This window comes from Amycolatopsis thermalba (assembly GCF_003385215.1).
Taxonomy (GTDB): Bacteria; Actinomycetota; Actinomycetes; order Mycobacteriales; family Pseudonocardiaceae; genus Amycolatopsis_E; species Amycolatopsis_E thermalba.
The window spans coordinates 1-54941 of sequence record NZ_PQHW01000028.1; the positions used below are offsets into that span (position 1 = coordinate 1).

The window sequence follows — 54941 nt, forward strand, 5'->3', positions numbered from 1 at the left end:
GCCCAGACGGGCCAACTCGACGGCGCGCTGACGGAACTCAGGCGGGTGTGGTGCAGGCACCGCAACATCCTCCCCGGTAACCGACGGTCACCTCAGGTCAGGTGTCCGGGCCACAGGGCCAAGCTCAGTCCCCACCCTGTCAGCAGCACGCCACCGGGCCCCCGCAGAAACCCAGCCGGACCGACGGGGCGCTCAGGGCGGCTGGTGATTCGGTCACGCCGCCGTCGTGTCGGGCTGCAGGGCGGGGCCGAGCAGGAGCCCGCCGTCCGCGACGAACTCCGAGCCCGTGACGAATGAGGCGTCGGCCGAGGTGACGTAGAGGAGCAGAGCGGTGATGTCGGCCGGGGTGCCCAACCGCGGGATGGCGTACGGCTCGGGCGAGAAGAAGTCCGCGATGGGCGGCTGGCCCGCGATCGGCTCGCTGATCAACGGGGTGGAGATGACGCCGGGGTGGATGGAGTTGACCCGGATGCCGTCCCGGCCCAGCTCCAGCGCGGCGGTCCTGGTGAGCCCGCGCAGCGCCCATTTGCTGGCGACGTAGGGCGCGTAGAGCGACGTGCCGACGTGGGCCATCGTGGAGGCGATGTTGACGATCACTCCGCCGCCGTTGCGGCGCAGTGACGGGGTCACGGCCTTGATGCCGAGGAACGCGCCGGTGAGGTTGACGTCGAGAATGCGGTCCCAGACCCGCCGTTCGATCGCCTCGATCGGCACTGCGGGGTTCTGGACGCCGGCGTTGTTGACCAGCACCGCGATCGGCCCGAAATGGCGTTCGGTCTCGGTGACCGTCGCGGCCCAGGCGTCCTCATCGGTGACGTCCAGGCGGACGAACAGTGCCCGCTCGCCGAGTTCGGCGGCGAGTTCTTCGCCCGGCCCTTCGGAGAGCGCGGCGATGACGACGTTCGCCCCCTCCTCGTGGTAGGCCCGGACGTGGCTGGCGCCCTGCCCGCCGGTGCCGCCGGTGACGAGAACGGTGTGCTTGTCGAAGCGTCCCATGACGCGGTCCTCTCTACAAACGGAGGTGAGTCGAGTGACTCACCTCGCCACCAAGCTACGTCCACGACAGGTGGTGAGTCAAGTGACTCGTCTCGCGTAGGATGCGTCCATGACGACGGAGTCTTCGACCTACCACCGGCGCGTCGCCGAGCAGAAGCGGGCAGCCATCATCGAGGCGGCCACCCGACTGTTCCTCGACGGCGGGTACGCCGGCACGTCGTTGGCCAAGGTCGCCGAGGCAGCTGGGGTGTCGAAGGCGACCCTGTTCAAGCAGTTCCCGACCAAGGCGGCGCTGTTCGACGCGATCGTGACGGAGTCCTGGAAGGTCGAGGACGAAGGCGACCTCCGCCCACCGACGGGCGACCTGCGGGCGGGCCTGACTGCGATCGGCCGCCGGTACGTTGCCCTCCTTACCCGGCCCGGCATGGCGGCCCTCTTCCGCATCGTCATCGCCGAGCTGCCACGCTTCCCCGAGTTGGGCGAGGCCCACTTCGAGCGCGGCAAGATGCCCTACTTTGACTCGGTACGCCGGTATCTCGACACCGAGAAAGCCCTAGGAACGGCCAAGCTGGACGACACGGAGCTGGCAGCTACCCAGTTTCTCGGGATGATCTCCAACTACGTCTTCTGGCCCCGGATGCTGCTCATGAACTGGTCTCCCGACGACGCATCGATGGCACACGTCGTGGACGAGGCCGTACTGATGATGGAAGCCAGATACGGCGTCGCGAACACCACCAACTGAAGCGGCAGGCGCCGTGTGTGAAGGTTGGTCAGCGGGCCGGCAAATAGTGCTCCGATCGAAACAGCTGCTCGGGGTTCTCCGACCCGAGCCGGTCCCGGGTCAGGCGCTCGGCGAACCCGAGGAAGTCCGCCGAGTGGCGCGGAACCATGAACGGCTGCCGCATGAACCAGCGGCTCTCCCGGCCCAGCCCGGGCACGCGGTGCCGACCCCACCGGAACCCGAAGTACCGCAGGATCCACCACGGCACGCTGAGCGCGACCTTGCTCCAGCCGCCCGCCGGCACGTGCTCGACCGCCGCGTCCGCCCCGCCCGGTCCGCGCTGCCCGGTCCAGTCGCGCAGCAACCGCACGATCGGCCGGTCGCCCTTGCGCGAGCCGGTAGTGGTCGAAGTGCTTGAGGTGGCCGTGGCCGAACGCGTCCGCGCCGAGGCGGTCGTACAGCTCTTCCAGCAGCGGCAGGACCGCCGGGTTGCGCACGGCGCCGGCGTCGAGGTAGGCGTGCGGGACCTGGCGGAGCTCGACGTCCAGCTGGGCGCCCGGCCGGGGCAGGAACGTCACCGAACCCGGTTTGCGGAGCAGGCAGACCAGGGGGAGCGGCACGTCGCCGCGGACGCGGAGCTCCGGGCCAAACAGCGTCCGGACCCGGCCGACCAGGGCATGGGCGCCCACGAACACGGGGTTCTCCGGTGTCTGCCGCACATGATCTAGACGTACGCACGGTCACCGGCGTTCCTGGCCGAGTAGTCGCCGAGCCGGATTGACCCGGATCGCCTAGAGTCGGACCGGTGGGTACCGCCTTGTTATGGTTTCGGCGCGATTTGCGGTTGGCCGACCTGCCCGCCCTGCTGAGCGCGAGCGAACGCGCCACCCGGGTACTCGCGCTGTACGTGCTGGATGAAGCGCTGCTGAAGCCGGCGGGCAGGCCACGGCAGGCGTTCCTGTACGGGTGCCTGGAGTCGCTGGCGGAGAGCCTGGACGGGCGGCTGATGGTGGTGCACGGCGATCCCGTGCGCGAGGTGCCGCGAGTGGCCCGGTCGATCGGTGCGGGCAGCGTGCACGTCAGCACCGACACCGGGCCGTACGGACGCCGCCGGGACCGGGCGGTGGCCGAGGCGCTGGGGGAGATCGAGTGGGTCGAGTGCGGTTCGTCCTACGCCGTGACCCCGGGCCGCATCACCAAACCGGACGGCGAGCCGTACCGGGTGTTCAGCGCGTTCTACCGGGCCTGGTGCCGGCACGGGTGGCGCGCCCCGGCCGCGCGGTCCGAAGTGGACTGGCTCGAACCGGAGGAACCGTTTCGCCTGCCCGGAATCCCCGACCTGGGCTCGATGTCCCTGCCGCGCCCGGGCGAGGCTGCCGCGCGTGAGGCGTGGGAGAGGTTCCTCGACGGCGGTCTGGACGGTTACGCGACCGACCGCGACCGCCCCGACCGGCCCGCCACGACGCGGCTGTCGCCGTACCTGCGCTGGGGCTGCATCCACCCGCGCACGCTGCTGGCCGGTCTGGATGCGGTGCGTGGCAAGGACGCCGAGTCGCTTCGCAGCGAGCTGGCGTGGCGCGAGTTCTACGCGGACGTGCTGTACCACCGCCCGGAAACCGCGCGGCGGAACTACGACAGCCGGTTCGACGAGCTGGAGTACGACACCGACCTGGACGCTTTCGAGCGGTGGCGCACGGGCCGGACGGGCTACCCGATCGTCGACGCGGGGATGCGGCAGCTGCTCGCGGAGGGCTGGATGCACAACCGGGTGCGGATGATCGTGGCGAGTTTCCTGGTCAAGGACCTGCACCAGCCGTGGTGGCTGGGCGCGCGGCACTTCATGAACAGTTTGGTTGATGGCGACCTGGCGTCCAACCAGCTGAACTGGCAGTGGGTGGCGGGCACGGGAACGGACCCGGCGCCGTTCTTCCGCGTCTTCAACCCCACCACCCAGGGCGAAAAGTTCGACCCGAACGGCGACTACGTGCGACGGTACGTGCCGGAACTACGGGAGATTCCAGGGAAAGCCGTGCACCAACCCTGGAAGTTGCCGCACCCCCCGAAGAACTACCCGTCCCCGATGGTGGACCACGCGGAGGAACGAAAGGTAGCGCTAACCCGCTTCAACGCAATCAACCAGAGCGCGCAGCGCAGCCTTTGAACCCAAGGTAGCTGGGTGGTCATCCCGTCGCCGGGAACTGGACGATCACTTTGAGCCAGGCCCGCAACATCCGCTGCCAACGCGAGATGACATGCCAACCTTGCGGGCCTGGCTCAAAGTGATACACACAAACCGGAAGGCGACGGGATGACCACCCAGCGACCACCTGCCCGAGGTGAGATAACAACGGTCCCCGTCATCCCGGAGCCTGCCCGTCCGGCGAGGACATCTTTTGATCTTTAAACCGGCGGCTTGGGCAGGCGGGGAGTCCGCCCTGCGGGCGGGAGCGCCTCACGGCGCCGGAAGGTCACCTTCCGACCACCCCCGCCCCCGATGCCTGATTGTGTTTCAGTCGCCGAGCAGTCGTGTCAAGGCGGGAAAGAGTACCTTGACACGCCTGATCGGCGACCAAAAGCGGGCTGTGGATCGGGGGCGGGGGAGGTCTGGTTGGGGTAGTCGGTGCTGTCGCGTTGCCGGGCGGCGGTTGTGCAGGGCTGCCGCGCGGCCCCGGGGGTAGTCGGTGCTGTCGCGTTGCCGGGCGGCGGTTGTGCAGGGCTGCCGCGCGGCCCCGGGGGTAGTCGGTGCTGTCGCGTTGCCGGGCGGCGGTTGTGCAGGGCTGCCGCGCGGTCAGGCTGATTACCGGCCCGCTTGCGTTCCCGGCCGCCGGTCATGCAGGCCCGCCGCCGGTCTTCCTACAGCCGCAGTGCTGCCCGTAGCCTTACCCGGCTTCCCGTCTGCAGCACCGCGTTCCGGTACACCCGGCCGCTCACCCAGGTCAGCAGCGCCCCGAACAGCACGGTCAGCACGAGCGCCACCGCCACCTCCCACGTCGCGGCCACCCCGGCGGCGATCCGGCCCGGCATGAGGATCGGTGAGAACACCGGGATCAGCGACAGCACCTGTGCGCCCGTGGAATCCGGGTCCTGGATCAGCACGTTGAACCCCGCCACGAAGCCCACCATCAGCGTCATGCTCACCGGCGTCACCACCGACGCCGTGTCCTCCTGCCGCGACACCAGCGAACCGGCCGCCGCGTAGACCGTCGCGTACAGGAAGAACCCCAGCAGGTACCACAGCAAGCCCCAGGCGACCGTGCCGATCGCGACCCCGCCCAGCGTCAGCACGCCGCTACCGACCGTCATCGCCAGTCCGGCCACCGCCAGGATCAGCAACTGCACCAACCCGACCAGCCCGAGCCCGATCACCTTCCCCAGCATCAGCTGCCACGGCCGCAGCGTGGACAGGAGGATCTCCACGACCCGGCTCGCCTTTTCCTCGACCACGCCCTGCGCGACCATGCCGCCGTAGGCCTGGATCGCGAAGAACATGAGGAACACGATCACCAGCCCGACCGCGAGCCGCTGGCCGGCGTCCGCGTCTCGGGGTTCCAGCTCGGTCAACTGGACCTGCGCCTGCCCCACCTCCCGCATCACCTGCGCCGGGTCGAGGTCGGCCTCCAGCAGCTTCGCGTCCAGCACCTGCTGCTGCGCGATCCCGTTCAGCACGGCCCGCAGCCGCTGGTCCAGCTCCGATTCCACCACCACCCGCAGGTCGGCGGCGCTGCCGGAGACCAGCGCGTCCAGATCACCGTCGCGCACCTGCTGCTCGCCCTGTTCCGGGCTCGCCACCAGCACCGTCTCGACGTGCGAGCCGGCCGCTTCGGCCGCCTCCCGCAGCTGCGCCGCGATGCCCGTGGTCTGCCCGGTCAGCCCGACCTTCGACGTGTCCGCGTCCTTGATCAGCGTCGCCTGCAGCAGCAGGTACCCGGCCAGCACCAGCAGGATCACCACGGTCCCGACGACGAACGACCGCGTGCGCAGGCGCGTGTTGAGCTCCCGCCGCGCGACCAGGAACACACCCTTGATGGGCGAGACCGTCATTCCCCGCTCCCCGTGACCACGTTCCGGAACAGCTCGGCCAGGCTCGGCCGCCGCCACCGGAATTCTCGCACCGCCCCGGTCGCCAGCGCGGCCGACAGCACGTGCTGGTCGTCCACCCCCGGATCCAGCTCCAGCACGGTCCGGCCCGGCTCCTCGGCGACCACCCGGACCCCGGCCAGCTCCTTGGCCCAGCCCGGAGCGGCCTCCGGCGCGGACACCACCAGCCGCGACCCGGCTGCGGAGGTCAGCTCCGCCACCGTCCCGCACGCGACCATCCGTCCGTTTTGGATGATCCCGACGCGGTCGCACAACCGCTCGACCAGATCCAGCTGGTGGCTGGAGAACACCACCGGCACGCCGGTCGCCGCCTTCTCCCGCAGCACCTCGCTCATCACGTCGACCGCGATCGGGTCCAGCCCGGAGAACGGCTCGTCCAGCACCAGCAGCGCCGGATCGTGCACGAGCGCGGCAGCGAGCTGCACGCGCTGCTGGTTGCCGAGGCTGAGCTTCTGCACCTCGTCCCGGCGCCGCTCACGCAGCCCCAGCCGCTCGATCCACCCCTCGGCCGCCTGGTGCGCCCGCGTGTTGTCCAGCCCGTGCAGCTCGGCGAGGTACACCAGCTGGTCGAGCACGCGCATCTTCGGGTACAGGCCGCGTTCCTCGGGCATGTACCCGATCCGCGTCCGGGTGGCGAGCGTGACCGGGTCACCGCCGAACCGCACCTCGCCGCGGTCCGCCGCGAGCACGCCCAGCACGATGCGCATCGTCGTGGTCTTGCCGGCGCCGTTGCTGCCGACGAACCCGAACAGCTCACCCGGTCCGACCTCGAAGGAGATGTCGTCGAGGGCCACCACGGGTCCGTAGCGTTTGGACAGCCGGTCGATGGTCAGGGCTGGTGCGGGCAAGGACGTCCTCGGGGTCACAGCGGCCGCAGGGCCGCGTTGAGGTGGTGGGCCAGTTCGCCGAGCAGCGCCTCGGCCGCGACGTCCGCGGTGGCCGGCCGCAGCGACAGCACGAACGACTGCACCACGAGCAGCACCGACCGCGCCTGCACGGCCGTGGATCCGCGCCGGATCGAGCCGTCCCGGTGCCCGGCCTCCAGCAGCGCGACGATGAACTTCTCGCCGAGCCGCTGGGTGCCGCCGAGCCGTTCCAGCATGTAGGGCACGACCAGTGCGGTGTCCACGTCGAGGATCGTGCGCATCAGCGGGTCGGCGTTGAGCAGCCGCACCGCGGCCACCGAGCTGCGCACCAGGCGCGCGCGGGCGGTCGGCGCGTCGGCCCCGCTCACCGTCGCCTGGTGCAGCAGCGCGCCGAACTCGCGGGTCATCAGCGCCGACAGCACGCTGTGCACGTCGGGGAAGCGCCGGTAGAGCGTCATCCGGCTGACCTTCGCGGTCCGCGCGATCTCGGCCAGCGTGGTGCGCCGCAGCCCGGAGGCGAGGACGCACCGGCGCGCGGCGTCGAGCACGACGTCGACGGACACGCGTGCCGCCGTGGGACGTCCGCGGGCGTTCGCGAGCGCGCTGGGGGGCCGGGCCTCGCCGATCACAGCGCGACTCTCATCGTCCATGGGTCGCACTGCAGCCCGTTGCCGCCATTGTTGACCACCATGCCTCGTGGTTAGTCTGCCCCCACCGGTACCGAGAGTATCGGGAAATCCGGCGTGAGGCGCGGTGTCTTTTGTAGGCGGGCGATATTAGACGATCGCGCAGGAGGCGACCGCCGTGACCCGAACGGGTTCACCAGTTACCAGTAAGCGCTCTGGCCTCGATGTCCCCGTCGGCGCGGTCAGGGGGTGATCAGGTAGACGACGCCGCCCGGACCGCTCGCGACCGAACCGTCGGCGGTGTGCCGTTTGGTGCGCTGCCAGATGTTCTCGAACTGGGCCCGCGGATAGATGGTGCGCACGTTGTCGTTGCTGTTCGCGGCCGGGTCGTTGGCGATGACGTCGCCGTTCTCGGTGAACCCGATGACCACCATGATGTGCCCGGCGGTGCCGTAGCCCGCGCCGTCGAGTTCGTCCGCCAGGAAGGACTGCGACGTGATGACCGGGATGCCGCGGGCGATGTAGTCCTCCAGCTCGGTCAGCGAGTGCAGCCGGGTGACGTGCCCGCGCAGGCCGAAGGTGGCGGCGTAGGCGGTGTTGAACGGCCAGTTCCCGGTGCCCTCGTAGGTGTGGTCGTAGGTGTAGCGGGCCGCGTAGTCGACCGTCCGGTCCGGGTAGTCCGCGGGGATCCAGGTCATGTCCTCTTCGCGTGGGCGGCGGCCCCAGTACTCGACGACCATTTCGGTGGACGTCGGGCTGCACCAGCTCTCCCCGCCGCCGCCGTACTCCGGGAAGTGTCCCTTGTGGATGTTCTGCGCGTACGCGGGCACGGGTAGCTCGATGCCGGATGCCTTGCCCGGCCGGGAAACCGGCACCTCGAACCGGTCCGGCACGTTCGACGTCATCGCGCCCACCGCGCTGACCGAAGCCGTCGCGCGCGTGCCCGGGACGCGGTAGAGCGAGACCCGCAGCCGGTACGAGCGCAGCAACACGCCGGGTTTCATCACGAGCGTGTCGACCGAGACCCGCGCGTGCGCGTCGTCCTGGCCCTCGACGCTCGTCCGCTCGATGTCCTCGTCCCCGCTCGCCCAGCGGCCCATCACGTACCACGCGGTCTCCTCGCCGGTCGCGGTCCGCGCCTGCGCCTCGACCTGGATCCACGTCCGCGGCGGAGTCCGGGCGTTCCACGACGCGATCAGTTCGGTGGCGTCGAAGCCGGGTGCGTGGAACGGCGAGGTCCACTGCGACCGCTCGTAGTCCCGGCCCGCGTAGGACTCGACACCGGCGGGCGCGAACGGACCGGCCGGCGCCCATGAGTGGTAGTCGATCGCCTCGTCGCCGGTGCGGCCGGGGGAGGCGGACGCGGGTTGCACGGTCACGGTCGCCATCATGGCGGCGGCCAGCACGGCGAGCAGAGCGCGGGTCATCCGCAAATTCTCACCCGCCGCGGCGGTGGTGTAAACCAGTTGCCAACCATGAGGTGCGCCCGGGTGAAGTGCGCGGCCGGCGAGTTCCGGTCAAAAACTGGCCGGAAGCCTTTCTAGGGTCGATCTCGGCGGCCACCCGCGAGACGAGGACAGAACATGATCGCGCCCGTGAGATCCAGCTGACCGCCCAGGTCACCGGCGCCCCCGGGCTCGGCCACTTCACCGTCGCCACGGCCGAGGTGGACGGCGAGGTCCTGGTGCGCGCCGACTGCACCCTCCCGGTCCCGGCCTGGCAGCCGGGGCAGCGGGTCGGGGTGGCTGCCATCGGCACCGTGGTCCGGTCGGACAGCCCCGAACTCGAGGCCGGCGACCTGGTCCAGTCGATGACCGGCTGGAGCGAGTACTCGGCAGGCCCGGCCGGCTCGTACGTCAAGCTCGATCGGGACCTCTTCGCCGACCCCGGCTACCACCTCGGCCAGGGACCGACCGCCTACTACGGGATGGCCGAGGTGGCGGCCGTCGGCGAAGGCGACGTGGTGTTCGTCTCCGGTGCGGCGGGCGGGGTCGGCTCGCTGGCGGGGCAGATCGCCAAGTGCCTCGGCGCGGCGCGGGTGATCGGCAGCGCGGGCAGCCCGGCGAAGGTCGACTACCTGGTCGACGAGCTCGGATTCGACGCCGCCTTCGATTACCACGACGGCTCCGCGGCCGACCGGCTGCGGGAGCTGGCGCCCGAGGGCATCTCGGCCTTCTTCGACGTCGTGGGCGGCGAGCAGTACCAGGGCGCGCTGCAGGTGGCCCGGCCTGGCGCGCGATTCGCCCTCTGCGGCTCGCTGTCCAGCCAGCTCGGGGACGCGGCGCAGCGCTTTCCGGCGGCCGATCGCGCGGCGGCCGGGGCCAGGGGCGTCGAGCTGCTGCCGTTCTCCTGCTACCACACGCCGGAGCAGATCGCGGCCTGGCGTGAGCACTTCAGCAGCTGGCTGGGCGAGGGCCGCTTCGTCTACCCGCAGACCGTGGTCGAGGGTGGGATCGAGGACGGGCCGCAGGCGTTCCTCGCCCTGCTGCGGGGTTCCTACCGGGGCAACGTCTCGGTGCGGCTGTCGTGACCACACTCTCCCTCCGGGCTCTGAACCGGGCGCTGATGGACCGCCAGTTCCTGTTGCGGCGCACCGATCGCACCCCGCTGGAGGTGATCCGGCACCTGGTCGCGGTGCAGGCGCAGGAGCCCAACTGGGCCTATGTCGGGTTGTGGAGCAGGATCCACGCCTTCACGCAGTCCCAGCTCACCGCGCTGCTGGCGGACCGGCAGGTGGTCCGCTCCGCTCTGCTCCGCAGCACCCAGCACCTCGCCGCGGCCGACGACTTCCGTCGGCTGCGGCCGCTGCTGCAGCCCGTGCTCGATCGCACGGCCGGCTCGCCCCACTTCAGCCGGAACGGCACCGGCCCGGACCCCGCGTCCCTGGTGGCCGAGGGACTCGAACTGCTCGCGGGAGGAACGCTGTCGCGCAAGGAGCTGGCCCGGCGGCCGGCCGAACGCCATCCGGGGCGCGACGGCCGGAACCTGGCCGGGGAGCTGGAGTTGCGCACTCCTCTGGTCCACGGCGTGGCCACCGGCGCGTGGGGTTCCTGGGGCAACCGGTCGGGGGTCTCGGTCACGCCAGCCGAGGCCTGGCTGGGACAGCCGATGGCGGCAACGGCGACCGCCGCCAAGGAGCTGATCCGCCGCTACCTGGCCGCCTTCGGCCCCGCCGGGGTGAAGGACGTCCAGGCGTGGTGCGGACTGACCCGCCTGGCCGAGGTCGTCGCGGAGATGCGCGCCGAACTGCGCCGCTACTCCGGCCCCGACGGCGGGGAACTGCTCGATCTGGCCGACGCCGAGCTGCCCGACCCCGAAACACCCGCTCCGGTGCGGCTGCTGCCCGCCTTCGACAACGCCCTGCTCGGCCACGCCGACCGGACCCGGGTCATCAGCGACGAGGACCGCAAGCGGGTGATGCCCGGCCAGGCGCGGGTGCGGCCCACCATCCTGGTGGACGGCCGGGTGCGCGGAACCTGGTCCCTCGACGCGGGAACGCTGTGGCTCACCCCGTTCCGCCCGCTGCGCGCAGCCGATCGGGCGGCTCTGGAGCAGGAAGCCGAGCGGCTGCTGCCCTTCGTGGGCGGCGGGGACGTGTCCTACGGCGACCCTGCCACCGCCCGGTCATGAGGCGTCGCTAGAGGACGGACTGGCTCTGCGTCACCTTCGCGACGAGCTTGCCGGCGTCGTCGTGCAGTTCGGTCTCCACCACGACCACCTTGCGCCCGGCGTGCAGCGGCCGGGCCGTCGCGGTCACGTGCCCCTCGCGCACCCCGCGCAGGAAGTTCGTCTTCGACTCGATCGTCGACGTGCCCTGCGCGCCCTCGGGCAGGTTGAGGAACGCGCACACCGCACCGGTCGAGTCGGCCAGCGCCATCAACGCGCCGCCGTGCAGCACGCCGCCGATCGTGCACAGGGTCGCGTCCCACGCCAGCCGCGCCCGGACGACGTCCTTCGAGTGCTCCAGCACCTCGATGCCGAGCCGCTCGGAGAACGGCATCGACTGGTGGAACAACGCCGTCCCGGCCTCGTCGAGCTGAGTCATGATCCGTTCCTACCGCAACGGGTGGACCAGTAACAACTCCGTGTTGTGGTCGGCGGCCGCGCCGGTGCGGGCCGGGTCGGCGTGCAGGTCGTTGAACGACAGCTCCCGGTACAGCGACGCCAGCGCGGCCGGCGAGGTGTCGCCGTAGTCCGCCGCGTACGGCGCCTGCGCCTCGATCAGCGTGGTGAACAGCGACAACGTGCCGTCGGCGTTGTCGGCCACCTCGATCACGCGCGCGTGCTGCGGGAAGTCGATGTGCGACGCGGTGTTGATCTCCCAGAACCCCTGCGCCGGGGTCGCGCCGGGGCGCGGCGTGATGCGGTTTTCGTGCGTGTGCCCGTTGACCCACGCCAGCACGTTCGGGAACCGGTGCAGGAGCGCGACGAACGCGTCCCCGGTCAGGCGCGGCTCCAGCGGGTGGCGCGCGTCGGGCAGGACGTTGCCCATCGTGTCCGACGTGTGGTGGCTGAACAGGATGAACAGCTCGTCGGTGACCGAGCGGGTGACCCGGTTGCCCCAGACGTCGTAGTACACCGAGCTGCCCCGCTTGAGCGTCTGCTCGACCCACCGGTACTGCCCGAGCCCGATCGAGCCGTCGGCGAACCCGGCGAGCGTGGTGGTGTCCAGGCTGATGCCGGTGATCCCCGGCGCGATGCGGAACGTGTAGTAGACGTCGATGCCGTCGGCGTTGCCGCCGGTGAAGCCGTGGCCCTCCGGGCCGGGACCGGTGTGGGCCGGATCGAGGTGCGCCTGCACGAACTCGGCCGTGGTGAACGGCCTGCGGCGCTCGTCGGGCGTGATCTCGCGGATCGTGCCGCTGCCGCCGAACAGCTCGGTGACCGGCACGCTCGCGCCCGGCGTGCGGATGGCCCGCGCCAGCTTCTGCGCGGTGCCCGAGTCCTTGCCGACGACCTTGTAGCGGCCGGTGTACCAGTGCGCCATCCCGGGCAGGTCCGGCAGGCTGCCCACGATGCTGTCGTCGTGGTTGCCGAACGTGCAGTACCACGGCACGTCCAGGCCGGCGGAGGTGAACGTGCGGGTGCCGGCGGTGAGGACGCCGGGGAGCACCGGGAACGCCGACCAGTCGCCGTCGAGCCGGCGGTCCGGGTTCCAGTACAGCGGGTCCCCGGAGGCCTGCACGCCCTCGTACCGCTCCGGGTCGCCGGAGTTCGGGGTGACCTCGCCACCGTTGAGCACGCCGAGGAACCAGTCCAGCTCCAGGTGCTCGTGGTTGTCGGTGTTGTCGCCGGTGGTCATCACGAAGTCGAACGGCCGCCCGGTGAACGGGCCGCGCCGCAGGCTGTTCACCCGGTCCACCAAGGCCGCGGTGGCCACGGAGCCCAGTGTCTCCTGTGGACGGTGGGCCGAGCCGATCAGCGGGTGCAGGTACTCGAACCGCGCCGGCGACTCGGAGTCGGTGATGTGCAGATCGGTGAACTGGACGAACGAGGTGAGCGCGACGCGCCGGTCGTCGCGGCCCGCCGTCCCGGCCACCAGGTCCTCGCGCACGACCAGCGGCCAGCCCGGCCCGCCGGTCAGCCGCGTGTAGGCAGCGGCGCCGTCGACCGGGGTCGCGACGCTGTCCAGCGTGGTGCCCGCCGTGCCGATCGCGCGCCGGGTGCTCTCCCGCAGCGCCCGGTCGAGCGCCTGCGCCGACGGTGCCGCGACGACCAGCCCGAGCCCGGCCGCGCCCGTGGCCGCCAGCATCTGCCGCCTGCTGATTCCCATGCATCCCCCAGGTGTGCGAAGGCCATCCGCATCGAAGCCGACGCGGATGGCCTCCGGGCGAACATCAGAAGTGCGTCACGTCGAGTTTGCCTTGCGAGTGGAAGGCGCGCAGCCGTTTCTTGTCGAACTTGCCGACGCTGGTCTTGGGCACCTCGTCGATGAACGTCCAGTGCTCCGGCAGCTGCCACTTCGCGACCTTGTCGGACAGGAACTCGCGCAGCTCCTCCGCGGTCACGCTCTGGCCCTCCCGGACCACGACCGCCACCAGCGGCCGCTCGTCCCACTTCTCGTCCGGCACGCCGATCACCGCGGCCTCGGCGACCGCCGGGTGGCTCATCACGGTGTTCTCCAGGTCGACCGAGGAGATCCACTCGCCGCCGGACTTGATGACGTCCTTCGCGCGGTCGGTCAGCGTCAGGTAGCCGTCCGGGCTGATCTTGCCCACGTCACCGGTGCGCAGCCAGCCGTCGTGGAACTTCTCCGGGTCCGCGCCGCCGTGGTAGGCGCCCGCGATCCACGGGCCGGCGACCTCCAGCTCACCGACGGACTCGTTGTCCCACGGCAGCACGTTGCCGTCGTCGTCGATGAGCCGGGCGCGCACCGACGCCGGGAACCGGCCCTGCGTGTACCGGTACTGCCACGCCTGCTCACCGGTCGCGCCGGCGGGCGGGCGGGCCACGCTGCCCAGCGGGGACGTCTCGGTCATGCCCCACGCGTGCAGGATCGGCACGCCGTAGCGCTCCTCGAAGGTGTGCATCAGCGCCGGCGGGCAGGCCGAGCCGCCGACCACCACCTCGCGCAGGTGCGAGATGTCCTGCGGCTCGGCTTCGAGCTGCTGCAGCAGGCCCTGCCAGATCGTCGGGACCGCACCGGCGAACGTCGGCTTCTCCGAGGCCAGGATCTGCGCGAGCGGCTTCGGCTGCAGGAAGCGGTCCGGCATGATCAGCGACGCGCCGACCATCATCGCCGCGTACGGCATGCCCCAGGACATGGCGTGGAACATCGGCACGATGACCAGGGCCCGGTCGGCGGGCGAGAGCTGCATGCTGTCGGTCATGCAGACCTGCATCGAGTGCAGCCAGATCGAGCGGTGCGAGTAGACGACGCCCTTGGGCTCACCGGTCGTGCCCGACGTGTAGCACATCGCGGCCGCCGAGCGCTCGTCGATCTCCGGCCAGTCGAAGGTGTCCGGCTGGGCGGCCAGCAGCGCGTCGTAGGAGTGCACCTCGACCCCGGACGGCGCCTGGAGCGTCGCCGGGTCGCCGTTGGCCACGATGACGTGCCGGACCGTCTTCAGCTCCGGCAGCTGCTTGGCCAGCAGCGGCACCAGCGAGCCGTCGACCAGCACGACCTGGTCCTCGGCGTGGTTGGCGACGAACGTCAGCTGCTCGGGGAACAGCCGGATGTTGAGGGTGTGCAGCACCGCGCCCATCGCGGGGATCGCGAAGTAGGCTGCCAGGTGCTCGGCGTTGTTCCACATGAACGTGCCGACGCGCTGGTCCCCGGTGATCCCCAGACTACGGAGCGCGTTCGCCAGTCGCGCCGCGTTACGGCCCAGATCCGCGTACGTCTCGCGGCGGGGACCCTGGTCGGTCCAGGTCGTCACCTGACTGGTGGCGTGCACCCGGCTTCCGTGTTCCAGCAGGTTGGCAAGGGAAAGCTGTCCGTCCTGCATCGTGCTCAGCATGGGCACTCCCGCGCGGTGAAGTTCGGCGATGAACGTGTCTGCGGTCACTCTAAGTGGAAGACGCCGCCCGTCGCCAGAACCGGCCGCCCCCGCCCCGACCGGGGGTTTCCTCGCGTGTCGGTGTCGCGGCATCGGCCCAGGTGGCGTTTACTGGGCGCGTGGACCAGACGGCCTGGCCAGCGCTTGCGTGAGCAAGCACCTCGCTGGGTGCCAGCCGTCGCCGCGAGAGCGGATATCCGACACACGGAAGGACTACTACGTTGGCTCTGCCCACGTTGACCCCGGAGCAGCGTGCGGAGGCCCTGGCCAAGGCGGCCGAGGCCCGGAAGGCTCGCTCCGAGCTGCTCGCGTCGATCAAGTCCGGTCAGCAGTCCATCGACACGGTGCTGTCGAAGGCCAAGGACGACAAGACGATCGGCAAGACCAAGGTCACCCAGCTGCTGAAGGCGGTTCCCGGGCTCGGTGCCGTCAAGGTGGCCGCGCTGCTGGAGAAGGCCGGGATCGACCCGGACCGGCGGGCCGGCGGCCTCGGCGAGCGCCGGCGCGTGGCACTGATCGACGCCCTCAAGTAACGCGTTTCCGCAGGTCGGCGGCGAACTGTTGCGCCCGTGACAGTTTCGCTCGCCGCCGCCGGAGCGGGAGCACAATGGGGGTGTGGATGCCGCAGAGACGCTCGAGGACTACACGCCAGGCGACTTCTTCTTCGCCACCTCACGGCACACGATCTTCGGGTCCGGCTCTCGGCTGACCTTCACCGACACCGACGTGTCGGCACTCGGTGACGCGGTCCCGGCCGCCCTGGCCGGGACCCCGGGGGCGCTCGCGGTCGGTGTCCTGCCCTTCGACACCACCGCGACGCCCGGGCACCTCGTCGTGCCGGAAACGGCCTACGTGGCCGCTCCCGCGCACCCCGCCGCCGCCGGCCTGCCCCGCCTGACCGTCGACGGTCCGGACGCCATCCACGCCGTGCCCGAACCGGTCGCCCACGCGGAGGCGGTCGCGCGGGCCGTGCGGGCGCTGGCCGAGCGCGGCATGCGCAAGGTCGTGCTCGCGCGTGCCCTCGACCTGGAGTTCCCGGGCGAGGTGCCGGTCAAGGCCGTGCTGCACAACCTGGTCAAGGACAACCCGCACGGCTACACGTTCGCCGCGGCCCTGCCCGGGTCGCGGTCGCTCATCGGCGCGACGCCGGAGCTGCTGCTGTCCCGCAGCGGACGGCGGGTCGTGTCGCACCCGCACGCCGGTTCCGCGCCGCGTTCGGCCGACCCGGTCACCGACCGGGACAACGCCGAACGGCTGGCGTCCTCGCGCAAGGACCATATCGAGCACGAGGTCCTCACCGAGGCGATCGTCGAGACGCTGCGGCCGTTCTGCCGCGACCTGCACGTGCCGCGGACGCCGTCGCTGGTGTCCACGCCGACGATGTGGCACCTGAGCACGATGGTGACCGGGGAGCTGGCCGACCCGGACGTCACGGCGCTGCACCTGGCCGGCGCGCTGCACCCGACACCGGCGATCTGCGGCTCGCCCACCGAGGACGCGCGGCGGCAGGTCGGCGAGCTGGAGCCGTTCGACCGCGGGTACTACGCCGGGACCATCGGGTGGATGGACGCCCGGGGTGACGGCGAGTGGGCGGTGTCCATCCGGTGTGCCGAGGTGTCCGCGTCGCGCCTGCGGTTGTACGCGGGCGGGGGAATCGTGCCGGCCTCCGATCCGAAGGCCGAGCTGGACGAGACGTCCGCGAAGTTCCAGACGCTGCTGCGGGCTATGGGGTTGGAGCTGTGACCTCCCGAACCCGATCTCTCAGTGTTCGGTTGCCGAGACACCGCGTCAAGGCGGGAAAGCGTGCCTTGACCCGGTGGCTCAGCAACCGATTTGGCTGGGGATCGGGTTGCGGGAGAGGGGTGGCTCGGGAGGCGGGTTGCCTGCCGTTGCCGGCCGGCGGTCAGTCCTCTAGGTAGGCGCCCACCAGCGCTCGGTGACCTTCAGGTCCTCGTCCGCCAGCACGGCGATCGCCGCGCGGTAGCCCTCGCCGGGGTCCAGGTCGTGCAGACGCGTGCGCACCGGATCCAGCGCGGGGTCGGCCGAGGCGACCAGGCGGGGCGGCTCGTCCGGGCCGGCCAGCGTGATGCTCCGCAACGGGATCCGCAGTCCCCGCCCGGTGGCCTTCATCAGCGCCTCCTTGCCGGTCCAGTACCGGAAGAACGCGGCCACCCGCTCCGCGTCGGTCAGGCCGTCCAGTGCCGCCTGCTCGGTCTCGTTCAGCGCGTAGGCGATCAGCGAGTCGTCCGCCCGGCGAGTCGCGGTCTCGACGTCGAGGCCGACCGGTACACCGCTGGTCACCGCGACCCCGATCCGCTCGCCGGAGTGCGAGATGGACAGGTCGAACCCGGCGCCGGGCACGCGCGGCCTGCCGTGGGGCTTGCCGCAGTCGTCGCAGGTGGCGTCGAACGTCACCTCGGCGGGGGCGCGGCCGAGCAGCTCCGCGGCGACGGTCTTGGCCAGCGCCCGCCCGGTGAGGAACCGCCGCTGGTCGATCTCCTGCCGGTAGGCGCGGTGGCGGCCGCGTTCCACGTCGTCCAGCAGGCCGAGGTACCCGGGGTCGTTCGGCAGCGGAACCGCCCACCACACCGCACACTCGATCACGCCCCCAACCTACGCGGTGCGCGAACACGGGCGCGAGCAGCGGATGATCCGCCTACGTTGGCCGTCATGAACCTGGTTCACGTCAACGGGGCCGACCTGGCCTACGACGAGGCCGGCGCCGGCCCGGCCGTGATCTTCGTGCACGCGGGCGCGGGCGACCGGCGCATGTGGGACGACCAGTTCGACGGGCTCGCCGGCCAGTACCGCGTGATCCGCTACGACCAGCGCGGCTTCGGCGGGTCCGGGGACGCGGCCGGCGAGTACCGCCACTACGCGGACCTCCTCGGGCTGATGGACGCGCTCGACATCGACCGGGCGACCCTGGTCGGTTGTTCGATGGGCGGGTCGTACGCGCTCGAAGCCGCACTCGCGGCCCCGGGCCGGGTCAGCGGGCTGGTGCTGATCTGCTCGGGCCTGTCCGGGCGCGAGTGGCCGGAGTCGATGCGCGCCCGCGCGGCGCGCGAGGTGCACAGCGCGGTCCCGGCCGAGCGGCTGCGCGCCTACGCGGCGCGGACCCGGGAGCCCGACCCGGCCGACGTCGAGGCGATGGCGGTGGCCCAGGCGCGGTTCCTGGTGCCGGAACCGTCCGAACTCGTCCTCGACATGCTCCGCGGCGTCTTCCGGCGGACCTGGACCGGGCCGCAGCGGACCGAACGTCATTTGGAACCGGGCCCCACCGGCCGGCTGGGTGAGGTGGTGGCACCCACGCTGGTGGTCAACGGTCTCCTCGACGTGCCGGAGATCCAGGAGGTATCTGCCCTGCTCAGCGCGGGTATCACCGGGGCACGGCGGCTCGACCTGCCGGACGCCGGTCACCTCCCGCCGATCGAACGACCGGCCAAGGTCACCGCCGTGCTGCGAGGGTTCCTCACCGAACTCCATTCCGGTGACGAGCGGCGTGCGCTAGCCTGACAGGTAAGCAAGCGCTTAGTAGGAGGGCCGACGATGGACTTCAGCTTGAGCACCGAAGAGCGGGAAGTGCGCGACTGGGTGCGCACGTTCGTGCAGCGTGAGCTGATGCCGCTCGAACAGGAGGTGCTGCGCCGCGAACGCCGTGGCGAACCCGGCCTCACCTCGGACGAGCTGACCGCGCTTCAGCTCAAGGCGAAGGAGTCCGGCTTCTGGGGCGTGCAGACCCCCGAGGAGTACGGCGGCATGGGCCTGTCGGCCGTGATGACCGCGCTCCTGGAGGCCGAACTGGGCCGCACCTTCGTGCCCTTCCGCTTCGGCGGCGCGGCGGACAACATCCTGTTCCACGCCAACGACGAGCAGAAGGAGCGCTACCTGCTCCCGACGATCGCCGGCGACCGCAAGTCGTGCTTCGCGATCACCGAACCGGGCGCCGGGTCGGACGCGAAGAACATCCGCACCTCGGCCCGCAAGGACGGCGCGGACTGGATCATCAACGGCGAGAAGACGTTCATCACCGGCGGCAACGAGGCCGACTTCGTGATGGTGTTCGCGGTCACCGACCCGGAGAAGGGCGCCAACGGCGGCGTCACCTGCTTCCTGGTCGACCGCGACATGGGCTGGAAGTCCGAGCCGATCGACACCATGGGCGAGTGGGGCCCGGCGTCGCTGGTGTTCGACGACGTGCGGGTGCCGGAGAGCCAGATCCTCGGCGAGGTGGGCCAGGGCTTCGCGCTGGCGATGCAGTGGATCGGCCGCGGCCGCTACCTGCTGCCGGCCCGCGCGATCGGGTCCTGCGAGCGGCTGATCTCGATGGCGATCGAGCACGCCAACACGCGCGAGACGTTCGGGGCGCCGATCGCGACCCGGCAGGCGATCCAGTGGATGATCGCCGACTCCGGCGTGGAGCTGGAAGCGCTGCGCTGGCTGGTGCTGCACGCGGCCTGGCAGGTCGATTCCGGAATGGACTCCCGCCACGCGCAGTCGATCGCGAAGCTGTACGGCGGCATCAAGGCCAACGAGATCGTGGACCGCGTCCTGCAGATCCACGGTGGCATGGGTTACACGCGAGAGCTGCCGATCGAGCGGTGGTACCGCGAGCTGCGGCTGCTGCGCATCTACGAGGGCACCGACGAGATCCAGCGCCGCACCATCGCCCGCAACCTGTTGAAGGGCCACGTCAAGATCAGCGGCGCACTGGGCTGAGAACAACCCTCAGGGCCGCCCCCGGAACTTGTCCGGAGGCGGCCCCGAGGGATCTGACAACTACCTCAGGATTCGTTGGCGGCGTCCCGCAGTGCGCGCGGCGCCCCGGCCAGGTCCTCCTCGTTGCAGAGGAGTTTCAGGTCGTAGTACGGCGCGCCTTCGCGGTCGTCGTAGTCGAGGTGGATGGAGACCACATCCACCGGCTCGCCCAGCCACTCCTGTGCCGACCTGAGCCAGTGCGCACAGCGCTCGAGCGCGGTGGGCAGGTCGTCGTCACGGAACTGGACGGGGCGGTAGGGCACATCGTGTACATGATCCTGAGGGTGGGACGGGGCAGGGAGGCCCAGTGCGAGACCCTGCTCATCCAATTCCAGTTGGATCGTTCGCTCAGTCACCCTTCGAGGGTCCCTCAGCCCGGCCGAGTCGGCAAGACCCCAGCTAGGGCCGTATGCGCCACACCTGGGCGGCGACCTCGCGGGCCCGTTCGGCGGCCTTCCCACCCGGGGGTGACGGGCTGCCCAGCATGCGCAGCGCGAGCTGGGCGTATCGGGCGGCGAGGCGGTCCAGCGGCAGTGGACCACGCGGTGAGTACCAGCGGGCGACTCCGGTGCACATCTCCAGCAGGGCGAGCCTGGTCACGGCCGGTTCCGGGGCGTCGAACACGCCGGCCGCGACGCCCTTGGCGATGGTGGTGACCCAGATGTCCTCGTACTCGTCCCGCAGGCCGACGATCCGGCGCCGCGCGGGCCGGGACAGGGCGCTGACCTCGTTGTCCACCACCCGGGTCTCGTCGGGCTGGGCGGCGTGGGCCATGACGTGCAGCGTGACCAGGGCGGACAGCGCGTCGGCCGGGTCGGCTGGCTCGTCCATGGTGTCCAGCGTCTGGCGCGCGGCCAGCAGGAGCCGGTCGAGGCACTCCCGCATGATGCCGACGAGCAGGTCCTCCTTGGTGCCCATGTAGTGGTAGAGGCTGGCGCTGGAGATCCCCGCGGCCTGGGCCAGGTCGCGGATGCCGGTGCCGTGGAACCCCTTGGCGGCGAACAGCTTGACCGCGGCGCGGTGGACGCGTTGCTCGGTGGTCAGAGCCACGTCTGCGCCACCCGGTCGTAGGTCGGGGTGTCCAGGGCGGCGAGCTTGCCCTTCGCGATGCGCTCCGACGGGGTGCGCGGCAGGTCGGTGGTGAGGGACCAGTAGCGCGGGACCTTGAAGTAGGCGAGCTGGGTGGCGCAGAACTCGGCCAGCTCGTCCGGGGTGGTGTCCGCGGCCGGCACGATGAAGGCTTTGACCTCTTCCCCGCGCAGGTCGTCGGGCACGGCGATGACGGCCGCCAGCTCGACGGCGGGGTGCTGCCGGAGGGCGCGTTCGACCTCGTCGGCCGAGATGTTCTCGCCGCTGCGGCGGATCATGTCCTTCGTGCGGCCGACGTAGTGGATGCGGCCTTCGGTGTCCATTGTGGCCAGGTCGCCGGTGTGGAACCAGCCGCCCCGGAACGCCCGCGCGGTCGCTTCGGGGTCGTCGTGGTAGCCGTGCATGAGGCCGACGCCGCGGATGAGCAGTTCACCGGTGCCGCCGCGGGGCACCGGGTTGCCGTCCTCGTCGGCGATCATCGCCTCGCGTTCCCGGATGGGGCGGCCGATGCAGCCGCTGCCGGGCCGGTGGTCCTCCGGGCGGTCGCGGATGTCGCCGCCCGTTTCGGTCATGCCGAACGCCTCGTACCAGGGGACGCCCCACCTGGCCTCCAGGTCGGCGTGCAGGTCGCGGGGGATGGCGGAGGCCATGACCGAGCGGACGGCGTGTCGGGTGTCGTCGGGGTGTGGGGGCTGGCGGAGCAGGAGCGTCGGCATGAGGCCGAGGCAGTAGAACCAGGTGACGCCGTGCTCGCGGACCTTGGGCCAGAAGGTCGTGGGGTGGAAGCGGTCCAGCACCACGAGCTTCGCGCCCGCCGCGAGCCCGGCCGCGACGTTCCACTGTGGATCGATGTAGTGGAACGGCTGGGCGGTGAGGATCGTGTCCTGGCCGGTGAGGTGGGGGAAGTCGTCGACGAGGCTGCGGGCGAGGGTGGTCCAGTAGCGGTGGGGCAGGACGCAGCCCTTGGGGGCGCCGGTGGTGCCGGAGGTGTACTGGATGTTGGTGGGTGCTTCGGCGGCCGGGTGGTGTTCGGGTGGTGGGCCGGCGAGCAGGTCGTCCGGGGTCCGGGTGGGGATGCCGATGCGGGTGAGCAGGTCGGTGAATTCGGGCGCGGCGATGGCGAGGCGGGCGCCGGAGTGGCGGATGACGTGGGCGCCGTCGAGCTCGCGGTAGTTGGTGTTGACGGGGACGAGGACCGCCCCGCACTTGGCGAGCGCGAGCCAGAGCAGGGGAAAGGCAGGCTCGTTGCGCAGCATGACGGCGACTCGGTCGCCCGGTTCGATGCCGAGAGCGTGGAGACTTCCGGCGAGACGGTCGGTCTCACGGTCGATGTCGGCGAAGGTGAGGCTGGTGGCGGTTTCGTCGAAGAGCCACGCGGTGCGGCCGGGCCACAACCGCGCCGCACGACGGGTGAGGGCCACAAGGTCGTCCGGAATCATGCGCGGCTGCCGAGGGCGTTCTCGGGGAGGTGCTCGGTGATCAGGGCGTGGCTGACCTCGAGTTCGAGGGCCTGTTCGAGGGCGCTGTCGATGCCCGCGTCGAGGGCGCGCTTGGCGAGGGTGGTGGCCGGGTGGGCGGGGATGCGGCGGGCCCAGTCGAGCGCGGTGGCGTGCACGTCGGGGACGACGGCGTTGACGAGGCCGAGCGCGTGGGCGGTGCGGGCGTCGACGCGTTCGCCGAGGAGGAGGAGCTCCTTCGCCTTGAGCGGCCCGACGATGAGGGGCAGCAGGCGGGACGCGGCGCCGGTGACGCTGAGCCCGAGGCCGGCCTCGGGAAACGCGAAGACGGCGTCCTCAGCGGCGAGAACGAGATCACACCCGAGCGCGAACTCCGCCCCGGCGCCGATGGCGTACCCGTGCACGGCCGCGATGACCGGTTGGGGAATGCTCCGCAGGCGGCGCGTGACGTCCTGCAGGCGTTCGATGCGTGCACGGGAGTCCCCGGCGGGCGTTTCCTTCAGGTCGTGGCCCGCGCAGAAGGCCCGCCCCCGCCCGGCGAGGATGACGACTTTCGCATCGCCCACCCGATCCAGCGCGGAGAGCAGGTCGTCGACAAGCACGGGCGCGACGGCGTTGAGACGCTCCGGCCGATTGAGCCAAATGCGCGCGACACCGTCGTCGATCTCGAGGTCCACCGAGGTCATGGAAGGAGAGTAGCCGACCGATCGATCGATCGGCTAGGACTGCCGCGTCTACCGGCTCGATCTCCACCCGGGCCTGGCCCTCGACGAGGGTGCCGCTCGTACCGCGCGAGATCGCCCCTCATGCGGCTGCGACTGCCGCAGGCGCCCCTCATGCGGCTGCGACTGCTGCAGGCCCTCCGGGTCCCCGCCTGGCCCGCCACCTGCGCGACGGTGCCTCTCACGCGGCACGAAAGGGCCACTCGCGCCATGGCGACTGGCGCAGCGGCCGCCTCGATCCCCTCTGGGAGACGGCACCGGCGCGGGTGTGCCTCTCGCTCCGCACGAACGTGCCACTCGTGCCGCTGCGGCTGCTGCACGACGGCCCCCGGTCTCCGCCGCCTGCGCGACTGTGCCTCTCGCGCTGCACGAAAGTGTGTCTCGTGCCGCGGCGAGTGGTGCATCTATCGCCTCGGCCTCCGCGTGGGCCCGGGCTTGCGTGAGTGTGTCTCTCGCTCCGCACGAACGTGCCACTCGTGCGGCTGCGGCTGCTGCACGACGGCCCCCGGTCTCCGCCGCTTGCGCGACTGTGCCTCTCGCGCCGCACGAAAGTGTGTCTCGTGCCGCGGCGAGTGGTGCACCTATCGCCTCCGCCTGGGCCTGGAGCTTGCGCGACTGTGCCTCTCGCCCGGCACGAACGTGCCACTCGTGCCGCTGCGGCTGCTGCACGACGGCCCCCGGTCTCCGCCGCTTGCGCGACTGTGCCTCTCGCGCCGCACGAAAGTGTCTCTCGTGCCGCGGCGACTGGTGCACCTATCGCCGCGGCCTCCGCGAGGGCCCGGGGCTTGCGCGACTGTGCCTCTCGCCCGGCACGAAAGTGCCACTCGCGCCATGGCGACTGTCGCAACGGCTGCCTCAAACACCCCTGGGAGCCGACACTGCGCGAGTGTGCTTCTCGCAACGGCACGAGAGTGCCCCTCGTGCCGTTGCGACTGCCACCACGGCAGCCTCGATCCCGACCTCCGTCCGGGCACTTGCGTGACTGTGCCTCTCGCGCTGCCACGAAAAGCGCTACTCGCGCCGCCGCGACCCGGTACGACCGCCGCACCGCCCCACTCGGGCTCGGTCCTACGCGGCTGTGCCTCTCGCGCCGCCACGAAAGCGCCACTCGCGCGATCGCGAGTGCCGAGGGGCGTCCCGTCAGGTCAGCTCGCGGCGCAGGTCGTCCAGCCGGTCCGCCACGTCGGCGGCCGTGGCGGGCGCGAAGTGGAGCAGCTGGTCGTCGTAGTGCGGCTTGGTGAGGACGGTCCAGCGGCCCTCGGCGTTGTCGTACACCCGCAGCGGGAAGCGCGGGTGCCGCGGCTGGCCGCTGTGGTCGCGGACCTCGGCGTGCAGCTCGGCGATGAAGTACGGCTCGAGAGACGCCAGGTAGTCGGCGCGCATCACCGCGCGGCTGGGGCGCGTGCCGTTCATCTCCGCCTGTCGCGCGCCCCGGACCTCGCTGCGCAGCACGGTCAGCGACGGCTCCGGGGACTTGCGCACGCCCTGCGGGAGGACGTCGGCGAGCACCTTGCTGAGCCGGTCGCGCTGGAAGGTCCGGACCGAAATCTCCTGCCCCTCCCGCACGGCGACAACCCCGAACCGCTGGTCGGCGGCGACGAGCGTGGAGACGTTCACCCCGGTCGTCGTGTCCGACAGCCACCCGAACCGGGCCTCCGCGGGGGTGGTGAGCAGGCGTGCGAGGTCGGCGAACGTCGGCTCGTCGCGGGTGGGCACGTGGTAGCGCGCGAGGGCGGCCTCGACGGTGCGGTCGAAGGCGAGCCGGGCGTCGTCCGGGCGCCACACGGCCTGCGGTGCGAGCGCGAGGTGCAGTTCGGCGCCGGTGACCTTGGCGACCATGGCCGCGAGGAGGTCGACCGGGAACCGTTCCGGTTCGGCGAACCACATGGCGCTACTGGCCGAGGACCGGCGGGGAGACGGTCATGCCCGTGATCGGGTCGACGGCCTTCTCGCCCTCCGCGGTGAGCTGGAAGTGCTCGTCCTCGTCCACGATGTACTTCCGCTGGTGCTCGTCGTCGTCCTCGCCCCTGCCCCGGTTGCCCGCGCCGGCGCCCATCGCACCCGGACTCCCGGCAGCGCCGGCCCGCCCCGACGGGCCACCGCCGCCGCGAGCGAACGACTCGCCCGCCGCGGCGGGGTTCCCGGCGCCGAAGCGCTTGCCCTCGCTGAGCGGGTTGCTCCCGCTGCCGGGACCGAAGCCCGCGCCACGGCCCGCGCCACCCGCACCGAAGCCCCGACCGGAGCCGACGCCGCCCCGGCCCGCCCCGGCGCCGGTGCCCGTCCCGAACCGCCCGCCGGCCGGGTTGGCGCCGCGGTATCCGGTGGTGCTGCCGTAGCCGGGCACGCCGTACGCACCGCCGCCGGGCGTGCCGTAACTGTTGCTGCCGTACCCGCCCTGTTGGGGCGGGTTGTAGGACGCCGCGGAGGGCGGCGCGTAAGCCGCGTCGGAGGCGACGGTGCGCCCGTCGGCGGGGATTTGCCCGGTGGGGGCCTGGTAGGGCCCCGACAGGGACGAGGTGCCGCCGGTGACGCCACCGCCGCCTCGGGAGGCACCCCCAGCGCCCCCGAAGCTCGGCCCGTCACTGGTCGGCTTGTTCTGGATGTCGACGCTGCCGCCGGGCTGGGCGCCCTGGGAGACGCCGAGCACGCCGGCGTCGAGGGTGCCGTAGGTGGTCGGCATCCGGGCACCGTTGTCACCGGAGGTCGTCGACCAGGCCTGCATGGCCTCGACGTTCTGCTTGGCAGCCGCATTGGCCGCCGCGACCTTCGCCATCTGGCTCCAGCCGCTGCTCGTATCGCCGATGATCTCCTTGAGCGCCGGAGGAGCCTCCGGAACCTCGGGAACGGGGACGACCTTGTTCTTGGTGTCGAAGAATGCCTGGCTCTGGCTTTCGATGAGGTCATTGGCCGTCTTCATGGCCGCAGCAGCACCCGAATGAGCGACGGCCAGTGGGCCGACACTACGGACAGCAGCGTTGGCCGCGTCGCCGGTCCAGCCCTCCTCCATGGCACCGGCGAGCGAGGTCACCTGTTCGGCGCGCACCTCGTACTTCTTCATCACCATGCGCAGGTGATGCTGGGCCTGCTGGAGTCCAGTAGGACCTGCCGCCTTCGTGTGGAAATTCTCGTAGATTTGCTGCCCGCTCATCCCTTCGAGGGAAGCGGTCGAGCCCAGTACCGCTCCGGTCATCATCGCCCCCCGGCTTTGATGGTGTCGATGACTTCGGCTGCCACATTCGTGGCGGCCTTGCAGTTGTCCTTCGTCTCATCGCCACGAACCGTGACGTGGAAGATCGCGCCCGAATTCATGCCGACATTGAGATCGCACGTCTCCGGGCGGAAGTCGACGAGGTTGCTGAATACCGCCGGGTAACCCGCGACCTCGGTTGGCTCGAAGTAGCCGTCCTTGTAGGCCCCGGCGTTGTTCTTGTTGTAGTCGTTCGCAAGCCCGCCAGCGACCTCGATGTAGGTCAACTGGACGACCCATTCCGAATTCGGACCGAAGTTCCAGCTGCATCCGCCCTCGACTGCTTGCCTTCCCTGTTGCTCAATGCCCAGATCCGACTTCTGTGCGCTGGTCAAGCTGCTACAGGGATCCCCGAGGAACTTGCTTTCGTCGAGCGGTTCGCTGACCACAGGTGCCGCGCTCGAGCCTCCGGCGGATGAAGTAGTCGGACCAGAGGCGGCCGACGGCAGGATGGAATTAGTTCCCCCATCGTCCGAGCATGCCGTCGCACATGCGATCACAACGAGGAAAGTCGACAGAGCGGCGAGGAACCGCGTCGTGCTCATCAAGTCACACCCCTAGGAATACAGTCCGTGACCGCTCGTGTCCTTCTGGTCATCAACATACAGCCCCGCGCCGGTGTGTTGTTCTTGCTCCACGTAGGAGCCGTTTGCCCTCTTCAGGGCGTTGATCCAGTCGCTTGCGTACGAAACCATCCGCCTGTTGTGGTTCATGGCGGCCTCGATCGAGCTCCGCGTCGCGAGGGCGTTTTGTGCAGCGGGTTGATCGGGCGACGGCGCGGTAGCGGATCCCCAGGCGAGTTGCAGATTTTGGAAGTCGTCGTCCAGCCCGTGGAGAAGCTCTTCCCACTTGGGGATCAGCGCCGCGATCTGGTCGGGGTCGAAGCGGTACCCGGCGCCTCCCACGAAGCTCAGCCCAGCCCCCACCATCGGCCCGATCTGGGCCGGTCCCTGTGCGGCGTTGATCGCGGACTGGATCTCGGTCTTGGCCTGCCTGCCCCGGTCGCCCTCGGTCATCTGTCCCCTACCCCCTGTGTGGAACGCAGTTCAAGCAGAGACTAGCGCGACCGGATCAGGCACCGCCTCCGGTTGGGCGTAATTCCCGCATAGCATGGGTCACATGGCCGTACGAGAAGCCGAGGTCGGCGACGTCGAGGAGATCTGCGCGCTCATCGAGGAGCACGCCCGCTACGAGGGCAACGACTCCCTCGCCCTGGACCGCGCCGAGATGACCAAGCACCTGTTCGGTCCGGAGCCCAAGGCCTGGGTCCTCATCGCGGAGCCGCCGGGTGACCACGTCGTCGCGGGGATGGCCTTCTGCTCCTGGAACTTCTCCACCTGGGAGGGCCGCCCGGGCATCTGGCTGGACGACCTCTACATCCGCCCCGAACACCGGCGCCACGGGCTCGGCAACGAACTGCTCACCGCCCTGCGGGCGCGCACCGACGGGCGCGTCGAGTGGGACATGCAGGAGGGCAACGAGCGGGCAGCGGCCTTCTACGCCCAGCTCGGCGCGCAACCGGTCCCCGGCTGGATCCGCTACCGCTGGTCACCGGGAAGTTAGGCAAGGCTGACTCCCGCCGGGACCGCACGTAGAGTTATTAGCATGCCTGACAGTCCGCACCGCTCGCCCTCCTCGTCGATCGAGGACTACATCCGGGTCATCTACGGCCTGGTCGAGCGCGGTGAGGCCGTCACCAACACGACCCTGGCCGGCCGCCTCGAGGTGAGCCCCTCGTCGGCGTCCGGCATGGTCACCAAACTCGCCCAGCAGGGCCTCGTCGAGCACGTCCCCTACCGCGGCATCGAGCTGACCCCCGAAGGCCGCCGGCTCGCGCGGGGCGTGCTGCGGCGGCACCGGCTCATCGAGACCTACCTGGTCCAGGAACTGGGCTACACCTGGGACGAGGTCCACGGCGAGGCCGACGCGCTCGAGCACGCGGTCTCCGACCGGCTCATCGAGCGCATCGCGGCCAAGCTCGGCAACCCGGTCCGCGACCCGCACGGCGACCCCATCCCCGCGGCCGACGGCAGCGTCGAGGAGGTGCCGACCCGCCTGCTCGACGAGCTGGAACCGGGCGCGGTCGGGCAGATCGTGCGGGTGTGGGACACCGATCCCGACATGCTGCGCTACCTCGCCGACCACGCGATCGCGCTGGGGGAGCGGATCGAGGTCGTCGAGCGGCAGCCGTTCGGCGGTTCACTGGTGGTGAAGGTGGGGTCGGGTGCCGGGGCGGCGACGCACGCTCTGGGCAAGGAGATCGCGCAGGCCTTGAGCGTGGCCGTCTTCTGACGCTGCGCTTCGGCCGCTGAAGCCACGTAGGGTGTCGGGGTGCGCGCAGTCGTCTTCACCGAGTTCGGGGCAACACCGCAGGTCCGCGACCTGCCCGACCCGTCACCCGCCCCACACGGCGTGGTCGTCGCGGTCGAGGCGACCGGCGTGTGCCGCAGCGACTGGCACGGCTGGCGCGGCCACGACAGCGACATCACCCTCCCGCACGTGCCCGGTCACGAACTCGCCGGCCGGATCGTCGCGACCGGCGACCGGGTGCGCCGCTGGTCACCTGGTGACCGTGTCACCGTCCCGTTCGTGTGCGCCTGCGGCGCGTGCGAGCAGTGCGCCACCGGCAACCAGCAGATCTGCGCGAACCAGACCCAGCCCGGGTTCACGCACTGGGGATCCTTCGCCGAGCTGGTCGCCCTCGACCACGCCGACGTCAACCTCGTCCGCCTCCCCGACAGCCTCGAATCCACCACGGCCGCCGCCCTCGGCTGCCGCTTCGGCACCGCCTTCCGCGCCGTCCTGCGGCAGGGGCGGGCCACCGCCGGGCAGTGGGTCGCCGTGCACGGCTGCGGCGGCGCGGGCATCTCCGCGGTCATGCTCGCCGTCGCCGCGGGCGCGCGGGTCGTGGCCGTCGACCTCTCGCCGGAAGCCCTCGCGCTGGCCACGAAACTCGGCGCGGAAGCCACGGTCGACGCTGCGCAGGACACCGCCGCCGCCATCCGCGACATCACCGGCGGCGGCGCGCACGTGTCGCTGGACTGCGTCGGCCTGCCGCAGACCTGCGCGGCCTCCGTGGCGAGCCTGCGCCCGCGTGGCCGGCACGTCCAGGTCGGGCTGATGCCGCCGGGGCGGGGCGTGCCGCCGATCCCGATGCACCGGGTGATCGCCGACGAACTGGAAATCCTCGGCAGCCACGGCATCCAGGCCCACGAGTACCCGGAGATGCTGGCCATGATCGAACGGTCCACAATGGACCTCGATGCGCTGATCGGCCGGCGGATCACGCTGGACGAAGCACCGGCCGCGCTGATGGCGATGGACGATCCGGTCGGCGGCGCCGGCGTCACCGTCGTGGAGTTGCGCGTGTGAAGGCCCCGGGGAGCTACCAGGAGCTGGCGGAGCTGCTCCGGAGCCGGTTGCCGAAACTGGTCTCCGGGCAGCTGCGCATCGCGCACCTGCTGCTCGCCGACCCGGAGGGCACGGCCTACCGCGGCATCACCGAGGCCGCGCGGCTGCTGGAGGTGCGCGAGTCGTCGGTGACGCGGTTCGCGAACTCGCTGGGGCTGCCCGGATATCCCGACATCATGGAGCTGTGCCGCGCGTGGGTGGCCGAACAGGCGCAGGTGGCGCGGCGCGCCGAGCACGCCGGTGAGGCGGAACCGGGCGGCCTGCTCTCCGCGACGCTGGAACAGGAACAGACCAACCTGGCGCGCACGTTCGGTCACCTGGAGCGGGCGTCGTGGTTGCGGGCGGTGGAGCTGGTCGCGCGGGCGCCGCGCGTGCACGTGATGGGCCTGCGGGAGTGCCGGCCGGTGGCGGATCTGGCGGCGCAGCGGCTGGGTGAGATCCTGCCCGCGGTGCACCGGCTCGGCGACGGTTCGCTGCCCGACGAGCTGAAGGAACTGCGCGAGGACGAGCTGCTGGTGGTGTTTTCGGTGCGCCGTTATGCCGCGGACACCGTGCGGGTGGCGGGGTATGCCAAGGAAACCGGGTTGCCGGTGGTGGCGCTGACCGACAACGCCGCGTCGCCGTTGGTGGAGTTCGCGGAGGTGGGGCTGTTCGCGGAGACCACAGGCGTTTCGCACCGGCGGTCGCTGACCGCGCTGACCGCGCTGACGCAGGCCCTGATCACGGAGGTCGCGATCGAGCTCGGCGACCCGAAGCCGGACCACCGGCTGCTGGACACGCTGCACTTCTACTACTGACAACGAAAAACCGCCCTCCCCGCGCGTGGCGAGGAGGGCGGCTTTCTCAGCGGAACTCAGTACCGCCGGTCGACGACCGTTCCGTTCGGGTACCACTGGATGTAGCCCCACTGGAAGTTGTTCCGCCGTCCACCCGCCGAGGCGAACTCACCCGTCGTCGGGTAGCCGAGGTACGACTTCTCCCAGCCCAGGGCCGCCCACCGCGCCCGGATCGCGCCGTAGATCTCGTGCGCGCCCGTCGACGGCGAGAAGTAGATCGACCCGTCCTTGCTGAAGTGGTTGTACCGGCCGATCCCGTCCGGCGTGATCAGCTCGTCGGTCACCGGGTAGCCCATCGGCCCGGCCTCCCAGCCGGTCTGCTGCCACACCTGCCGGATCAGGCCCCAGATCGAGTGGGCCCCGTTCGCCGGCGTCCAGTAGATCGACCCGTCCTTGCTGAAGTGGTTGTACCGGCCGATCCCGTCCGGCGTCACCAGCTCATCGGTCGTCGGGTAGCCGAGCGGGCCGGCCTCCCAGCCCTTCTCCGCCCACTTCTCCCGGATCGCACCCCAGATCGCGTGCGTTCCGGTGTTCGGCGAGAAGTAGATCGACGCCGTCAGCGTGCCGGGCGTGCCGATGTAGTGGTTGTACTTGCCCACCCCGTCCGGCGTGGTCAGCTCATCGGTCGTCGGCGCGCCGAAGCGGGTGTGACCGCCCAGCTCCAGGAACTTGCCCAGGATCGCGCCGTGGATCTCGTGCACGCCGGTCTGCGCCGACCAGTACATCCGGCCGTTGGCGTAGACCCGGTAGTTGACGTTGCCGTCCTGCACCTCGGGCGCGGTCGGGGCGCCCAGCAGCGCCCGCACCGCGGGGTCGCTGTTGTAGCGCTGGTCGATGGCCGTCGCGTAGGTCGCGGTCAGCGTCAGATCCGAGGTGACCGTCAACGTGCGCGTCCGGCTGGTCGCCCCGTTCTCCCAGGCGGAGAACTTGGACGCGCCGTCGGACGCGGTCTCCGCGGCCACCACGTCGAGCGTGACGCCCTCGGTCACCAGCGCGCTGTTCACGCCGCCCTCGGACGGGATCTGCAGCGACGCGGGCACGTTCGAGGTCAGCGTGAGCCGGTGCTGACGCGGCCAGGCCGTGTAGCTGGTGCTCGTGGACACGCCCGCGCTGTCGGTGGTCGTCGCCGTCAGGATCATCCGGGAGTCCGGGTGGTCGGTGAACGGGACGCTGAAGGTCGAGCCGCTGGCCCCCACGCCGGGGTGCGAGTGGCAGGTCTCCTCCTCCGGGCAGTGCAGCACGATGCTGGTCCAGTTGACCTGCAGCGCGCCGTCCTCGGCGTCGGTCGCGGTCGCCGACAGCGACACGGACTCACCGATCGCGAAGTTCTTCGCGGCCGGCTCGGTCAGCGTGATCACCGGCGTGTGGTTGGCCGGTGCGACGGTGAACGAGGTGGTCCCGGTCTTGTTGAGCGGGTCGCGCACGGTCAGCGTCGCGGTGAACGGGCCGTCGGCGGTGTAGGTGTGCGTGGTGGTCACGCCGGTGCCGGTCGTGCCGTCGCCGAAGTTCCACGTGTAGGTCAGCGCGTCACCGTCGTAGTCGGTCGACTCGGACGCGTCGAACGTGACGGTGCGGGTCGCCGGGTCGGAGGTGGTGGTCGCCTTCGCCACCGGGGCCGAGTTGCCCGTGACGTAGCTCAGGCGGCGCAGGTTGCCGGTGTAGATGTCGGCGTAGACGATGTCGCCGTTGGGGGCCGCGGCGAACTTGACCGGGCCGCCGATGTCGGTCGCCAGCGGAGGATCCTGCGGCGCCTGGGTCAGCGTGCCCGCGGTGTTCCAGCGCGCGGTCCACAGCTTCTTGCCGACGTAGTCGCCGAAGAAGAACGCACCCTGGTACTCGGCGGGGTAGCTGGATCCGGTGTAGACGATGCCGGCGGTGATGCTGTTGCCCTGGTTGGAGGCGTCACCGTGGTGGTACTCCCACAGCGGCGCGCTGTTCGTCACCGACGCGCACCCGGGCAGGTCCGCGTAGCCGGGGGTGCGGTGGTTGCCTTCCCAGCACGGCCAGGCGTAGTTGCGGCCCGGCTGCACCAGGTCGAGCTCCTCCCACTCGTTCCAGCCGACGTCACCGACGACGGGCAGGCCGCTGCTGGGGTCGAGCGTGAACCGGAAGGGGCTGCGGAAGCCGCTCGCGAACACCTTGCTGCGGGTGGCGGTGGGGTTGGCCGCGTCGTAGTACGGGTTGGTCGACACGCCGCTGCCGTTGGCGTTGATGTGCAGGACCTTGCCCTGGGGGCTGTTGACGTCCAGCGTCTTCAGCGCGTTCTCGTCGACGCGGGTGTAGTCGGCGTTGTCACCGGTGGACACCCACAGCGTGCCGTCGTCGGCCGCGATCAGACCGGTCATCCCGTGCACATCGGACCCGCCGGGCATCTCGAGCAGCGTCTGCTCACCGGTGATGCCGGTCGGCTCGGGGGAACCGGTGACCGTCCACTTCGCCAGGCGCAGCGTGAACGACGTCGCGCCGGGCACCGAGCGGATCAGGTAGATGGCCTTCGACGTGGCGTAGTCGGGCGCCACGGCCACGCTGACGAGGCCCAGGTCACCCTGGTTGCGTACGCTCAGGGTGCGCAGGGTCCGCGTGGTCTTGCCGTCGGTGGAGGTCCAGTTGAGCTTGCCGCCCTTGCCGGTGGTCAGGTAGCTGCCGTCCGGCAGGTAGGCGAAGTCGGTGAGGTCGAACGCGTTCTGACCGGTCGGCTGGTCGAGCAGCACGAAGCCGGGCGGTGGCGCGGCGGCGGCCTGCGGGGCCGAGATCGCCGTGACCAGGCCCAACGTGATCAGTCCCGTCCCGATGAACGCGAGTAAGCGTCTGGCTAACCACCGAGAGTGCATGTATCCCCCTTCCAGGCGTACGACTTCTCTTCGCCTGAAAGGGGGAATTCGTTGCTGACAGTTACCGATCTGTAATGCGAGATCGGCTACACGAACGCGCTCTGGCCGGTGATCGCCTTGCCGACGATCAGGGTGTTCATCTCGCGGGTGCCCTCGAAGGAGTAGATGGCCTCCGCGTCGGCGAAGAACCGCGCCACGTCGTAGTCCAGCACGATCCCGTTGCCGCCGAGCAGCTCACGGCACCAGGCCACCACCTCGCGCATGCGCGCGGTGACGAACGCCTTGGCCAGCGAGGACTGCTCGTCGCGGAAGATCCCGGCGTCCTGCAGCCGGGCGAGCTGGACCAGCATGCCCCACGAGGCGGTGATGTTGCCCAGGCTCTTGACCAGCAGGTCCTGCACGAGCTGGAAGCCGGCGATCGGCTTGCCGAACTGCTCGCGCTCCTTCGCGTACGCGAGTGCGGCCTCGTACGCGCCGATCATCACGCCCAGCGCCTGCCAGGCAACGCCGCCGCGGGTGGCGCGCAGGATCTCGGCGACGTCCCGGAACGAGCGGATGTTCTGCAGCCGGTTCGCCTCCGGCACGCGCACGCCGGTGAGGGTGATCTCGGCGTTCTCCACGATCCGGAACGCGACCTTGTTCTCGATCTTGACCGGTGCGAACCCCTCGGCCGGGGTCTCCACGACGAACCCCTTGACGCGGTTGTCGTCGACGTCGCGGGCCCACACGGCGACCAGGTCGGCGAAGGTGGCGTTGCCGATCCAGCGCTTGGCCCCATTGAGCACCCAGGTGTCACCCTCGCGCTTGGCGGTGGTGCGCATGCCGCCGGCCACGTCCGACCCGCCGAGCGGTTCGGTCATCGCGAACGCGCCGATCTTGTCCATCGCGGCCATGGCAGGCAGCCAGCGGTCGCGCTGCTCCTGGTTGCCGCCGGCGTACACGCTGTACATCGCGAGTCCGTTGTGGACACCGAAGAAGGTCGCCACGGACGCGTCGACGCGCGAGTACTCCGCGGCGAGCATCCCGGTCAGCAGGTGGCTGCCGCGTGGCAGCGGATCGCCGTAGCCCTCGTACGCCACGCCGGCCAGGCCCAGCTCCCGGAACTTGCCGATCAGCTCGCGGGGGAACTCGCCGCGCGCCCAGTACTCGTTGACCAGAGGCTTGACCTCGGTGCGCAGGAAGTCGCGGGCCTTGAGCAGCGTCTTGCGCTCCTCTTCGGACAGCAGGTCCTCGTAGCCGTAGAAATCGGCGCTCATTTCCTGTCTCCTTGTCCGCGGGCGGCGAGGATCGCGAGCTGCTTGCGGTCGCGCTCCGCCGCGAGTTCGGTGTATTCGTGGTCGCCGTAGGCCTTTTCCACGGCTTCGATGACGCGCTCGGTCGCCTCGGGGCTGTCGTCCGGCTGCCCGAGCGTCAGGCGCCGCATCGACGATCCGATGTGCGTGGCCAGGTGCCGGTAGCCGCCCGGCCCGCCGCCGAGGTGCGAGCCGAGGAACGGCCCGACCGCCGCCCAGCGCAGACCGAGCGAGTTGACCACGACCTCGTCCAGCCCGGCCGGATCGACCACACCCTCCTGCACCAGGTGGATCGCCTCGCGCTGCAGGGCGTTCTGCAGCCGGTTGCCCACGAAACCGGGAACTTCCCGGTGCTCGACGACGGGGACGCGGCCCAGCGAGCGGTAGAACTCCACGGCTTTCCGCACGGTTTCCTCGGTCGTGCGCGGGTTGGGGACCACCTCCACCAGCGGCATGACGTGCGGCGGGTTGAACGGGTGTCCAATCAGGACACGCGAGCCGTCGATCCCCGCGGTGAACTCGCTCGACGGGATCGCCGAGGACGAGCTGAGCAGCAGCGCGTGCGCGGGCGCCTCGGCGACGAGCTTGGCGAACAGCTCCCGTTTGAAGTCCAGGCGCTCGGGTCCGTTCTCCTGCACCACGTCCGCGTCGCGCACGGCTTCACTGACCGAGGCCGCGATGTGAACGTCGAGGTCGCCCACCGCTTCCACGAGGTCCGGGCGCGGGTCGCTGACCCGCACTTCGTGCCCGTGCCCGGCGAACAGCGCGGCCCAGGACAGGCCGATCGTGCCGGCGCCGATCACCGCGATCTTCATGACGCCTCCAGGTAGTCGTGCACCGGGGTGACCGGCGCCAGGGTGAGATCGGTCAGCACGTGGCTCGCCGAGACGACCTCCCGCACGGGCAGATCGGCCAGCGGGGCCAGGACGTGCTCGAACAGCTGCAGCCGCGCGGGCCCGGTCCACGCCTCCTTGACCGTCACGTCGGTGATCCGGGTGCGGACCAGCTCGGCGACGCGTGGACGGCCGTCGTAGCCGGGGACGATCTTGAGCATGAACGTCGGCACGGCGATCTGCTCGCGGGCCTCGCCGGGGTCCAGGCGGTGGTGCTTGTAGCCCATGGTCGCGGTCGCAACCCGCAGCGTGCCGTAGTCCAGCGTGCCCACCAGTGCGCCGTGGTCGACGTACAACCGCGGCGCGCCAACGGTTTTCGGGTAGGCGCTGACCTCGCGGCCGGACGCGGTGGCCGGGAAGTTGTCCAGGTACATCGCGTGCAGGTACTCGCCGCGCTCGTCGCCGAGCCGCACCGGGATCGCCTGCCCGGCCTCGGTGTACGGGCCGTACCCGCTCACGTCGCCCATCCGCATCACCTCGAAGCGCAGCAGGGGCTCGTCGACCTCCAGCGGTTCCGGGACGACGGCCCGCAGCGCGTCCCGATCGGTGCGGTAGACGATGTTGAGGTACTCGCGATCGGTGAACCGCGGCACGGTCGGCGCGTAGGCCGGGCTGGTCAGGGGCGTGGTGAGGTGTTGCGCGACCGCGGTGGCCTTCATCGTCCGCTCACCTCGCGCAGGACCTCCTCGGTGTCCGCGCCCGGGACCGACGGCAGGCGGCGGATTTCGGCCGGCGTCTCCGAGAACCGCACCGGGATGCCGGCCGTGCGGATCGCGCCCTCGGTCGGGTGCTCGACCAGCTGGATCAACCCGCCGTCGCGGACGTAGGGGTCCTCCTCGGCCCGGTCGAGTTCCAGCACCGGCGCCATCGGGATGCTGTGCTTCGCGCACACCTCCGCCCACTCCGCGGTGGTCAGCGCCGGAGCGCACTCCTCGATCAGGGCGGCCAGTGCGTCCTTGTCCGCCGCGTCCACGTAGTCGCCGTTCACGCGCGGGTCCTCGGCCAGCTCGGGCCGCCCGGCCGCGGCGAAGAAGTCGCGGAAGTTCCGCGGGTTGTACGGGATCACGCACGCCAGGCCGTCCTTGGTGCGCACCGCGCGGTGACCCTGCCCCATCGACAGCGGGAACCCGGTGGGCGCCGACGGCGGCTCGAACGTGTGCCCGGCGAGGTGCTCGACCAGGTTGAACGCGATCAGCGTGTCCGTCATCGGGACCTCGATGCGCTGGCCCCGCCCGGTCCTGCGCTGGTGCAGCAGCGCGGCGAGCACCGAGTAGGCGATGGTCAGCGCGGACACCTTGTCACCGAGGATCGTCGGCAGGTACACCGGCTTGCCCAGCGCCCGGTTGGCGATGTCGACCAGCCCGGACGCGGCCTGCACGGTCTCGTCGTAGGCGGCGTGGCCGGCGCGGTCGGAGTCGCCGCGGAAACCCTGCGCGTGCGCGTAGACCAGCTTCGGGTTGCGGCGGGACAGCTCGTCGTAGGTCAGGCCCAGCCTGCCGAGCGCGCCGGGCCGCATGTTGGTGATCAGGGCGTCCGCGGTGTCGATCAGCGCGAGCGCCCGCGCCCGCTGCTCGTCGTCCTTGAGGTTGAGGGCCACGCTGCGCTTGTTGCGGTTCACGGCCATCGCCAGCGCGGTCATGCCCGGCGTGGTGCGGTAGTGCCCGTTGCGGGCCGAGTCGCCGGGCGCCTCGATCCGGATGACATCCGCGCCCAGGTCGCCGAGGATCTGCGCGGCGTAGGGGCCCATCACCACCGTGGAGAGGTCGATGACCCGGATCCCGTCGAGTGGACCACTCATTCCTGCTCCTCGTTCTCGTCCTCACCTGACAATTCGACGGTAGGCCGGAAAACGCGGAAAGGGAATGATCAATGCGCGAACAATGGTATGACCACAGCGGTCATACCAATTGCCGGAAAACCTCCCTGGCGTCCGCGACGAGCCCGGCCAGCTCGGCGCCGTCGCACGCCCGGTCACGCCGCCAGATCAGGCCGGTCCGCAGCTCGGGGTGGAAATCCGTGATCGGGAGCACGGCCACGTTCTCGACGCTGTAGTTGCGCATCGGGCTGCGCGGGTCGAGCATCGAGACGGTGAACCCGAGCCCGCTCGCGACGATCTCGGCGACCCCGGAATAGTCCGTCTGCGGCGGTTTGAGGCGTTTCTTCACACCTGCCGCGCGCAATTCCTGGTCCAGTTGTTCGAAATACAACGGTTGCGCTTCCGGTGGCACCGGCACGTACGGCAGGTCCGCGAGGTCGGTGAGGCTCAGCGAGTCGCGGCCGGCGAACCGGTCGGCGGGCACGACGGCGCCCAGCGGTTCCGACAGCACCCGCACGACCTCCAGCGCGGGGTCGCTCACCGGCAGCCGGACCAGCGCGAGGCTCAGCCGGCCGTCGTGCACCGCCTCGATCAGATCGCTGGTGCGGCCGGGCCAGCGTTTGAGGTCGAACCGGTCGCGGCAGCGTTCCTCCAGCTCCTGCACGCGGGCCCGCAGATCGGGGTGCAGCCCGGCGGGCACCCCGATGAGCGCCATCCGGTGCCGGGGCCCGATGGCCTCGCGCAGGCGCCACGGAATCGCGTTGAAGTGTTCCAGGGCTTCGCGTGCCAGCGGGAGGAGCGCGGCGCCGGCGTCGGTCAGCTCGACGCTGTGCGTGCTGCGCCGGAACAGCTGGTGCCCGAGCTCGTGTTCGAGGTCCTTGATGCGCTGGCTCAGCGGGGACGCGGCCATGTGGAGCTTGCGGGCGGCCTGCGAGAAGTTCAGCTCCTCGGCCACCACGACGAAGTAGCGCAGGTGAAAGATCTCCACCCGGCCGAGCTTACGGGCGGCAGAGGATGATCAGGATGCAGCTCGGGGGCGTGCGCGACGGGGTGGTGGTGGTCGTGGTGTCACCGCCGGGCGCGGTGCCGGTCTGGCTCGGGCCGGTCTGCCCGGGCGGCGACCCCGGATCGGTGTTCGAGGCCGGCGGCTGGTTGGAGTCGGTCACCGTCACCGTTTCGGTGGAGGTGCTGGTGCGCGGCTTCGTGGACCACGGGATGCCGTTGCCGGGTGCGTCGGCGTCGGTGGCCTGGTTGGTGACCACGACGCGGGACGAGCTGTTGGTGCGCTCGGTGGTGTGCGGGTTCTCCGGGACGCCACCGCCGGCGAGGCCACCGGTCGGCCCGGACGGGAGGCTGAACAACGCGGCGTCGTCGGTGGGCTGGGTGTCCGCGCCGACCTTGACCAGGATCGCGGCGAGCCCGCACCCCAGGACGACGGCCAGCATCACGGCCACCACCTGGAACCGGGATCTCGGCGCGCGCGGCTGTTCCGTCCAGCCCTCGCGCTCGAGCAGTTCGGCCACCGACACTTCGTCGTTCACCGGACCCACCTTTCGAGACGCGAAGGCATACCGACAGTTGCGCGCATTTGTACCGCAACCGGGTGATGCCGATACACGCGGGGCGGGAAAACGGCGTCCAAATTACGGTCAGTGTTGGGAAATCGCTCCAAGCAACTTCCGTACCCCATCAATCGCACGTTCGAAGGGTTCCGCGGAACTGGCCGCCCGAGCGAGCACGTAGCCGCCCTGGACGACCGCGGCGAGGGTAACCGCGGTGGCGTCCGGATCCAGATCGGCGGGCAGTTCGTCGTGTGCGACGCCGTCGGCGAGAACCTCGGCGAGCCGGCGCCGGAGCCAGTCGAAGGTCTCGTGCACCGGCTGCCGCAGGTCCTCGCTGGCGACGATGTCCGGGTCCTGGGCCAGCCGCCCGACCGGGCACCCGCGCAGGACGTCCCGCTCACGCAGGAGGTACTTCTCGATCCGGTCGAGCGCGGTGCCACCACCGGCGAGCAGGGCCTCGGTCTCGGCACGCAACTCCTCGGCGGTGCGGCGGATGGCGGCGAGCGCGAGGGCCGGTTTGCCGCTGAAGTGGTGGTACATGCTGCCCTGGCCGGCCTGCGCGCGCTGCTGGATGGCCTTCGGGCTGGTGCCGACGTAGCCGCGGTCCCGCAGCAGCTCCTGCGTGCTGCGGATCAGCCGCTCCGAGGTGTCCACGGCTCCACTGTACCTACCGGTAGATCGCGTCAGAGCAGCTCGGGAGCGTGCTCGCGCACCGCCGCCAGCACCTCGTCCACGCTGGGGTTCACCATGGCCGTCGGGCCGACGAAGACCGTGGGCACCGTCTCGTTGCCGTTCGCGGCCTCGCGGACCCGTTCGGCCGCTCCCGGCTCCTCCCAGATGTTCACCTCGGTGAACGGCAGGCCGGCCCGCTCCAGGCCGGCCCGCAACGCCATGCAGAAGCCGCAGCCGGGGCGCCAGTAGAACTCCACGGGAGTGCTCATGCGTTCAGGTTAGCCATCACGGGATGACTTTACGCTTGCGCAGCTCGTCGAAGATCGACAGGAACATCTCCTCGGTGTCGACGAACTCGTGGAACCCGAATCGGCGCGCCTTCGACCCGTCCGCGATCACGTCGTAGTCCCAGCCGAAGACGAAGTCGCCGAAGCGCCACGAGGACACCTCGCCGAACGACGGCTCCAGCCCGTACCGCTCACGCATCGAGTTCCACAGCGGCTCCTTGTCCGCCATGACCGTCTCCAGCGACATCTGCAGCGGCGGCGCGACTTCCAGGTCGAACCACCGGGCCAGCTTCGGCCACAGCTCGTGCCACCGGAACAGGTCGCCGTTGTTGATGTTGAAGGCCTGGTTGCCGCAGCGCTCGTCGGTCGCCGCCCACACGGTCGCCTTCGCGAGCAGCCCGGCGTCGGTCATCTCCAGCAGCGACGTGTACGCGCCGGGCTTGCCCGGGAACCGCAGCGGCACGCCGAGTTCCTTCGAGATCGAGGCGTACACCGCGATCACGGTCGCCAGGTTCATCGGGTTGCCGAGCGCGAACCCGCACACCACTGACGGCCGCAGCGCCGACCACGTCCACGCCTTGCCCCGTTGCCGCTGCTCCAGGAAGTTCTGCTGGTCCACATTGAACTCCGGCGGCAGGTGCCCGGCGTCGTCCTCGCGGGCCGGCGTCTTGAACGGGCCGAGGTGCGCGCCGTAGACCTTGTAGCCCTGCATGAGGCTGATGTGCCGCAACCCGCGGGCGACCGGCTCGATCGCGTCCACGAGGTTGACCAGCATCCCGACGTTCGGCCCGACCAGCTCGGCCCACGTCGGCTTGTCCTGGTAGGCCGCGTAGAAGACGTGCGTCACATCGGTCAGCCCGCCGAGCTTGTCCCGGGCGTCGGCCGGGTCCAGCAGGTCGACCGCGACGTGGCGGACGCGCCCGCGCCCCGTCCCGCCGCGCCGGGACAGCCCGATCACCTCCCAGTCCCCGAGCGAGACCAGGTGGTCGACGAGGTTGCGGCCGATGACCCCGTTCGCCCCGGCGACCAGGGCGACTTTGCGTTCCGTGCTCATGAGCCCAGGTTCCGCCGCCGCGAGCGATAAGTCCAAGTCCCGTTGGTACCGGGACCCATGAACGCTCTTTATGCGCCCCAGGTGCGTCCGGTGATCCGCTCGTAGACCTCGATGTAGCGGGCGCGGGTGGTGGCCACCACGTCGGCCGGGATCTCCGGCGCGGGCGGCGTCTTGTCCCAGCCGGTGCCGCTGACCCAGTCACGCACGTACTGCTTGTCGAACGAGAACTGCGGGCGGCCCGGCTGCCACCGGTCGGCCGGCCAGAACCGCGACGAGTCGGACGTCAGGACCTCGTCGCCGAGGGTCAGCACGCCGTCGGCGTCCCAGCCGAACTCGACCTTGGTGTCCGCGACGATGATCCCGTTCGCGGCGGCCCGCTCGGCGCCCGCGCGGTAGATCGCCAGGGTCAGCTCCCGCAGGCGCTCCGCGGTCTCGCGGCCCTCCTGCGCAATCACGTCGTCGAAGGTGATGAACTCGTCGTGGCCCTCGGTCGCCTTGGTGGTCGGCGTGAAGATCGGCTCCGGCAGCTTGCTGCCCTCGACCAGGCCCGGCGGCAGTGCGACGCCGGACACGGTGCCCTGCTTCTGGTACTCCTTCAGGCCGAGGCCGGTCAGGTAGCCGCGCGCGATGCACTCGACCTGCACCATCTTCAGCGGCTTGACGCGGATCGCGCGGGCGGCGAACTCCTCGGGCACGTCGGTGGACACGACGTGGTTCGGCACGATCTCCGCGAGGTGCTCGAACCACCACAGCGACAGCTGGGTGAGCAGCTTGCCCTTGTCCGGGATCGGAGTGGGCATCACCACGTCGTAGAGCGAGATGCGGTCGGATGCGACGAGCAGGATGTCGTCCCCGTCGGAGTACAGCTCCCGGACCTTGCCCGCGTAGATGTGCTTCATCGTCCCGTCCCGTGTCGCCGGATTTCGCCGCGCCCATCCTACGGTGCTGCTCAGCGAGCATTGACCTCGACATTACTAGAGGTTCTAGCTTCGGGATCATGGAACGGATTCCCTGGCCCGTGTGGCGGATCTCCCTGGTGATCGTCTTCGGCGCCTTCGTCGGCATGCTGGACTCGTCACTGGTCAACGTCGGTCTCGACCGCATCGGCACGGACCTGGGCGCCTCGCTCGGCGAGGTGCAGTGGGTGACGACCGCCTACCTGATCGCGCTCGCCGTGTCGCTGCCGCTGTGCGGGTGGCTCGGCCGCCGCATCGGTGTCGGGCGGCTGTGGCTGGGCGCTTTCGCGGCGTTCACCGTCGCGTCCGGGCTGTGCGCGCTGGCCGGCGACATCGGGTGGCTCGTCGCGCTGCGCGTCGTGCAGGGCCTGGCCGCCGGGCTGCTGACCCCGGCCGGGCAGACGATCCTCGGCCAGGCGGTCGGCCCCGCGCGGCTCGGGCGCGTGATGAGCATCCTCGGCATCGCGGTGAGCAGCGCGCCCGCGATCGGACCGACCGTCGGCGGGGTGCTGCTGGACTCGCTGTCCTGGGAGTGGCTGTTCCTGATCAACCTGCCGATCGGCGCGATCGGGGTGGCGCTCGGGCTGAAGTACGTGCCGCGCGGTGAGCCGGGTGGCGCCGGACGGCTGGACTGGACCGGGTTCGCGCTGGTCGGGCTCGGGTTGCCGCTGTTCGTCTACGCGCTCACCGCGGTCGGCGAGGGCGGCGGCGGGATCGGCCCGTCGGTGCTGGTGGCGCTGGCGCTCGGCGCGGCCGGCCTGGTGGTGTTCGCGCTGCGGTCGTGGCGGCGGGAGCGGCCGCTGCTGGACCTGCGGCTGTTCGGCAACCCGGTGTTCGCGGCGGGCACGGTGTCCAGCCTGTTCATCGGCGCCGCGATGTTCGGGGCGATGCTGCTGTTCCCGCTGTACTTCCAGATCCTGCGCGGCGCCGACGTGGTGACGACCGGGCTGTCGCTGTTGTCGCTCGGCCTGGGCACGATGGTGGTGCTGCCGCTGGCCGGGTGGCTGACCGACCGGTACGGCGGCGGGATCGTCGCGCTCGCCGGCGGGGTGTTCACCGTGCTCACCACGGCGCCGTTCGCCGTCCTCGGCGCGGACGCGGACCCGGTGCTGCTGCAGGTGCTGCTGTTCCTGCGCGGGATGGCGCTGGCGCTGTCGGCGTCGCCGGCCGGGACCGCCGCGTTCACCGCGGTGCGGCGCGAGCAGCTGCCGGACGCGACGACGATGCTGAACATCCTGATGCGGGTCGGCGGCGCGGTCGGCGGCGCGATGTCCGCGATCGTGCTGTCCCGGTTGCTGCCCACCGGCGCCGAGCACGCCTTCCAGGTCGCGTTCTGGTGGCTGACCGGCGCTTCGGTGATCGCGCTGGGTGCCGCGTGGTGGCTGTGGCGAGCGCAGCAGCATGAGCGGGTCCGCGCGGTTCCGGTCGCGGCATAAGCTGCGTTCATGAGCCTGCGCCAGCTGGAGTACCTGGTGACCATCGTCGACGCGGGCTCGTTCACGCGGGCGGCCGAGCTGCTGCACGTGACGCAGCCCGCGTTGTCGCACCAGGTGCGGGCGCTGGAGCGGGCGACCGGCGGACCGCTGCTGGAACGGCTGCCGCGGTCGGTGCGGCTGACGCCGATGGGCCGGGCGATGCTGCCGCACGCGCGGGCCACGCTGGCGGCGGCGCGGAAGTCGGTGTCCGCCGCGCGGCAGGCGGCCGGGCTGCAGTGCGGCGAGATCATGGTCGCGACGGTGTACTCGGTGAGCCTGGGCGTGCTGCCCCCGGTGCTCAAGGCGTGGCGGCGGGCCCATCCGGAGGTGCACGTGCGGCTGTTCGAGCACCGGCACGCCGACGAACTGGCCGCCGCGATGGCCCAGGGGCAGGCGGATCTCGCCGTCGGGCCGCCACCGTCCGATTGGGACGGTCCGGTGCACCCGCTGGGCGAGGAGGAGCTCGTCGTCGTGGTACCGCCGGACGATCCGGCCGCGGACGGCACGCGAGTGCGCCTCGCGGACCTCGCCGAGCGGGAATGGGTGCACTACGCGCCCGGCAACGGGCTCGCCGATCTGCTGGACCAGGCCTGCGCGGCGGCCGGGTTCCAGCCGCGCGCCGCGGTGCGGACCGAACAGACGGCCGCGGCGCCGTCGCTGGCCGCGGCCGGTCTGGGTCCGGCGCTGGTGCCGGCGAACGTGCTGCCGCCCCGGTTCGCCGGGCACCTGCTGCGCCCGGACCCGCCGGTGCGACGCCGATTGGCGGCGTACACGCGCCCGGGTGGCGATCCCGTTTCCGCGGCGTTCACCGAAATCCTCCGCCGCAAGGCCGTTCTGGTGCCGGGCCACGTGCAGCGGTGCCTGAATTGACCCGGCTGTTCCCTGCCGATCGGCTATATTCCAGCCTCTGCCGACCAACTGGGAGGGTCCATGCGGGAGAGCCACCGGCTGTCCGATGACCAGCTCCGGGCCTGGGTGCAGTACCTGGGCGCGCAGACCCTCGTGCAACGCGCGCTCGAACGGCACCTGCACGAGGCCGCGGGCATTTCCCACGCGGAGTACGAAATCCTCACCAGGCTGGACGGCGCGCCGGACCGCCGGATGCGCATGGGCGAGCTGGCCGCCGTGCTGTTCTCGCCGGGCAGCAGGCTGAACTACCGGATCACCCGGCTGGCCGGCCTCGGCTGGGTCCGCCGCGAACAACACCCGACGGACCGCCGCGGCCTGTACGCCGTGCTGACCGCGGAGGGAGCCGATTTCCTCCACCGCGTGACGCCCGGATACCGCCAGGCCGTGCACGATTCCGTGGTGGCCCCCCTGAGCGACGACGAGTTCGCCGAGCTGGGCCGGATCAGCCGGAAGCTGTTCCAGCACCACCTCGGCCGCGCGGATTAGGGCACCAGGACCAGACGCCCCCGCAGCCCGCCGTCCCGCAGCCGCGCCGCCGCTTTCGCCGCGTCGGCCAGGGGGAGGGTGCCGGCCACCGCCACGTCAGGTGCCCGGCCGCGGCCAGCCGGGACAGCCCGGTGAGGGCCACACCGTCGGCCTTGATCCGCACCGGGCGGATCCGGATGCCCCGGTAGTTGTCCGGCCCGTTGCCGATCACCGCCACGAACGCGCCGCCGTCCTTGACCGCGTCCAGCGCCGGATAGCCCAGCACGGCCGCGTCGATCGCGCCGTCGACCCCGCCCGGCACCCGCTTGCGCACCCCCTCGGCGAGGTTCTCTCCTCGTCGCGCGCGCTCGCGGCCGCGACCACCCGGAGCCCGCGCAGCGCGGCGAGTTCGACCGCGAACCCGCCGGCCGCGCCGGTCACCAGGAGGGTCTGCCCCGTCCGGTGCCGGTGCGACGGCGTCCGCGTCGAGGACGATGTGCTCCGCCCACGCGCCGAGCGGGTCGGCCGGCCTGGTCCGCAGCCCGATCACCGCGTCCTCGGGCGTGAACGCCACCCCGGCGCCGGCCTCCTCGACCACGCCGGCGACGCCCGTCCGGGCGAACAGCCCGGCCGCCGACACCCGGATCACCGCACGCATTCTTCGTCTCCTCCGGAATGAATCGATGGCGCCTGCAGTCGTTCAGAACCGGAGGCGCCGCAACGCGCATCCCACGGTCGAGGAGATCGAGCAGGCGCGCGCCGCCCACGACGGCTGAGGCGGCCTTGCCAGGAAGTCCGCGAGGACGGAGTTGAACTCGGCGGCGCGTTCCAGGCGAGGACCAGTGCGCGGATCCGCTCCGGGAAGAGGTGGTGGCACTCCATCACGATCTGCCCGCCCATCGACAGCCCGCCGAGGACGAATCCGCAGTGGAGGCCAGCGCCCGTGGCGCGACCATTGGGGCGCCGGTGTGGTTCCGCGGTTGACCACCAATTCCGTCCTCCGCGCTGCCGTCGCCGGGGCGCATCGCTAGCGCCGCTAGACAATCGAGCGATAGAAATGCTAGCGTTGCCATGTTGCCTATCAACGCTAGAACTCCAGGAGAGAGATCCCCATGCTCAACGCACTCGAGGTGTTCACGACCGTCGTCGTCGGCGTGATGGTGGGGGTGGAGTTCTCTGTCGCCTTCGTCATCAACCGCATCCTCGACCACCTGCCGGACGACAGCGCCCTGCGCGGCCGCGCCTACGGCGGCCGGATGCTCGGCGCCGTGATGCCGGTCTGGTACATCACCTCGGTCGTCCTGGTCGCGATCTGGGCGATCGCCGGGTGGCAGCACGGCACCGGTCTCGTGGTCACCGCCGGCGCGCTGCTGATGGTCAGCGTGCTCATGTCGGTCCTGCTGCTCGTCCCGATCAACAACCGCAGCAAGACGTGGACCCCCGAGAACCGGCCCGCGAACTGGAAGCAGCAGGCGAACCGGTGGGACCGCTTCCACTACGGCCGCGTCGCCGTCATCATCGCCGCCTTCGTCCTGCTGGCCGCGGCGCTCGGCTCCTAGGACGCCTGAGGCAGCCTCGCCAGGAAGTCCGCGAGGACGGAGTTGAACTCCGCGGTGCGTTCCAGGTTGGGCATGTGCGCCGCGCCCGTGATGACCGCCAGTTCGGCGCCGGGGACGTGCGCGTGCAGGAATTCGGCCTCGGCGACCGGGGTGTACTCGTCCTGGTCGCCGACGACGACCAGGGTCGGCACGCGGATCCCGGCCAGCGTCGGCACGTAGTCCGGGCGCTCGGCCCGGCCCCGCAGCGCCGCCGCCGCGCCCTCCGGCGAGGTCGAGCGCATCATGCGGTGGACGTGCTCGGCGAGGTCCGGCATCGCGGCGACGTTGGCGGGCGCGACCATCTTCGTGAGGACCTCGTCGGCGTACGGGCGGAGCCCTTCTCGGAGCAATCGCTCGGCCATCTCGGTGCGATTGCGCTTGCCCGCCTCGGTCTCGGCGCGGGGCGAGGTGTCGGCGAGGACCAGTGCGCGGATCCGCTCCGGGAAGAGGCGGTGGCACTCCATCACGATCTGCCCGCCCATCGACAGCCCGCCGAGGACGAACTCGCCGACGTCCAGCCGGTCCAGCAGCGTTTCCAGGTCGCGGGCGAACACCGTGAGCGGCGTCTTGCCGGGCACCACCGTCGTTTCGCCGTACCCGCGGAGGTCGGGCACGATGACGCGCCAGCCGCGCTCGCTGAAGTGGTCCAGCTGCGGCCGCCACATCGAGCGGTCGAACGGGTGGCCGTGGACCAGGACCAGCGCGGGGCCCGAGCCCTTGTCGTCGAAGGCGATGTCGATCGTCATGCCCCGACCGTAGATCCGGTGATATGCTCGGTGCAATACCAATATTGCTCTCGGTGCAATGTGGGGTGTGGATGGACTACCGGACGATCGCGGACTCGGTCGCCGCCGACGTCGCCGCCGGGCGGCTCCGCCCGGGTGACCAGCTGCCGCCGCAGCGCCGGTTCGCCCGGCAGCGCGGGATCGCGGTCTCCACCGCGGCCCGGGTGTACGGCGAGCTCGTCCGGCGCGGGCTGGCGGTCGGCGAGACCGGGCGGGGCACGTACATCCGCGCCGCGCCGAAGCCGGAGTCCGCGCTGGCCGAACCCGCGGGCGCGACGGTGGACCTGGAGCTGAACTTCCCGGTCCTGCCGGAACAACCCGGGTTGATCGTCGCGAGCCTCGGCCCGGTGCTGCGACCGGACCTGCTGGTCCAGGGGCTGGGGCCGTCCGTCGTGACCGGGACCGCCGAAGCGCGCGCGGAGGCCGCGCGGGTGCTGGCACGGGGCGAGTGGGCGCCGGACGCGGGGGATGTGGTGTTCACCGGCAACGGCCGCCAGGCGATCGCCGCCGCGATGGCCGCGCTGGTCCCGGCGGGCGAGCGGCTGGGGGTCGAGGCACTGACGTACCCGGTGGTGAAGGGCATCGCGGCGCGGCTCGGGGTCACGCTGGTGCCGCTGGAGATGGACTCGTCCGGTGTGGTGCCGGACCTGCCGCCGCGGTTGCGGGCGGTCTACCTGCAGCCGGTGCTGCACAACCCGCTGGGCGTGACGATGCCCGCGGCGCGGCGGGCCGAGCTGGCCGAGGCGGTGCGGGAGCGGGACCTGCCGGTGATCGACGACGGCATCAACGGCTTCCTGCGGCCGGACGTCGCGCCCCTGGCGGAGCTCGCGCCGGAGCGGACGATCGTGCTGGACAGCCTCTCGAAGCGGCTCGCGCCCGGGATGACGCTGGGTTTCGCGGTGGCGCCACCGGTTCTGCGTGATCGGCTGGCTGCCGCGGTGCGGTCGGGCGGCTGGGCGGCCGCGCAGTTCCCGCTGACGGTGGCGACGCGCCTGATGGCGGACGGCACGCTGGCGAAGATCGAGGCCGCCAAGCGCGACGACGCGATGGCGCGGCAGGAGCTGGTCCGCACGCGGCTGGCGGGCTTCTCGGTGCGGGCGGATCCGCGGGCCTACCACTGCTGGTGGCAGCTACCGGAGCCGTGGCGGGCGGAAACCTTCGTGGCGGCAGCCGCGCGGCGCGGCATCGCGGTCACCCCGGCCGCGGCGTTCGCCGTAACCCCCGGCCGAGCCCCCACCGCCGTGCGGCTCGCACTGGCCTCCCCGAGGCTCGACGTGCTGGCCGGGGCGCTGGACACGCTGGCCGCACTGGCGCGAAGCAGCCCGGAGGACAGCGGAATCGAGTGACGCCGGGCGCTGGCCGCGCACTCACCGCGGGGAGCGCCGGGGCCAGCCACCCGCCGTCTGTGTCCGCTCACCCCCGGTTCAGGGGATGGTCGCCCCGGGCCAAGGCGGTCACGGGGGCAACCTCTCCTCGTCCGGCCATCCGCCCCCGCCGGTCATCGCCTTCCCTGCCGCGGGCACCAGGATCGAGTGAATTCTCGCCGCGCGGGACGGCCCCGCCGAGCCTAGGTTCGGGCCATGACCAGCGAACACAGCGGCCCGCGCGGCCTCGCCGGTGATCTGCGGGACGCGATCGCCCCGCGGACCGTTCTGCTCGTCCTCGGGGTGCTGCTCCTGCAGCTCGGCTTCATCCTGTCCTACGTCGGCGCCTTCCACAGCCCCACGCCGCACCGGATCGCCGTCGCCGTCGTCGGTCCACAAGAGACGGTCGACCGGATCAACGCCATCGACGGCACCCCGATCGAGGCGTCGCCGAGCCCCGACCCGGCCGACGCGCGCCAACGGGTGCTCGACCGCGACGTCGAGGCGGCTTACCTCATCGACACCGCGGGCACCACCGACACCCTCCTGGTCGCGACCGCCGCGGGCCCCGCCCTCGCCACCGCCGTCGAGCAGGTCTTCACCCAGCTCGACGCCGCGCAGAACCGCACCCTCACCGTCACCGACCTCGTCCCACCACAGCCCGGCGACGCGCGTGGGCTGACCGCGTTCTACGCCGTCGTCGGCTGGCTCGTCGGCGGCTACCTCGCCGCCGCCGCGCTCGGCATCGCGAAGGGCGCCCGGCCGGCGACCCTGCGCCGCACGGCGATCCGCCTCGCCGCGATGGTGCCCTACGCGATCGTGTCCGGCCTGGGTGGCGCGCTGGTCGTCGACCAGGTCCTCGGCGCGCTGACCGGGCACTTCCTGTCCCTGTGGTGGATCGGCGCGGCCCTCACCTTCGCCGCGGCGACCGTGACGATGGCCTTCCAGGTGCTGTTCGGCGTCATCGGCGTCGGCATCACCGTGCTGATCTTCGTGATCCTCGGCAACCCGAGCGCGGGCGGCGCCTACCAGACCGAACTGCTGCCGCCGTTCTGGCGCGCGATCGGCGACTGGTTGCCGAACGGCGCCGGCACCGAGGCGATCCGCGACGAGGTCTACTTCGCCGGCAACGCGACCGGCGGGCCGATCGTGGTGCTGGTGGTCTGGGGCGTCGCCGGGCTCGTGGTGACCCTGCTCGCCTCGGCGTTCCGGATTCGCCGGGAAAATGCCGCGAATTCCATTACCCTGACCGGATGAAGGAACGCCCGCTGCCCAGTGGCGCCGAAGCCCAGGCCATGATCGCCGAGGCGCGCAAGGCGCTGTGGGTCATGGTCGGGTTCCTCGCCGTCATCTGGATCGTGCAGATCGTCAACTGGGCCACCGACTACGCGCTCAGCTTCGACTTCGGCATCCGCGCCCGCGAGCTGAGTTCGCTGCCCGAGGCGCTGACGGCCCCGTTCCTGCACTTCAGCTGGGGACACATCGAGAGCAATTCCGGGCCGCTGTTCATCTTCGGGTTCCTCGCCGCCTACCGCGGGGTGCGGAAGTTCTTCGGTGTCACGGCGCTGATCGTGATCGGCAGCGGGCTCGGCGTATGGCTGGTGTCGCCGGCGAACGGGGTGACCGCCGGCGCGAGCGGTGTCGTGCTGGGATATTTCGGCTACATCATCGTGCGGGGACTGTTCGACCGGCGGCCGATCGACCTCGTCATCGGGCTGGTGATGGCGTTGTGCTTCGCCTACCAGTTCACCGCGCTGCTGCCCGCCGAGGAGGGCATCAGCTGGCAGGGGCACCTGTTCGGGTTCGGTTCGGGCGTGATCGGCGGCTGGGTGTTCCGGGAGCGGCGGCGCAAGCAGGTCGAGCCCGCGCCGGCGGACCCGACGGTCATGCTGGATCCGCCGAAACAGCCCTGATCCCGGCGAACAGGTCGTCCTCGGGCGGGTCGGCCGGGACCAGCGAGCGGGCCAGCACGTAGTCCTCGGTGGGCCACACCTCGCGTTCGACGTCGCGCGGGTGGCGCAGGAAGCCGTGGGCGGGGTCGACCTGGGTTTCGTGGGCGAGCAGGGCGCGGTCGCGGACGTCGAAGTAGTCCGCGCAGTGGATTCGCGTGGTGATCGGGATTTCGGTGTCCGGCAGTTCGGCCAGGACCTCGCCCATGGCGGAGTCGAGGCCGCGTGCGGTGAGCGCGTCGTGCATGGCCTGGAACCACTGGCGGCTCAGGGTGGCGAGGTAGTAGAGCTTCGCGATCTGCCAGGGCGTGCCGGTGACGGCGTCGAACGCGGTGACGGCGACCTCGTGGGTGCGGATGTGGTCCGGGTGCGGGTAGCCGCCGGTCTCGTCGTAGGTGACGAGCACGTCCGGGCGGAACTCGCGGATGACCTCGACGAGCCTGTGCACGGCGGTGCCGAGGGGTTGCCGGGCGAAGCTGTCCGCGGGCGGGTCGTCGGTCAGGCCGGAGTCGCGGAAGCCGAGGAACCGTTGCCGCACACCGAGGATCTCGCGCGCGCGGGCCATTTCCCGGCGGCGGATCTCGGGCAGGTTGGCGCGGATCTCGGGGGTGTTCAGGCGCGGGTTGAGGACGTCGCCGCGCTCGCCGCCGGTGCAGGTGACGACCAGGACGTCGGCTCCTTCCGCGGCGTAGCGCGCCAGCGTGGCGGCGCCCTTGCTGGACTCGTCGTCGGGGTGGGCGTGGACGGCCATCAGCCGCATCGGTGCCTCCTGCGCTTTGGTTAGGTTCGACCTAATTTTAGGTCAAACCTAATCAGTTGGCTAGGGTGGGGTGCATGGAGCGCGGGTTGAGGAAGCAGCGGACGCGGCAGGCGATCTCGGACGTGGCCACGCGGTTGTTCATCTCGCGGGGCTTCGAGGAGGTGACGATCGCGCAGGTCGCGGAGGCGGCGCAGGTGGCGAAGATGACGGTGACCAACCACTTTCCGCGCAAGGAGGACCTGGTCTTCGACGTGCACGAGTCGTTCGTGGCGAGCCTGGCGGAGGTCCGGGGCCGGCCGCTGGTCGCCGCGTTCCGGCGGGCCTGGCGAGCGGGCCTCGAGCGGCGGGATGCGCTGCTGGGTTTTTCGGGGCCGGAGTTCGCCCGGATGATCGTCGAGAGCCCGACGCTGCTCGCCCGTCTGCGGGAGCTGCACGAGGAGCGGGAGAAAGCGCTGGCCGCATCGCTCCTCGACGAGCTGGACAGCGATACGGCGCGCGCGGTCGCCGCCCAGATCGGGAGCGTGGCGCGCCTACTCTTCGACGAGGTCCTGCGGCGTATCGCCGATGGTGAGCCGGAGGCCGAGGTCGCGGCGGCGGTGGGGCGCGCCGGAGAGCGGATGTTCGACCTACTGGAGTCCGGCCTGGGGTCGATTTAGGTTCTTGTGTGTACCGGCGGGGCGATGAATGGTCCGTTCATGTGTGCGCGAGTGGGCCGATGGTGGGGCGATGAACGGTCCGTTCACGAGGCGGCGAGTGAGCGGTGAGGGGACGATGAACGGTCCATTCATGAAGCGGCGAGTGGCCCAGCCATGCCTCGGTGACCGTCCCGTTGGTGTGTTAGCGAGTGGGCCAACGATGGCCCGATGAATGGCCCGTTCAGGAGGCGGCGAGTGGGCCGGTGGCGGGGCGATGAATGGTCCGTTCATGTGTGCGCGAGTGGGGCCAGTAGCGGCGTCGTGAATGGCCCATTCATATGTTCGCGAGTGGGGCCAGTGGTGGCGCCGTGAATGGCCCATTCATAACGGGAGTGGTGGGACCGCTCGTGGGGCGATGAACGGTCCGTTCATGCCTTCAGCCTTCATGACTGGGCCAGTAGTGGATCGATGAATGGTCCGTTCATGAGTTGGGTGAGCGGGAGGGCCAATGGCGGCGCGATGAAGGGTCCATTCATGTCTTGGCGAGTGGCCCGGTGGTGTCTAGGCGAGGGGACTCTTCGGGCGGCGGTGAGTGGGCCAACGGTGGCCCGATGAACGGTCCATTCATGCCTTGTCGAGTGAGCCCGGTGGTGGCCTGGTGATTGGCCTGTTCGCGCGGTCGTGAGTGGGCCAGTGGTGGTGCGATGAAGGGACCGTTCGTGTATTCGCGAGTGGGCGAACGGACGTCCGATGAACGGTCCATTCACGCCGCGACGAAGGTCCCAGTCATATCGCGATGAATGGGCCGTTCACGCCCAGCTGGGCGACGAACAAACCCCACTCACCCCCCAGCAGCCTCCGCCGCCCGGGCCAGCAGTACCTCCCGCTCCCGGGTGTTGCGCGTCAGCGCAGCCGCCCGTTCGAACTCCGCCCGCGCCTCCTCCCGCCGGCCGACCTTCGCGAGCAGGTCGCCCCGTACCGTCGGCAACAGGTGGTACCGCGCCATCGCCGGCAGCTGCGCCAGCGCGTCCACCAACGGCAGCGCCGCCTCCGGCCCGGCCGCCATCGACACCGCCACCGCCCGGTTCAGCTCCACCACCGGCGACGGCGCCACCTCCGCCAGCTCCCCGTACAGCGCCGCGATCCGCGCCCAGTCGGTGTCCTCCGGCGTCCCCGCCCGGGCGTGGCACGCCGCGATCGCCGCCTGCAGCACGTACGGCCCGCGCACCTCCGACAACTTCTCGGCCCGCTCCAGGGCGGCCAACCCGTGCCCGATCAGCAACCGGTCCCACCTCGCGCGGTTCTGGTCCAGCAACAGGATCGGCTCACCGTCCGCCGTCACCCGCGCCCGGGACCGCGAAGCCTGCAACTCCATCAGCGCCACCAACCCGAACACCTCGGGCTCCTGCGGCGCCAGCCCGGCCAGGATCCGCCCGAGCCGCATCGCGTCGGCGCACAACTGCGGCCTCATCCAGTCGTCACCGGCCGTCGCCGAGTAGCCCTCGTTGAAGATCAGGTACACGACCTCCAGCACGGACCCCAACCGCTCCGCCAGCTCCGGCCCGGCAGGCACCTCGAACGGCACCTTCTTCTGCGCCAGCGTCCGCTTCGCCCGCACGATCCGCTGCGCCACCGTCGCCTCCGGCACCAGGAACGCGCGCGCGATCTCCTCGGTCGTCAGCCCGCCCAGCAGCCGCAACGTCAGCGCCACCCGCGCCTCCGTCTTCAGCACCGGGTGGCACGCCGTGAAGATCAACCGCAGCAGGTCGTCGGGCACCTCGTCCGGCTCGACCGCGATCGCCTGCTGCGTCGTCTCCAGGTCGAGCCCGATCTCCTCGTGCTTGCGCTCGGCCATCTTCAGGTGCCGGAAGTGGTCGATCGCGCGGCGCTTGGCGATCGTCATCAGCCACGCGCCCGGGTTGGACGGCACCCCGGACGACGGCCACTGCTCCAGCGCCGCGACCAGCGCGTCCTGCGCCAGCTCCTCGGCCAGCCCCACATCACGGACCATGCGCGTCAGCGCCGCGATCAGCTTCGCCGACTCCATGCGCCAGACAGCGTCGATGGTGCGGTGTGCCTCGGTGACCGTCACGGTCACCGAGCACACCACCTCACCGCGGCGAGGGCAAGCTCCTACTGCCCGTGCTGCTCCTCGATCCGCTGACGCATCCGGTCCTCGGCCTCGCGCAGCTCCGGCGTGTACGCCTCACCGAAGTCCTCGGCCTCGAACACCTGCCGGATCTCGATCTCGGTGTTCTGGAACGGCGCCCGCTTGAGCCACTCGACGGCCTCCTCCTTCGACTTCACGTCGAGGATCCAGAAGCCCGCGATCAGCTCCTTCGACTCGGCGAACGGCCCGTCGATCACCGTCGTGCCCTCGCTGGAGTACCGCACGCGCGCGCCCTTCGAGCTGGGGTGCAGGCCCTCACCGGCCAGCATCACGCCCGCCTTGACCAGCTCCTCGTTGAACTTGCCCATCTCGGCCAGCTCCTGCTCGGTCGGCATCGCGCCGGCCTCGGTGCTCTCGTCGGCCTTGACCAGGACCATGAACTTCATCGTCTTCTCCCTGCTCTCGTGGTGTCCCCGCGGGACCGTCACGATGACATCGATCGAGCACCGGGCGAATCGACAAGGCCGGACAATTTTCTTTCGGGAATCTCAGCGGACCCCGGTCAGCACGAGAACCCGCTGCTCAGTGAGGTCTTCCATCGCCGCGCGGAGGCCCTCCCGGCCGGTGCCGGACTCCTTCACCCCGCCGTAGGGCATCTGGTCCGCGCGGTAGCTCGGCACGTCGCCGACGACCACCCCGCCGACCTCCAGCCGCGCCGACGCCTCGAACGCGATCCGCAGATCGTGCGTGAACACCCCGGCCTGCAGACCGAACCGCGACGCGTTGACGCGGGCGAAGGCCTCGTCGACCGAGTCGACCGGCGCGAGCGAGAGCACCGGGCCGAAGATCTCCTCGGCGTTGACCGCGCAGTCCTCGGGCGCGTCGGCGAGCACGGTCGGCGCCACCGTCGCGCCCTGCCGCGTCCCGCCGGCCAGCAACTCGGCACCCGCGGCGACCGCGTCGTCGACCCACGACTGCACCCGCACCGCCGCCGCCTCGTTGATCAGCGGGCCGACCTCGCCGTCCACGTCCAGCTTGCGCACGTGCGCGACCACCCGGTCGGCCAGCTCGGCGTAGACGTCGCGGTGCGCGTAGACCCGCTGGACCGAGATGCACGACTGGCCGCCCTGGTAGGTGCCGAACGTCGCGATCCGCTGCGCGGCGAACTCCAGGTCCGTCCAGTCCGGGCAGACGATCGC

At 71.0% G+C, this 54941-nt stretch carries 56 protein-coding genes (1 of these 56 running past the window's edge); 21 read left to right on the forward strand and 35 right to left on the reverse strand.

The features are described 5' to 3' along the window. Positions 1-213 precede the first annotated feature (213 nt). Positions 214-996 carry an SDR family NAD(P)-dependent oxidoreductase gene (locus tag D0D15_RS13900; RefSeq protein ID WP_094004418.1) on the reverse strand — a complete coding sequence of 261 codons (783 nt, stop codon included), beginning with the start codon at positions 994-996 and terminating at the stop codon, positions 214-216. A 109-nt stretch (positions 997-1105) separates the two neighbouring features. Between D0D15_RS13900 and D0D15_RS13905 the strand changes: the two genes are divergently transcribed. Then, positions 1106-1741, forward strand: a complete 636-nt coding sequence (locus tag D0D15_RS13905; RefSeq protein ID WP_094004419.1) for a TetR/AcrR family transcriptional regulator — start codon at positions 1106-1108, stop codon at positions 1739-1741. Positions 1742-1769: 28 nt separating this feature from the next. Here the strand turns inward: D0D15_RS13905 and D0D15_RS13910 are convergent, their stop codons facing one another. Next, on the reverse strand, positions 1770-2090 hold the full coding sequence (locus D0D15_RS13910) for a hypothetical protein (RefSeq protein WP_094004420.1): 321 nt from the start codon (positions 2088-2090) through the stop codon (positions 1770-1772). Between the two features lie 31 nt (positions 2091-2121). Between D0D15_RS13910 and D0D15_RS13915 the strand changes: the two genes are divergently transcribed. After that, positions 2122-2448 (forward strand): hypothetical protein, encoded by a 327-nt coding sequence (locus D0D15_RS13915; RefSeq protein WP_094004421.1) that lies wholly within the window; start codon positions 2122-2124, stop codon positions 2446-2448. Between the two features lie 89 nt (positions 2449-2537). Then, a complete protein-coding gene (locus tag D0D15_RS13920) occupies positions 2538-3881 on the forward strand; it encodes a cryptochrome/photolyase family protein (RefSeq protein ID WP_094004422.1) in 1344 nt (447 codons plus the stop codon). Between the two features lie 692 nt (positions 3882-4573). Here the strand turns inward: D0D15_RS13920 and D0D15_RS13925 are convergent. The 4 genes from D0D15_RS13925 to D0D15_RS13940 all read right to left on the reverse strand — a co-directional run bounded on the left by D0D15_RS13925 (position 4574) and on the right by D0D15_RS13940 (position 8737). Continuing rightward, on the reverse strand, positions 4574-5761 hold the full coding sequence (locus tag D0D15_RS13925; protein WP_094004423.1) for an ABC transporter permease: 1188 nt from the start codon (positions 5759-5761) through the stop codon (positions 4574-4576). Next, complete coding sequence (locus D0D15_RS13930) at positions 5758-6666, reverse strand: ABC transporter ATP-binding protein (protein ID WP_094004424.1); 909 nt, start codon at positions 6664-6666, stop codon at positions 5758-5760. The genes D0D15_RS13925 and D0D15_RS13930 overlap by 4 nt, the downstream gene beginning before the upstream one ends. A gap of 14 nt (positions 6667-6680) precedes the next feature. Beyond that, positions 6681-7334, reverse strand: coding sequence for a TetR/AcrR family transcriptional regulator (locus tag D0D15_RS13935; RefSeq protein ID WP_167481504.1), 654 nt, complete (start codon positions 7332-7334; stop codon positions 6681-6683). A 218-nt stretch (positions 7335-7552) separates the two neighbouring features. Then, a complete protein-coding gene (locus tag D0D15_RS13940; protein ID WP_094004426.1) occupies positions 7553-8737 on the reverse strand; it encodes a peptidase C39 family protein in 1185 nt (394 codons plus the stop codon). A gap of 68 nt (positions 8738-8805) precedes the next feature. Here D0D15_RS13940 and D0D15_RS13945 point away from each other — a divergent pair, with 68 nt between their 5' ends. Together D0D15_RS13945 and D0D15_RS13950 are read left to right on the forward strand one after the other, a co-directional pair. Further along, a complete protein-coding gene (locus D0D15_RS13945) occupies positions 8806-9840 on the forward strand; it encodes an MDR family NADP-dependent oxidoreductase (protein ID WP_198958166.1) in 1035 nt (344 codons plus the stop codon). Beyond that, on the forward strand, positions 9837-10940 hold the full coding sequence (locus tag D0D15_RS13950) for a winged helix DNA-binding domain-containing protein (protein WP_094004427.1): 1104 nt from the start codon (positions 9837-9839) through the stop codon (positions 10938-10940). The genes D0D15_RS13945 and D0D15_RS13950 overlap by 4 nt, the downstream gene beginning before the upstream one ends. 7 nt (positions 10941-10947) lie before the next feature. Here D0D15_RS13950 and D0D15_RS13955 read toward each other — a convergent pair whose 3' ends face one another. The 3 genes from D0D15_RS13955 to D0D15_RS13965 all read right to left on the reverse strand — a co-directional run bounded on the left by D0D15_RS13955 (position 10948) and on the right by D0D15_RS13965 (position 14770). Continuing rightward, the gene (locus D0D15_RS13955) at positions 10948-11355 is read right to left on the reverse strand and encodes a PaaI family thioesterase (RefSeq protein WP_027933891.1); all 408 of its coding nucleotides are present in this window, start codon (positions 11353-11355) and stop codon (positions 10948-10950) included. Between the two features lie 9 nt (positions 11356-11364). Further along, the gene (locus tag D0D15_RS13960; protein WP_094004533.1) at positions 11365-13062 is read right to left on the reverse strand and encodes a TIGR03767 family metallophosphoesterase; all 1698 of its coding nucleotides are present in this window, start codon (positions 13060-13062) and stop codon (positions 11365-11367) included. An 85-nt stretch (positions 13063-13147) separates the two neighbouring features. Continuing rightward, positions 13148-14770, reverse strand: a complete 1623-nt coding sequence (locus D0D15_RS13965) for a long-chain fatty acid--CoA ligase (protein ID WP_094004428.1) — start codon at positions 14768-14770, stop codon at positions 13148-13150. A 260-nt stretch (positions 14771-15030) separates the two neighbouring features. On the opposite strand from D0D15_RS13965, the gene mihF reads away from it, so the two are divergent. Next, positions 15031-15342, forward strand: a complete 312-nt coding sequence (gene mihF, locus D0D15_RS13970) for an integration host factor, actinobacterial type (RefSeq protein ID WP_115944486.1) — start codon at positions 15031-15033, stop codon at positions 15340-15342. A gap of 82 nt (positions 15343-15424) precedes the next feature. Next, positions 15425-16552, forward strand: coding sequence for an isochorismate synthase (locus D0D15_RS13975; RefSeq protein WP_115944487.1), 1128 nt, complete (start codon positions 15425-15427; stop codon positions 16550-16552). Between the two features lie 168 nt (positions 16553-16720). Here D0D15_RS13975 and D0D15_RS13980 read toward each other — a convergent pair whose 3' ends face one another. Then, positions 16721-17413: a 4'-phosphopantetheinyl transferase family protein gene (locus D0D15_RS13980; protein WP_094004430.1), complete on the reverse strand. Its 693-nt coding sequence runs from the start codon at positions 17411-17413 to the stop codon at positions 16721-16723. Between the two features lie 66 nt (positions 17414-17479). Between D0D15_RS13980 and D0D15_RS13985 the strand changes: the two genes are divergently transcribed. Together D0D15_RS13985 and D0D15_RS13990 are read left to right on the forward strand one after the other, a co-directional pair. Beyond that, entirely contained in the window at positions 17480-18325 is an 846-nt protein-coding gene (locus tag D0D15_RS13985; protein WP_094004431.1) for an alpha/beta fold hydrolase, read from the forward strand. A gap of 33 nt (positions 18326-18358) precedes the next feature. Continuing rightward, complete coding sequence (locus tag D0D15_RS13990) at positions 18359-19528, forward strand: acyl-CoA dehydrogenase family protein (RefSeq protein WP_094004432.1); 1170 nt, start codon at positions 18359-18361, stop codon at positions 19526-19528. Positions 19529-19593: 65 nt separating this feature from the next. Here the strand turns inward: D0D15_RS13990 and D0D15_RS13995 are convergent, their stop codons facing one another. From D0D15_RS13995 to D0D15_RS14030, 8 genes are all read right to left on the reverse strand, one after another. Continuing rightward, a complete protein-coding gene (locus D0D15_RS13995; RefSeq protein ID WP_026153533.1) occupies positions 19594-19923 on the reverse strand; it encodes a hypothetical protein in 330 nt (109 codons plus the stop codon). 43 nt (positions 19924-19966) lie between these two features. Continuing rightward, positions 19967-20617: a TetR/AcrR family transcriptional regulator gene (locus D0D15_RS14000; RefSeq protein WP_094004433.1), complete on the reverse strand. Its 651-nt coding sequence runs from the start codon at positions 20615-20617 to the stop codon at positions 19967-19969. Beyond that, the gene (locus D0D15_RS14005) at positions 20608-22095 is read right to left on the reverse strand and encodes an AMP-binding protein (RefSeq protein WP_094004434.1); all 1488 of its coding nucleotides are present in this window, start codon (positions 22093-22095) and stop codon (positions 20608-20610) included. The genes D0D15_RS14000 and D0D15_RS14005 overlap by 10 nt, the downstream gene beginning before the upstream one ends. Beyond that, on the reverse strand, positions 22092-22799 hold the full coding sequence (locus tag D0D15_RS14010; RefSeq protein WP_094004435.1) for an enoyl-CoA hydratase/isomerase family protein: 708 nt from the start codon (positions 22797-22799) through the stop codon (positions 22092-22094). Before D0D15_RS14010 ends, D0D15_RS14005 begins: the two co-directional genes overlap by 4 nt. Before the next feature lie 1176 nt (positions 22800-23975). After that, complete coding sequence (locus tag D0D15_RS14015; protein WP_094004436.1) at positions 23976-24722, reverse strand: ESX secretion-associated protein EspG; 747 nt, start codon at positions 24720-24722, stop codon at positions 23976-23978. A gap of 4 nt (positions 24723-24726) precedes the next feature. Further along, positions 24727-26028 (reverse strand): hypothetical protein, encoded by a 1302-nt coding sequence (locus tag D0D15_RS14020; protein WP_233157143.1) that lies wholly within the window; start codon positions 26026-26028, stop codon positions 24727-24729. After that, on the reverse strand, positions 26025-26627 hold the full coding sequence (locus tag D0D15_RS14025) for a DUF3558 domain-containing protein (protein ID WP_094004437.1): 603 nt from the start codon (positions 26625-26627) through the stop codon (positions 26025-26027). The genes D0D15_RS14020 and D0D15_RS14025 overlap by 4 nt, the downstream gene beginning before the upstream one ends. A gap of 12 nt (positions 26628-26639) precedes the next feature. Beyond that, on the reverse strand, positions 26640-27098 hold the full coding sequence (locus tag D0D15_RS14030) for a hypothetical protein (RefSeq protein WP_094004438.1): 459 nt from the start codon (positions 27096-27098) through the stop codon (positions 26640-26642). A 103-nt stretch (positions 27099-27201) separates the two neighbouring features. Between D0D15_RS14030 and D0D15_RS14035 the strand changes: the two genes are divergently transcribed. Genes D0D15_RS14035 through D0D15_RS14050 form a run of 4 tightly spaced genes read left to right on the forward strand, consistent with a single transcriptional unit; the run spans position 27202 to position 30290 of the window. After that, positions 27202-27645, forward strand: a complete 444-nt coding sequence (locus D0D15_RS14035) for a GNAT family N-acetyltransferase (protein ID WP_094004439.1) — start codon at positions 27202-27204, stop codon at positions 27643-27645. 42 nt (positions 27646-27687) lie between these two features. Next, complete coding sequence (locus D0D15_RS14040) at positions 27688-28374, forward strand: metal-dependent transcriptional regulator (protein WP_094004440.1); 687 nt, start codon at positions 27688-27690, stop codon at positions 28372-28374. 39 nt (positions 28375-28413) lie between these two features. Next, positions 28414-29454: a zinc-dependent alcohol dehydrogenase family protein gene (locus D0D15_RS14045; protein WP_094004441.1), complete on the forward strand. Its 1041-nt coding sequence runs from the start codon at positions 28414-28416 to the stop codon at positions 29452-29454. Further along, positions 29451-30290 (forward strand): MurR/RpiR family transcriptional regulator, encoded by an 840-nt coding sequence (locus tag D0D15_RS14050; RefSeq protein WP_094004442.1) that lies wholly within the window; start codon positions 29451-29453, stop codon positions 30288-30290. The genes D0D15_RS14045 and D0D15_RS14050 overlap by 4 nt, the downstream gene beginning before the upstream one ends. 56 nt (positions 30291-30346) lie before the next feature. Here D0D15_RS14050 and D0D15_RS14055 read toward each other — a convergent pair whose 3' ends face one another. The 11 genes from D0D15_RS14055 to D0D15_RS14105 form a co-directional block, all read right to left on the reverse strand. Beyond that, a complete protein-coding gene (locus D0D15_RS14055; RefSeq protein WP_094004443.1) occupies positions 30347-33100 on the reverse strand; it encodes a PQQ-dependent sugar dehydrogenase in 2754 nt (917 codons plus the stop codon). 146 nt (positions 33101-33246) lie between these two features. Next, a complete protein-coding gene (locus D0D15_RS14060) occupies positions 33247-34416 on the reverse strand; it encodes an acyl-CoA dehydrogenase family protein (RefSeq protein ID WP_094004444.1) in 1170 nt (389 codons plus the stop codon). Continuing rightward, entirely contained in the window at positions 34413-35267 is an 855-nt protein-coding gene (locus D0D15_RS14065; protein WP_094004445.1) for a 3-hydroxyacyl-CoA dehydrogenase NAD-binding domain-containing protein, read from the reverse strand. Before D0D15_RS14065 ends, D0D15_RS14060 begins: the two co-directional genes overlap by 4 nt. Continuing rightward, a complete protein-coding gene (locus D0D15_RS14070; protein ID WP_094004446.1) occupies positions 35264-36004 on the reverse strand; it encodes an acetoacetate decarboxylase in 741 nt (246 codons plus the stop codon). Before D0D15_RS14070 ends, D0D15_RS14065 begins: the two co-directional genes overlap by 4 nt. Then, entirely contained in the window at positions 36001-37143 is a 1143-nt protein-coding gene (locus D0D15_RS14075) for a CaiB/BaiF CoA transferase family protein (protein WP_094004447.1), read from the reverse strand. The genes D0D15_RS14070 and D0D15_RS14075 overlap by 4 nt, the downstream gene beginning before the upstream one ends. A gap of 100 nt (positions 37144-37243) precedes the next feature. Then, positions 37244-38149, reverse strand: a complete 906-nt coding sequence (locus D0D15_RS14080) for a LysR family transcriptional regulator (protein WP_094004448.1) — start codon at positions 38147-38149, stop codon at positions 37244-37246. 10 nt (positions 38150-38159) lie between these two features. Beyond that, entirely contained in the window at positions 38160-38702 is a 543-nt protein-coding gene (locus D0D15_RS14085) for a hypothetical protein (protein WP_094004449.1), read from the reverse strand. A 108-nt stretch (positions 38703-38810) separates the two neighbouring features. Further along, positions 38811-39377, reverse strand: a complete 567-nt coding sequence (locus tag D0D15_RS14090; RefSeq protein WP_094004450.1) for a TetR/AcrR family transcriptional regulator — start codon at positions 39375-39377, stop codon at positions 38811-38813. Positions 39378-39406: 29 nt separating this feature from the next. Beyond that, entirely contained in the window at positions 39407-39664 is a 258-nt protein-coding gene (locus D0D15_RS14095) for a glutaredoxin family protein (RefSeq protein ID WP_094004451.1), read from the reverse strand. A 16-nt stretch (positions 39665-39680) separates the two neighbouring features. Then, positions 39681-40736, reverse strand: a complete 1056-nt coding sequence (locus D0D15_RS14100; RefSeq protein WP_094004452.1) for an SDR family oxidoreductase — start codon at positions 40734-40736, stop codon at positions 39681-39683. A 68-nt stretch (positions 40737-40804) separates the two neighbouring features. After that, complete coding sequence (locus D0D15_RS14105) at positions 40805-41635, reverse strand: phosphoribosylaminoimidazolesuccinocarboxamide synthase (RefSeq protein WP_094004453.1); 831 nt, start codon at positions 41633-41635, stop codon at positions 40805-40807. A gap of 98 nt (positions 41636-41733) precedes the next feature. Between D0D15_RS14105 and D0D15_RS14110 the strand changes: the two genes are divergently transcribed. From D0D15_RS14110 to D0D15_RS14120, 3 genes are read left to right on the forward strand one after another with little or no spacing between them, the layout of a single operon-like run. Continuing rightward, positions 41734-43128: an MDR family MFS transporter gene (locus tag D0D15_RS14110; protein WP_233157144.1), complete on the forward strand. Its 1395-nt coding sequence runs from the start codon at positions 41734-41736 to the stop codon at positions 43126-43128. Between the two features lie 9 nt (positions 43129-43137). Continuing rightward, entirely contained in the window at positions 43138-44037 is a 900-nt protein-coding gene (locus D0D15_RS14115; protein WP_094004455.1) for a LysR family transcriptional regulator, read from the forward strand. A gap of 60 nt (positions 44038-44097) precedes the next feature. Further along, positions 44098-44562, forward strand: a complete 465-nt coding sequence (locus D0D15_RS14120) for a MarR family winged helix-turn-helix transcriptional regulator (RefSeq protein WP_094004456.1) — start codon at positions 44098-44100, stop codon at positions 44560-44562. Here D0D15_RS14120 and D0D15_RS14125 read toward each other — a convergent pair. Then, positions 44519-45199: a hypothetical protein gene (locus tag D0D15_RS14125; protein WP_094004457.1), complete on the reverse strand. Its 681-nt coding sequence runs from the start codon at positions 45197-45199 to the stop codon at positions 44519-44521. The two genes, D0D15_RS14120 and D0D15_RS14125, sit on opposite strands and share 44 nt — an antisense overlap. Positions 45200-45653: 454 nt before the next feature. Here D0D15_RS14125 and D0D15_RS14135 point away from each other — a divergent pair, with 454 nt between their 5' ends. Next, complete coding sequence (locus D0D15_RS14135; protein ID WP_094004459.1) at positions 45654-46100, forward strand: anthrone oxygenase family protein; 447 nt, start codon at positions 45654-45656, stop codon at positions 46098-46100. Here the strand turns inward: D0D15_RS14135 and D0D15_RS14140 are convergent. After that, positions 46097-46885: an alpha/beta fold hydrolase gene (locus tag D0D15_RS14140; protein ID WP_094004460.1), complete on the reverse strand. Its 789-nt coding sequence runs from the start codon at positions 46883-46885 to the stop codon at positions 46097-46099. The genes D0D15_RS14135 and D0D15_RS14140 overlap by 4 nt on opposite strands. A 71-nt stretch (positions 46886-46956) precedes the next feature. Between D0D15_RS14140 and D0D15_RS14145 the strand changes: the two genes are divergently transcribed. The 3 genes from D0D15_RS14145 (at position 46957) to D0D15_RS14155 (ending at position 50201) form a co-directional block, all read left to right on the forward strand. Beyond that, a complete protein-coding gene (locus tag D0D15_RS14145; protein WP_094004461.1) occupies positions 46957-48270 on the forward strand; it encodes an aminotransferase-like domain-containing protein in 1314 nt (437 codons plus the stop codon). Positions 48271-48504: 234 nt separating this feature from the next. Further along, positions 48505-49545: an ABC-2 transporter permease gene (locus tag D0D15_RS14150; RefSeq protein ID WP_094004462.1), complete on the forward strand. Its 1041-nt coding sequence runs from the start codon at positions 48505-48507 to the stop codon at positions 49543-49545. After that, complete coding sequence (locus D0D15_RS14155; RefSeq protein ID WP_094004463.1) at positions 49542-50201, forward strand: rhomboid family intramembrane serine protease; 660 nt, start codon at positions 49542-49544, stop codon at positions 50199-50201. Before D0D15_RS14150 ends, D0D15_RS14155 begins: the two co-directional genes overlap by 4 nt. On the opposite strand, the gene mca is transcribed toward D0D15_RS14155, so the two are convergent. Continuing rightward, the gene (gene mca, locus D0D15_RS14160) at positions 50173-50997 is read right to left on the reverse strand and encodes a mycothiol conjugate amidase Mca (protein WP_094004464.1); all 825 of its coding nucleotides are present in this window, start codon (positions 50995-50997) and stop codon (positions 50173-50175) included. The genes D0D15_RS14155 and mca overlap by 29 nt on opposite strands. 74 nt (positions 50998-51071) lie before the next feature. Here mca and D0D15_RS14165 point away from each other — a divergent pair, with 74 nt between their 5' ends. Beyond that, the gene (locus tag D0D15_RS14165; RefSeq protein WP_162830569.1) at positions 51072-51653 is read left to right on the forward strand and encodes a TetR/AcrR family transcriptional regulator; all 582 of its coding nucleotides are present in this window, start codon (positions 51072-51074) and stop codon (positions 51651-51653) included. Positions 51654-52473: 820 nt separating this feature from the next. Here the strand turns inward: D0D15_RS14165 and D0D15_RS14170 are convergent. The 3 genes from D0D15_RS14170 to D0D15_RS14180 form a co-directional block, all read right to left on the reverse strand. Beyond that, positions 52474-53679 (reverse strand): RNA polymerase sigma factor, encoded by a 1206-nt coding sequence (locus D0D15_RS14170; RefSeq protein ID WP_115944491.1) that lies wholly within the window; start codon positions 53677-53679, stop codon positions 52474-52476. A gap of 86 nt (positions 53680-53765) precedes the next feature. Next, positions 53766-54188, reverse strand: a complete 423-nt coding sequence (locus D0D15_RS14175; protein ID WP_094004465.1) for a YciI family protein — start codon at positions 54186-54188, stop codon at positions 53766-53768. A gap of 102 nt (positions 54189-54290) precedes the next feature. Continuing rightward, on the reverse strand, positions 54291-54941 hold the final stretch of the coding sequence (locus tag D0D15_RS14180) for an aldehyde dehydrogenase family protein (protein WP_115944488.1). The gene runs 756 nt beyond the window's last position; the window shows 651 of its 1407 coding nt (coding positions 757-1407); the start codon falls outside the window, past its right edge; it ends in the stop codon at positions 54291-54293.

What these genes read in the sequence shown, in the direction of transcription:
- D0D15_RS13900 (WP_094004418.1), bottom strand. Translation starts at nt 996, where the DNA reads ATGGGACGCTTCGACAAGCACACCGTTCTCGTCACCGGCGGCACCGGC.
- D0D15_RS13905 (WP_094004419.1), top strand. Translation starts at nt 1,106, where the DNA reads ATGACGACGGAGTCTTCGACCTACCACCGGCGCGTCGCCGAGCAGAAG.
- D0D15_RS13925 (WP_094004423.1), bottom strand. Translation starts at nt 5,761, where the DNA reads ATGACGGTCTCGCCCATCAAGGGTGTGTTCCTGGTCGCGCGGCGGGAG.
- D0D15_RS13935 (WP_167481504.1), bottom strand. Translation starts at nt 7,334, where the DNA reads ATGGACGATGAGAGTCGCGCTGTGATCGGCGAGGCCCGGCCCCCCAGC.
- D0D15_RS13940 (WP_094004426.1), bottom strand. Translation starts at nt 8,737, where the DNA reads ATGACCCGCGCTCTGCTCGCCGTGCTGGCCGCCGCCATGATGGCGACC.
- D0D15_RS13955 (WP_027933891.1), bottom strand. Translation starts at nt 11,355, where the DNA reads ATGACTCAGCTCGACGAGGCCGGGACGGCGTTGTTCCACCAGTCGATG.
- D0D15_RS13960 (WP_094004533.1), bottom strand. Translation starts at nt 13,062, where the DNA reads ATGCTGGCGGCCACGGGCGCGGCCGGGCTCGGGCTGGTCGTCGCGGCA.
- D0D15_RS13965 (WP_094004428.1), bottom strand. Translation starts at nt 14,770, where the DNA reads ATGCTGAGCACGATGCAGGACGGACAGCTTTCCCTTGCCAACCTGCTG.
- D0D15_RS13985 (WP_094004431.1), top strand. Translation starts at nt 17,480, where the DNA reads ATGAACCTGGTTCACGTCAACGGGGCCGACCTGGCCTACGACGAGGCC.
- D0D15_RS13990 (WP_094004432.1), top strand. Translation starts at nt 18,359, where the DNA reads ATGGACTTCAGCTTGAGCACCGAAGAGCGGGAAGTGCGCGACTGGGTG.
- D0D15_RS14005 (WP_094004434.1), bottom strand. Translation starts at nt 22,095, where the DNA reads ATGATTCCGGACGACCTTGTGGCCCTCACCCGTCGTGCGGCGCGGTTG.
- D0D15_RS14010 (WP_094004435.1), bottom strand. Translation starts at nt 22,799, where the DNA reads ATGACCTCGGTGGACCTCGAGATCGACGACGGTGTCGCGCGCATTTGG.
- D0D15_RS14015 (WP_094004436.1), bottom strand. Translation starts at nt 24,722, where the DNA reads ATGTGGTTCGCCGAACCGGAACGGTTCCCGGTCGACCTCCTCGCGGCC.
- D0D15_RS14020 (WP_233157143.1), bottom strand. Translation starts at nt 26,028, where the DNA reads ATGATGACCGGAGCGGTACTGGGCTCGACCGCTTCCCTCGAAGGGATG.
- D0D15_RS14025 (WP_094004437.1), bottom strand. Translation starts at nt 26,627, where the DNA reads ATGAGCACGACGCGGTTCCTCGCCGCTCTGTCGACTTTCCTCGTTGTG.
- D0D15_RS14030 (WP_094004438.1), bottom strand. Translation starts at nt 27,098, where the DNA reads ATGACCGAGGGCGACCGGGGCAGGCAGGCCAAGACCGAGATCCAGTCC.
- D0D15_RS14035 (WP_094004439.1), top strand. Translation starts at nt 27,202, where the DNA reads ATGGCCGTACGAGAAGCCGAGGTCGGCGACGTCGAGGAGATCTGCGCG.
- D0D15_RS14040 (WP_094004440.1), top strand. Translation starts at nt 27,688, where the DNA reads ATGCCTGACAGTCCGCACCGCTCGCCCTCCTCGTCGATCGAGGACTAC.
- D0D15_RS14060 (WP_094004444.1), bottom strand. Translation starts at nt 34,416, where the DNA reads ATGAGCGCCGATTTCTACGGCTACGAGGACCTGCTGTCCGAAGAGGAG.
- D0D15_RS14065 (WP_094004445.1), bottom strand. Translation starts at nt 35,267, where the DNA reads ATGAAGATCGCGGTGATCGGCGCCGGCACGATCGGCCTGTCCTGGGCC.
- D0D15_RS14070 (WP_094004446.1), bottom strand. Translation starts at nt 36,004, where the DNA reads ATGAAGGCCACCGCGGTCGCGCAACACCTCACCACGCCCCTGACCAGC.
- D0D15_RS14075 (WP_094004447.1), bottom strand. Translation starts at nt 37,143, where the DNA reads ATGAGTGGTCCACTCGACGGGATCCGGGTCATCGACCTCTCCACGGTG.
- D0D15_RS14095 (WP_094004451.1), bottom strand. Translation starts at nt 39,664, where the DNA reads ATGAGCACTCCCGTGGAGTTCTACTGGCGCCCCGGCTGCGGCTTCTGC.
- D0D15_RS14100 (WP_094004452.1), bottom strand. Translation starts at nt 40,736, where the DNA reads ATGAGCACGGAACGCAAAGTCGCCCTGGTCGCCGGGGCGAACGGGGTC.
- D0D15_RS14105 (WP_094004453.1), bottom strand. Translation starts at nt 41,635, where the DNA reads ATGAAGCACATCTACGCGGGCAAGGTCCGGGAGCTGTACTCCGACGGG.
- D0D15_RS14110 (WP_233157144.1), top strand. Translation starts at nt 41,734, where the DNA reads ATGGAACGGATTCCCTGGCCCGTGTGGCGGATCTCCCTGGTGATCGTC.
- D0D15_RS14115 (WP_094004455.1), top strand. Translation starts at nt 43,138, where the DNA reads ATGAGCCTGCGCCAGCTGGAGTACCTGGTGACCATCGTCGACGCGGGC.
- D0D15_RS14120 (WP_094004456.1), top strand. Translation starts at nt 44,098, where the DNA reads ATGCGGGAGAGCCACCGGCTGTCCGATGACCAGCTCCGGGCCTGGGTG.
- D0D15_RS14125 (WP_094004457.1), bottom strand. Translation starts at nt 45,199, where the DNA reads ATGCGTGCGGTGATCCGGGTGTCGGCGGCCGGGCTGTTCGCCCGGACG.
- D0D15_RS14135 (WP_094004459.1), top strand. Translation starts at nt 45,654, where the DNA reads ATGCTCAACGCACTCGAGGTGTTCACGACCGTCGTCGTCGGCGTGATG.
- D0D15_RS14140 (WP_094004460.1), bottom strand. Translation starts at nt 46,885, where the DNA reads ATGACGATCGACATCGCCTTCGACGACAAGGGCTCGGGCCCCGCGCTG.
- D0D15_RS14145 (WP_094004461.1), top strand. Translation starts at nt 46,957, where the DNA reads ATGGACTACCGGACGATCGCGGACTCGGTCGCCGCCGACGTCGCCGCC.
- D0D15_RS14150 (WP_094004462.1), top strand. Translation starts at nt 48,505, where the DNA reads ATGACCAGCGAACACAGCGGCCCGCGCGGCCTCGCCGGTGATCTGCGG.
- D0D15_RS14155 (WP_094004463.1), top strand. Translation starts at nt 49,542, where the DNA reads ATGAAGGAACGCCCGCTGCCCAGTGGCGCCGAAGCCCAGGCCATGATC.
- mca (WP_094004464.1), bottom strand. Translation starts at nt 50,997, where the DNA reads ATGCGGCTGATGGCCGTCCACGCCCACCCCGACGACGAGTCCAGCAAG.
- D0D15_RS14165 (WP_162830569.1), top strand. Translation starts at nt 51,072, where the DNA reads ATGGAGCGCGGGTTGAGGAAGCAGCGGACGCGGCAGGCGATCTCGGAC.
- D0D15_RS14170 (WP_115944491.1), bottom strand. Translation starts at nt 53,679, where the DNA reads ATGGAGTCGGCGAAGCTGATCGCGGCGCTGACGCGCATGGTCCGTGAT.
- D0D15_RS14175 (WP_094004465.1), bottom strand. Translation starts at nt 54,188, where the DNA reads ATGAAGTTCATGGTCCTGGTCAAGGCCGACGAGAGCACCGAGGCCGGC.